Origin of the sequence: Breznakia sp. PFB1-19, from assembly GCF_029893935.1 — a bacterium.
Classification (GTDB): Bacteria; Bacillota_I; Bacilli_A; order Erysipelotrichales; family Erysipelotrichaceae; genus Breznakia; species Breznakia blatticola.
Window position 1 is genome coordinate 115,344 of the sequence record NZ_JARXXJ010000003.1, and the last position, 47,371, is coordinate 162,714.

The 47,371-nt window shown below is 34.7% G+C and carries 48 protein-coding genes and 2 other annotated features (1 of these 50 running past the window's edge); of the genes, 3 read left to right on the top strand and 45 right to left on the bottom strand.

The annotated features are described in order from the left end of the window. Window positions 1-701, bottom strand: partial view of a tRNA pseudouridine(55) synthase TruB gene (gene truB / locus M2098_RS02815; RefSeq protein ID WP_280681422.1) — the 5' portion only. 130 nt of this gene lie to the left of the window's left edge; 701 of the gene's 831 nt are visible here — the first part of the coding sequence; the start codon lies at window positions 699-701; its stop codon lies beyond the left edge, outside the window. A gap of 120 nt (window positions 702-821) precedes the next feature. Between truB and M2098_RS02820 the strand changes: the two genes are divergently transcribed. Both M2098_RS02820 and M2098_RS02825 read left to right on the top strand, forming a co-directional pair. Further along, the gene (locus M2098_RS02820) at window positions 822-1,574 is read left to right on the top strand and encodes an ATP-binding protein (RefSeq protein WP_280681420.1); all 753 of its coding nucleotides are present in this window, start codon (window positions 822-824) and stop codon (window positions 1,572-1,574) included. A 7-nt stretch (window positions 1,575-1,581) separates the two neighbouring features. Further along, window positions 1,582-2,061: a GNAT family N-acetyltransferase gene (locus tag M2098_RS02825; protein WP_280712688.1), complete on the top strand. Its 480-nt coding sequence runs from the start codon at window positions 1,582-1,584 to the stop codon at window positions 2,059-2,061. A gap of 45 nt (window positions 2,062-2,106) precedes the next feature. Here M2098_RS02825 and M2098_RS02830 read toward each other — a convergent pair whose 3' ends face one another. The 44 genes from M2098_RS02830 to M2098_RS03045 all read right to left on the bottom strand — a co-directional run bounded on the left by M2098_RS02830 (window position 2,107) and on the right by M2098_RS03045 (window position 46,390). Then, a complete protein-coding gene (locus M2098_RS02830; protein ID WP_280681416.1) occupies window positions 2,107-3,024 on the bottom strand; it encodes a transketolase C-terminal domain-containing protein in 918 nt (305 codons plus the stop codon). Further along, window positions 3,024-3,836, bottom strand: a complete 813-nt coding sequence (locus M2098_RS02835) for a transketolase (RefSeq protein WP_280681414.1) — start codon at window positions 3,834-3,836, stop codon at window positions 3,024-3,026. Before M2098_RS02835 ends, M2098_RS02830 begins: the two co-directional genes overlap by 1 nt. 162 nt (window positions 3,837-3,998) lie before the next feature. Then, window positions 3,999-5,597: an FGGY-family carbohydrate kinase gene (locus M2098_RS02840; RefSeq protein WP_280681412.1), complete on the bottom strand. Its 1,599-nt coding sequence runs from the start codon at window positions 5,595-5,597 to the stop codon at window positions 3,999-4,001. Window positions 5,598-5,627: 30 nt separating this feature from the next. Further along, on the bottom strand, window positions 5,628-6,626 hold the full coding sequence (locus M2098_RS02845; RefSeq protein WP_280681410.1) for an aldose epimerase family protein: 999 nt from the start codon (window positions 6,624-6,626) through the stop codon (window positions 5,628-5,630). A 2-nt stretch (window positions 6,627-6,628) separates the two neighbouring features. Beyond that, window positions 6,629-7,330: an L-ribulose-5-phosphate 4-epimerase gene (locus M2098_RS02850; RefSeq protein ID WP_280681408.1), complete on the bottom strand. Its 702-nt coding sequence runs from the start codon at window positions 7,328-7,330 to the stop codon at window positions 6,629-6,631. An 8-nt stretch (window positions 7,331-7,338) separates the two neighbouring features. Continuing rightward, the gene (gene araA / locus M2098_RS02855) at window positions 7,339-8,820 is read right to left on the bottom strand and encodes an L-arabinose isomerase (RefSeq protein ID WP_280681406.1); all 1,482 of its coding nucleotides are present in this window, start codon (window positions 8,818-8,820) and stop codon (window positions 7,339-7,341) included. Continuing rightward, window positions 8,813-9,904, bottom strand: coding sequence for a GntR family transcriptional regulator (locus tag M2098_RS02860; protein ID WP_280681405.1), 1,092 nt, complete (start codon window positions 9,902-9,904; stop codon window positions 8,813-8,815). Before M2098_RS02860 ends, araA begins: the two co-directional genes overlap by 8 nt. A 408-nt stretch (window positions 9,905-10,312) precedes the next feature. Continuing rightward, window positions 10,313-12,052 (bottom strand): aspartate--tRNA ligase, encoded by a 1,740-nt coding sequence (gene aspS / locus M2098_RS02865; protein ID WP_280681403.1) that lies wholly within the window; start codon window positions 12,050-12,052, stop codon window positions 10,313-10,315. Window positions 12,053-12,060: 8 nt separating this feature from the next. Further along, window positions 12,061-13,395, bottom strand: coding sequence for a histidine--tRNA ligase (gene hisS, locus M2098_RS02870; protein ID WP_280681401.1), 1,335 nt, complete (start codon window positions 13,393-13,395; stop codon window positions 12,061-12,063). 1 nt (window position 13,396) lies between these two features. Continuing rightward, window positions 13,397-13,720, bottom strand: a complete 324-nt coding sequence (locus tag M2098_RS02875; protein ID WP_280681399.1) for a TfoX/Sxy family protein — start codon at window positions 13,718-13,720, stop codon at window positions 13,397-13,399. A 72-nt stretch (window positions 13,721-13,792) separates the two neighbouring features. Continuing rightward, window positions 13,793-13,983 (bottom strand) — a binding site (T-box leader). Between the two features lie 97 nt (window positions 13,984-14,080). After that, window positions 14,081-14,290, bottom strand: coding sequence for a hypothetical protein (locus M2098_RS02880; RefSeq protein WP_280681397.1), 210 nt, complete (start codon window positions 14,288-14,290; stop codon window positions 14,081-14,083). Window positions 14,291-14,345: 55 nt separating this feature from the next. Then, window positions 14,346-15,038 carry a hemolysin III family protein gene (locus M2098_RS02885; protein WP_280686098.1) on the bottom strand — a complete coding sequence of 231 codons (693 nt, stop codon included), beginning with the start codon at window positions 15,036-15,038 and terminating at the stop codon, window positions 14,346-14,348. Further along, a complete protein-coding gene (locus M2098_RS02890) occupies window positions 15,039-15,635 on the bottom strand; it encodes a TetR/AcrR family transcriptional regulator (RefSeq protein ID WP_280681393.1) in 597 nt (198 codons plus the stop codon). It abuts the gene before it with no gap. A 105-nt stretch (window positions 15,636-15,740) separates the two neighbouring features. Further along, the gene (locus tag M2098_RS02895; RefSeq protein ID WP_280681391.1) at window positions 15,741-17,951 is read right to left on the bottom strand and encodes a bifunctional (p)ppGpp synthetase/guanosine-3',5'-bis(diphosphate) 3'-pyrophosphohydrolase; all 2,211 of its coding nucleotides are present in this window, start codon (window positions 17,949-17,951) and stop codon (window positions 15,741-15,743) included. 59 nt (window positions 17,952-18,010) lie between these two features. Then, window positions 18,011-18,526, bottom strand: coding sequence for an adenine phosphoribosyltransferase (locus M2098_RS02900; protein ID WP_134168097.1), 516 nt, complete (start codon window positions 18,524-18,526; stop codon window positions 18,011-18,013). A 16-nt stretch (window positions 18,527-18,542) separates the two neighbouring features. After that, window positions 18,543-20,135, bottom strand: a complete 1,593-nt coding sequence (locus tag M2098_RS02905; protein WP_280681387.1) for a DHH family phosphoesterase — start codon at window positions 20,133-20,135, stop codon at window positions 18,543-18,545. A gap of 119 nt (window positions 20,136-20,254) precedes the next feature. Beyond that, the gene (gene secF / locus M2098_RS02910) at window positions 20,255-22,546 is read right to left on the bottom strand and encodes a protein translocase subunit SecF (RefSeq protein WP_280681385.1); all 2,292 of its coding nucleotides are present in this window, start codon (window positions 22,544-22,546) and stop codon (window positions 20,255-20,257) included. Beyond that, complete coding sequence (locus M2098_RS02915) at window positions 22,539-22,835, bottom strand: post-transcriptional regulator (protein ID WP_280681383.1); 297 nt, start codon at window positions 22,833-22,835, stop codon at window positions 22,539-22,541. The genes secF and M2098_RS02915 overlap by 8 nt, the downstream gene beginning before the upstream one ends. A 63-nt stretch (window positions 22,836-22,898) precedes the next feature. Beyond that, window positions 22,899-24,764: an NAD(+) synthase gene (gene nadE / locus M2098_RS02920; RefSeq protein WP_280681381.1), complete on the bottom strand. Its 1,866-nt coding sequence runs from the start codon at window positions 24,762-24,764 to the stop codon at window positions 22,899-22,901. 31 nt (window positions 24,765-24,795) lie between these two features. Further along, on the bottom strand, window positions 24,796-26,094 hold the full coding sequence (locus tag M2098_RS02925) for a thymidine phosphorylase (protein WP_280681379.1): 1,299 nt from the start codon (window positions 26,092-26,094) through the stop codon (window positions 24,796-24,798). Window positions 26,095-26,101: 7 nt separating this feature from the next. After that, the gene (locus tag M2098_RS02930; RefSeq protein ID WP_134168084.1) at window positions 26,102-26,572 is read right to left on the bottom strand and encodes a dihydrofolate reductase; all 471 of its coding nucleotides are present in this window, start codon (window positions 26,570-26,572) and stop codon (window positions 26,102-26,104) included. Further along, window positions 26,572-27,459, bottom strand: a complete 888-nt coding sequence (gene thyA, locus M2098_RS02935) for a thymidylate synthase (protein WP_280681377.1) — start codon at window positions 27,457-27,459, stop codon at window positions 26,572-26,574. Before thyA ends, M2098_RS02930 begins: the two co-directional genes overlap by 1 nt. A 3-nt stretch (window positions 27,460-27,462) precedes the next feature. Beyond that, a complete protein-coding gene (locus M2098_RS02940; protein ID WP_280681375.1) occupies window positions 27,463-28,158 on the bottom strand; it encodes a pseudouridine synthase in 696 nt (231 codons plus the stop codon). Continuing rightward, window positions 28,158-29,804, bottom strand: a complete 1,647-nt coding sequence (locus tag M2098_RS02945; protein WP_280681373.1) for a polysaccharide biosynthesis C-terminal domain-containing protein — start codon at window positions 29,802-29,804, stop codon at window positions 28,158-28,160. The genes M2098_RS02940 and M2098_RS02945 overlap by 1 nt, the downstream gene beginning before the upstream one ends. Next, a complete protein-coding gene (locus M2098_RS02950) occupies window positions 29,794-30,330 on the bottom strand; it encodes a hypothetical protein (RefSeq protein ID WP_280681371.1) in 537 nt (178 codons plus the stop codon). The genes M2098_RS02945 and M2098_RS02950 overlap by 11 nt, the downstream gene beginning before the upstream one ends. Before the next feature lie 114 nt (window positions 30,331-30,444). Further along, window positions 30,445-31,671, bottom strand: coding sequence for a tyrosine--tRNA ligase (gene tyrS, locus M2098_RS02955; RefSeq protein ID WP_280681370.1), 1,227 nt, complete (start codon window positions 31,669-31,671; stop codon window positions 30,445-30,447). 33 nt (window positions 31,672-31,704) lie between these two features. Continuing rightward, window positions 31,705-31,885, bottom strand: a binding site (T-box leader). After that, complete coding sequence (locus M2098_RS02960) at window positions 31,882-32,877, bottom strand: LacI family DNA-binding transcriptional regulator (RefSeq protein WP_134168072.1); 996 nt, start codon at window positions 32,875-32,877, stop codon at window positions 31,882-31,884. It overlaps the preceding feature by 4 nt. A 19-nt stretch (window positions 32,878-32,896) precedes the next feature. Beyond that, window positions 32,897-33,385, bottom strand: a complete 489-nt coding sequence (locus M2098_RS02965) for a hypothetical protein (RefSeq protein ID WP_280681368.1) — start codon at window positions 33,383-33,385, stop codon at window positions 32,897-32,899. Beyond that, window positions 33,375-33,764, bottom strand: coding sequence for a hypothetical protein (locus M2098_RS02970; protein ID WP_134168068.1), 390 nt, complete (start codon window positions 33,762-33,764; stop codon window positions 33,375-33,377). The genes M2098_RS02965 and M2098_RS02970 overlap by 11 nt, the downstream gene beginning before the upstream one ends. A 46-nt stretch (window positions 33,765-33,810) precedes the next feature. Beyond that, window positions 33,811-35,118 (bottom strand): UDP-N-acetylmuramate--L-alanine ligase, encoded by a 1,308-nt coding sequence (gene murC / locus M2098_RS02975; protein ID WP_280681365.1) that lies wholly within the window; start codon window positions 35,116-35,118, stop codon window positions 33,811-33,813. Window positions 35,119-35,133: 15 nt separating this feature from the next. Continuing rightward, on the bottom strand, window positions 35,134-35,835 hold the full coding sequence (locus M2098_RS02980) for a hypothetical protein (protein WP_134168064.1): 702 nt from the start codon (window positions 35,833-35,835) through the stop codon (window positions 35,134-35,136). A 10-nt stretch (window positions 35,836-35,845) separates the two neighbouring features. After that, complete coding sequence (ytpR, locus tag M2098_RS02985; protein WP_280681362.1) at window positions 35,846-36,436, bottom strand: YtpR family tRNA-binding protein; 591 nt, start codon at window positions 36,434-36,436, stop codon at window positions 35,846-35,848. Further along, on the bottom strand, window positions 36,433-36,768 hold the full coding sequence (locus M2098_RS02990) for a thioredoxin family protein (protein ID WP_348521545.1): 336 nt from the start codon (window positions 36,766-36,768) through the stop codon (window positions 36,433-36,435). The genes ytpR and M2098_RS02990 overlap by 4 nt, the downstream gene beginning before the upstream one ends. 1 nt (window position 36,769) lies before the next feature. After that, window positions 36,770-37,402: a tRNA (guanosine(46)-N7)-methyltransferase TrmB gene (gene trmB, locus M2098_RS02995; RefSeq protein ID WP_280681360.1), complete on the bottom strand. Its 633-nt coding sequence runs from the start codon at window positions 37,400-37,402 to the stop codon at window positions 36,770-36,772. Next, window positions 37,389-38,786, bottom strand: a complete 1,398-nt coding sequence (gene pepV, locus M2098_RS03000) for a dipeptidase PepV (RefSeq protein ID WP_280681358.1) — start codon at window positions 38,784-38,786, stop codon at window positions 37,389-37,391. Before pepV ends, trmB begins: the two co-directional genes overlap by 14 nt. 160 nt (window positions 38,787-38,946) lie before the next feature. Continuing rightward, window positions 38,947-40,179: a peptidoglycan bridge formation glycyltransferase FemA/FemB family protein gene (locus M2098_RS03005; RefSeq protein WP_280681356.1), complete on the bottom strand. Its 1,233-nt coding sequence runs from the start codon at window positions 40,177-40,179 to the stop codon at window positions 38,947-38,949. Window positions 40,180-40,296: 117 nt separating this feature from the next. Further along, entirely contained in the window at window positions 40,297-40,488 is a 192-nt protein-coding gene (locus tag M2098_RS03010; protein WP_280681354.1) for a hypothetical protein, read from the bottom strand. Between the two features lie 3 nt (window positions 40,489-40,491). Further along, a complete protein-coding gene (gene pnp / locus M2098_RS03015; RefSeq protein WP_280681352.1) occupies window positions 40,492-42,678 on the bottom strand; it encodes a polyribonucleotide nucleotidyltransferase in 2,187 nt (728 codons plus the stop codon). A 197-nt stretch (window positions 42,679-42,875) separates the two neighbouring features. Then, window positions 42,876-43,364, bottom strand: coding sequence for a GNAT family N-acetyltransferase (locus tag M2098_RS03020; protein WP_280681351.1), 489 nt, complete (start codon window positions 43,362-43,364; stop codon window positions 42,876-42,878). A gap of 12 nt (window positions 43,365-43,376) precedes the next feature. Next, window positions 43,377-43,805 carry a hypothetical protein gene (locus tag M2098_RS03025; RefSeq protein WP_280681350.1) on the bottom strand — a complete coding sequence of 143 codons (429 nt, stop codon included), beginning with the start codon at window positions 43,803-43,805 and terminating at the stop codon, window positions 43,377-43,379. An 11-nt stretch (window positions 43,806-43,816) separates the two neighbouring features. Then, window positions 43,817-44,257 carry a GNAT family N-acetyltransferase gene (locus M2098_RS03030; protein ID WP_280681349.1) on the bottom strand — a complete coding sequence of 147 codons (441 nt, stop codon included), beginning with the start codon at window positions 44,255-44,257 and terminating at the stop codon, window positions 43,817-43,819. A 30-nt stretch (window positions 44,258-44,287) separates the two neighbouring features. Further along, on the bottom strand, window positions 44,288-44,908 hold the full coding sequence (locus M2098_RS03035; protein WP_280681348.1) for a CatB-related O-acetyltransferase: 621 nt from the start codon (window positions 44,906-44,908) through the stop codon (window positions 44,288-44,290). A 91-nt stretch (window positions 44,909-44,999) separates the two neighbouring features. Next, entirely contained in the window at window positions 45,000-45,266 is a 267-nt protein-coding gene (gene rpsO / locus M2098_RS03040) for a 30S ribosomal protein S15 (protein ID WP_134168043.1), read from the bottom strand. Between the two features lie 92 nt (window positions 45,267-45,358). Beyond that, window positions 45,359-46,390: a trypsin-like peptidase domain-containing protein gene (locus M2098_RS03045; protein ID WP_280681345.1), complete on the bottom strand. Its 1,032-nt coding sequence runs from the start codon at window positions 46,388-46,390 to the stop codon at window positions 45,359-45,361. A gap of 270 nt (window positions 46,391-46,660) precedes the next feature. On the opposite strand from M2098_RS03045, the gene M2098_RS03050 reads away from it, so the two are divergent. Continuing rightward, window positions 46,661-47,080: a YjdF family protein gene (locus M2098_RS03050; protein WP_280681343.1), complete on the top strand. Its 420-nt coding sequence runs from the start codon at window positions 46,661-46,663 to the stop codon at window positions 47,078-47,080. The last annotated feature ends 291 nt before the right edge of the window (window positions 47,081-47,371 follow it).

A 47,371-nucleotide genomic window follows, 5' to 3' on the forward strand; every position in this document is an offset into this window, starting at 1 on the left:
ATTTCCTCAATTGGTTTATACTCCACCATCTGTAAATGATTGAGCAATTCTTTAATTGGATATAATTTCATGGATTCAAGATCCAAGTTATCTAAACTTGTTGCTTGATTTATATCAAAGCGACCCACTTTTGTGCGTACAAGTGAAGACATACAACCTAAGTTATTACTCGCTGCTGCAATATCTACACATAGTGAGCGTACATAGGTTCCACTACCACAGTGCACACGAAACTTCATTGCAGATGCATCTAAACATTCAATTTCGTATATATCCACTTGGCGTGTTGGTATTTCTACAGGCTCGTTTGCTCTAGCGTATTCATAGAGTTTCTTTCCATTCACTTTTATACTAGAAACCAATGGTGGAGTTTGTGTGATGGTTCCTTGAAACTTTTGTAAAAGTGAAGGAAAATCTTCAATTGGTGTAATGGTTTTTTCTTCTAACACTTCACCCCAAACATCATCACTTAATGTCTTTTTTCCTAAAGCAAGAGTTGCAATATACTCTTTATCTGTATCTTCTAAAAATGGTAAGATTTTTGTTGCCTTACCCACCAACAATAAAAGAACACCAGTTGCATTAGGATCTAAAGTTCCCGTGTGTCCGATTTTCTTTGTCTTTAATTTTCTTCTTGCGATATTTACAACATCATGACTTGTCATGTCTGTTGGTTTGTTTATTACGAGTATTCCGTCCATAAGCCATCCTTTTTTCCTTTCATATTATACCATACTCGCTACAACAAATATGTATAATAAACTGTCGAAATTGGTGATTATTACAATTTGTAAATTCCGGTATTCTAAAGAAGTGGAATTATGTATAATAGATGCATGAAGAAAATACTAAAACAATTACGCAAAGCAGATGAAGACTTTCATTTAATCGAATCGGATGATTTAATTATTGTTGGTGTTAGTGGGGGTAAAGACAGTATGTTATTGTTATATGCTTTATCACTATATCAAAAGTTTGAACATAAGAAATTTCGTTTACTTGCAGTTCATCTAAAAATGAATTTTCCTGATATGGATAGTACACCAATCAAAGACTATTGTAAGAAGTTAGGTGTAGAGTACTATGAAGAAGACACCTATATGAACGAGATTCTGACATATCATCAACGCAAAGATGGTTCTTATGATTGCAGTTTATGTTCTACTTTAAAGCGTGGAGCAATCGTCAACATAGCAAAAGAAAGGCAAGCAACAAAAATATGCTTTGCCCACCATGCAGATGATGCAATTGAGACATTTTTCTTAAATGCAATCTATGGTGGACGTTTAGAAACCTTCCAACCGGATATTTATTATGAAGATAAAGAGATTCATTTTATTCGACCGCTTATTTATACTTACGAAAAAGATATCAAGCAGGCAGTTAAAAAATACGATCTTCCAATCGTAGAAAGCACGTGTCCAAATGATGGAGTAAGTAAACGTGAAGATATGAAACAACTCGTTCAAAGTATCTATAAAATCTATCCACAAGCAGATAAAAATTTGCTGAATATGTTGAGTAATGAAAACATCCATTTATGGAAAAAAGTTACTAGCAAATCAGAAAGATAACATTATTATGAATATACGTTATGCAACTTTAGATGATGCACAAACAATCGCATCAATTGAAGCTTCTTGTTTCCCAAAATCAGAGGCAGCAAATTTACACGCAATTATGATGCGTCTTACTACTTATGAACACGGTTGTTTTGTTTTGGAAGTAAACAATCAAATTGTAAGTTTTATTAGTGGAATGTATACAAATACACCATTCATTTGTGATTCTATGTATGATTCTAGCGATATGTATCAAGCAGATGGTATATATTTAGCGATTTTTTCTGTTAGTACACATCCTAATTATCAAGGAAAACACTATGCATCAACTCTTATGAATCATGTTATTGCTACTTGTAAAAATCAAAATTGTGAAGGTATAATTCTTACATGCAAAAAACAATTACTATCCTTCTATGAGCAATTTGGCTTTAACAATAAAGGAATTTCTTCTTCCACACATGGTGATGCTGTATGGTATGATATGATATGCATCTAGACTTCTAAAAAAGGACTTGGCAATTTGTGCTAAGTCCTTTACTTATTATAGATATGTATTTACTTTGTTTGCGATAGCTTGACTATCAAGTCCGTATTTCTTTAATAGATCTGCAGGTTTTCCTGATTCTCCAAATGTGTCATTAACTCCCATACGAACAACTGGACATAGGTTGTGTTCAGCTAATGCTTCTACAACTGCTCCTCCAAGTCCGCCAATGATACTGTGCTCTTCAATTGTCACAATTACATCATGTGTTTTTGCTAGATCAATCAATAAGTCTGTATCAATTGGTTTGATGGTTGGCATATTGACGATTGTCGGGTTTCCTTCATATAAGTCTTTTGCCGATAATGCTTCTCGCACCATCATTCCTGTAGTTACAATGGCAACTTTTTCTCCTTTGTTGAGGATGACTCCTTTTCCAAGTTCAAATGTATAGTCTTCATTGTTCACTCTTTCGACTCCAGAACGTCCAAGTCTTACATAACATGGTCCATCTATATCATATACTGCATTGATAATTGCTGCAGTTTCAATATCATCACATGGTTGGAATACTTTCATATTTGGAATTGCACGCATAAGTGCTAAATCTTCAACACTTTGGTGACTTGCTCCATCTTCTCCAACGGTTAATCCTGCATGTGTTGCACATACTTTTACATTTAGGTTTGGATAACAGATAGAGTTACGAATTTGTTCGAATGCTCTTCCTGCTGCAAACATTGCAAAACTAGATGCGTATACAACTTTATTACTTGCTGCAAGTCCTGCTGCTACACTCATCATATTTCCTTCAGCAATCCCCATGTTGAAGTGATGGTCAGCTCTTGCATTTTTTGCATCAATTGTTTTTGTACTTTTCGTTAAGTCTGCATCTAGTACGATAACGTTATCTTTCTCAACGATTAACTTCGCTAAGGTTTTTCCGTATGCTTCTCTTGTTGCTACTTTCGCCATTACTTACTACCTCCACGTAAACATTCCATTGCTGCTTCGTATTGCTCCTTATTTGGTGCAACACCATGCCATCCATAGTCACCTTCCATGAAACTTACACATTTCCCTTTTGTGGTTTTGGCTAGAATCATGGTTGGTTTTCCTTTGCAATTTCTTGCTTCATCAAACCCACGACGAATGTCATCAAAATCATGTCCGTCAATGTGTACAACATTCCATCCGAATGCCGCAAATTTTTCATCAATTGGTGTTGGATTCATAACATCTGTAATGTTTCCATCGATTTGTAGTCCATTAAAATCTACAACTGCACATAGATTATCAAGTTTATAGTGTGCTGCTGCCATAGCTGCTTCCCATACTTGACCTTCTTCACATTCACCATCTCCAAGCATTGCATATACTCGATTTGGTGAGTTATCCACTTTATTTGCAATTGCCATTCCTACTGCACATGAGACCCCTTGTCCCAATGATCCAGTAGACATATCTACACCTTCTACATAATTCATGTTTGGGTGTCCTTGTAGTTTTGAATCTACTTGTCTGAATGTTGGAATTAAATCCGTAGAGATAATACCTTTCTCCATTAAAATTCCATATAACAATGGTGAAGCATGTCCTTTACTTAAGACAAAACGATCACGATTGTTTGATGAAGCATTATCCGTGTTGATATTCATTTCATCGAAATACAAGTAAGTAATGATGTCTGCACCACTTAATGAACCACCTGGGTGTCCTGATTGTGCTGCATAGACCATGTCAATGATGTTCTTACGAACGTTTGTTGCGTGTTCTTTTAAGTTCATACGTACCTAATAAAAGGGAAAAGTATTTCTCCCTTCGTTTTCCTTTCTGCATTATTGTACCATTTTTTATAGTGCTTGAACATTGGCAATACGGTACATTTTTTGTCCAATATTTTGTCACAGAGTATACCTATGTATATTTCTATCACAAAAATTGTATACTTATTGACTAATTAATTCAGAAGCAAGCTTTACAACTGGTAATGCTTCGACATATTTTTCCATAAATGCATCAAATCCAATAGCTTCATCTTCATGCGGTGAAATGATTTCTTGTTTTGCATTTTTAAAGACATCTTCTTTCAAGTAAGAAGCTAACGTTTTTGTATTTTCTTTAGTATACTTTGCAAGTAATGCAATTCCCCATGCACCACCTTCACCAGCAGTTTCCATAAGTGCAACTGGAGTACGTAAAGCTGCCGCTAAAATACGTTGTCCAACTTCTTCCGTTTTGAAAAATCCTCCATGTCCATAAATACAATCTAAAGATACTTTCTCTTCCTTTAATAAAATATCCATACCAAGTTTTAATACACCAAAAGAAGCATATAGTTGTGTTCGCATAAAGTTAGCAAGCGTAAATGATGAATTTGGTGTACGAACAAATAATGGACGTCCATGATCAATCTCAGTAATATGCTCACCTGACAAGTAGTTGTAGTTTAATAATCCACCACAATCAACATCTCCTTCAAGTGCTTTCTTAAATAATGTTGTAAATAGCTCATGCTTTGAAATCGCGGTACCAAAAGTATCTAATAACTGCTCAAATAGTTGCATCCAAGCATTTAAGTCTGACGTACAGTTATTAACATGTACCATAGCAACAAGTTCACCACTTGGCGTTGTAACAATATCAACTGCATCATAAACCTTTGATAATTCATGTTCCAAAACAACCATGGCAAAAGTTGAAGTACCTGCTGAAATATTCCCAGTTTTTACTTCTACAGCATTGGTTGCTACCATACCCGTTCCTGCATCACCTTCAGGTGGACAGAAAATACTACCAGTTTTTAGTTCACCACTTGGATCAAGTAATAAAGCTCCAGATGTACTTAGCGTTCCTGCTTGCTCACCTGCAAGCAAAACAGAAGGTAAGATATCACGTAAGTTCCATGAATATCCATCTGCTTTTGCTAGTAAATCAAATGTATCAATCATTTGTTGATTGTAATCTTTTGTTTCTAAGTCAATTGGAAACATTCCGCTAGCTTCACCTACACCCATCACTTTTTGATTTGTTAACTTGTAGTGAACATATCCAGCAAGTGTACTTAAAAAGTGAATATCATGAACATGTTCTTCTTTTGCTAGCATTGCTTGATATAAATGGGCAATTGACCAACGTTGCGGTATTTTATAGTTAAATAACTCTGTTAACTTCTTACTTGCTTCTTGCGTCATTGTATTTTGCCATGTACGAAATGGAACTAATAGTTTATCTTGCTTATCAAAAACCATGTATCCATGCATCATTGCACTTATACCTATTTGTCCTATCTTCACTAACTTTACATCGTAAGCTTTTTCTACATCTTCTTTTAATGCTCGATAACTTGCTTGAATTCCATTCCATACATCTTCTTCACTATATGTAAAAATTTCATTTTCAAATCGTGATTGCCATTCATGATTTCCACTTGCAATCACTGTTGTATCACTTGCAATAAGAACTGCTTTAATGCGAGTAGACCCTAATTCAATTCCTAAAGATGTACTTCCTGCAAGGATTTCTTGTTTTACTTGTTCTTTATTCATGCTTTACTCCTTTATTCATGCTTTACTCCTTTATTCAAAGGTAAATGTTGTAGTTGAAGTAAATACTTCATTTGCTTTTAACACTGACTTTGGTTCATTTTCGATATTGATATTATCAGGCATAAACGATGTTTCAATACATAGTGCACAGTGTCCTGTATATAAAGCACCATCTTTACCAATAAGCGCATCTTCATAAGCAGGTACATACATGTGATATCCACTTAAGTCCGTTTCTACACATAGTTTATGTTTTGTAGTTGGATCATAAACTGTGACTTTTCTTTCTACATTATCCGCAAAATCAAAGTAGTGATCATATCCATTACAAAATTGGATTTGTGGATCATCTGCATCAATGTCTTTTCCAATCGCTTTTCCTTCTAAGAAATCAAATGGTGTACCTTTGATGTCAACTAATTTTCCAGTTACCAGACGATCTGCATCCCCAGGTGCATACAATGGTGCCGTTGAACTCATGATTTGATCAACAATTTCACCATTGCCTTGCCCTTGTAAAGCAAAGTATGTATGGTTTGTAAAGTTTACAATTGTATCTACATCACTTTGTGCTTTATATGTAACAACAAGTGTATTTTCTTTTAATTGAAAAGATACATTGAAATCCAAATTCCCTGGATACCCTTCTTCACCATCTTTGCTTGTGTAATGTAAGGTAAGTATGTCTTCATCAATTTGTGCATCAAAATAGCGCATATGAAATCCTGTAGGACCACCATGTAATGCGTTGGGTCCATTGTTCGTTGCTAATTGATAATCTATATTGTTGAGTGTGAATTTCCCATTACGAATACGGTTAGCAAAGCGTCCAATCGTTGCTCCAAAGTATGTATCATCATTTGGATAATCATTTACTGTTGGTTGTCCCAAAACTACATCCATACCATCTTCATTGTAGATAATATGGGTAATCGTTGCCCCTAAATTGATAATTTTAACACTTAGATCTTTGGAAGTCAGTGTATACTGTTCCAATTGATCATTTATTTTTTTTACAGTTATTGCCATACCTACTTCCCCTGTCCATAATACGCATTTGGACCATGTTTTCTTTTGAAATGCTTGTCCAATAATTCTTGTTGCATCACATCTGCTTTTCCTTGATGTAATTGCAATGTTGTAAATGCCATCGCTGCACATTCTTCCATAACAACTGCATTATGGACAGCATCAAAAGCATCGTTTCCCCAGGCAAATGGACCATGCGAATGAACAAGAACAGCTGGAACATCTACAGGATTTAGTTTCTTATCTGCAAATGTCTCGATAATCACGTTCCCTGTTTCAAGTTCATAGTTACCATGAATTTCATCATTCGTCATTTTCCTTGTGCATGGAATTTCACCATAAAAGTAATCGGCTTGTGTGGTTCCAAAAGCAGGAATTCCATATCCAGCTTGTGCAAATGAAGTTGCCCAGCGTGAGTGTGTATGTACAACACCATGCACTTGTGGCCATGCTTTATAAAAAGCTAGATGAGTCATTAAGTCGCTAGAAGGTTTCAAAGAACCTTCTACGACATTTCCTTCCATATCGACAACAACGATATCTTCTACTTTCATGTTGTCATATTCAACCCCACTTGGCTTAATAGCTACAACTTGATGTTCACGATCAATCTCAGAAACATTTCCCCATGTGAAAGTTATTAATCCATGTTTAGGTAAGAGTAGATTTGCATCTAATACTCTTTGTTTTAACTCCTCATACATATACGCACCTATTTTAACTTCCAAATAAGATCGTTGTATTGTAGTTCTCTTCTAAATGATGGTAAATCTAAGTCTTTACCAATGTGGATAAATTCAATATCCATGATTTCTGCAAAGTCTCGCATTTCTTCTGCAGTTAAATCATAGCTAATAGTACAGTGGTGTGCTCCACCAGCATAAATCCATGCTTCTGTACTTGATTCTAAATCAGGCAATGGCTTCCATAAAACACCAGCTACTGGTAACTTTGGCATTTCGTGTTCTTGTTTTTGACACACTACATCATGACAAATCATACGGAAACGATCTCCCATATCTACAAGCGTCACAAGAATTGCTGGTCCTGCTTTTGCTTTAAAAGTTAAGCGCGCAGGTGCTTCACGATCTCCAATTCCTAAATTATGTACTTCAATATTTGGTGTAGACTGTGCTAATGTTGGACATACTTCTAACATATGTGCTCCCATATTCATTCCATTTTCTGGATCAAAGTTATATGTGTAGTCTTCCATAAATCCAGTTCCACCATTTTTATCAACCGTCATCGCTTTCATGATTCGTGTCATTGCCGCGGTTTTCCAGTCACCTTCACCAGCAAAACCATATCCTTTACGTTCTAAATCTTGTGCAGCTAATCCTGGTAATTGTTTTAATTCTTGTAAGTCCTGGAAGTTTGTATGGAAAGCATTATAGTCTCCAAATTCTTTCATTGCTTTTTCGATTACAACTTCTTCTTTTGCTTGATAACGTACAGCATCTAATTGATCAGTTGCCATATGGTAATGTACTTCATATTCATTCATTTGTGCATCGACTTCTGCATCACTAACTTCATTTACCATGCGTATAATATCACCAACTCCATAGTGGTCCACTGTCCAACCAAGTTTAATTGCAGCTTCTACTTTGTCTCCATCTGTAACTGCGACATCACGCATGTTATCTGAAATACGCATAACCCGAGTTTTATTCGATTCTGCCGCACCAATTGCTGCACGCATCCAAGAACCCATACGCTTTCTTTGGTTTTCATCTTCCCAATGTCCGCTAATTACTTTTTGATTCATACGCATACGCGCAATGATGTATCCATGTTCACGATCTCCATGTGCTGCTTGGTTTAAGTTCATAAAGTCCATATCAATTTCGTTCCATGGAATATCGCGATTAAATTGTGTATTCACATGTAACAATGGTTTATTTAACACCTTAAAACCTGGAATCCACATCTTGCTTGGACTAAATGTGTGCATCCACGTTATTACACCTGCACAGTTTTCATCATTGTTTGCAGCTACAATCGTATCTTTAATTTCTTTTGCATTTCGTACGACTGGTTTCCAAACAATCGTTCCAATAACATTTGGATCTTTATTCCACCCATCAACCATAATTTTTGTGTGTTCATCTACTTGTTTTAATGTTTCTTCACCATATAAATCTTGAGATCCCACCACGAACCAAAAATTGTACTTTTTCAAACTATTCATCATAACCTCCTCCATTTTGTTGAATGTTTTTTACACTATTTCCTTCAACCAGTTTTGGTTGAAAGTCCACCGACTTGTTATATGTCGGTTTTTGAATCATTTCTAACATTGTTTTTGCAGCTGTACTACCAAGTTTTTGCAATGGATGTGCAACTGATGTAATTTCCACATCACTTTTTCCAATAAAGTCTGTGTGGTCAACAGACACAATGGATATCTGTTCAGGCACCTTAATATCATGCGCTTCCAAAAACTCAAGCAATTGATATGCAAGTGCATCGTTGTAGCAAAGAATTGCAGTATAATCCTTTAACTTATCCAGTAACATTTCATTCATAAAGCCTTTTTCAAAATCATCTGTACTGTACCAAAAAATATTTTCATCACTAATTTGTTGGCCATGTACCTTACTTGCATCATTAGCTCCTGAATATCGCAAATGTCCTTGGATATCATCATATTTAAAGAAAGAAAAGATCTTCCTATGTCCTCTTTCATACACATATTCATAAATCATTTGTCCTGTTTTACGATCATCTAATGCAACATGAACCGCTGGTAACACTTGATAACTTGCATTAATGAATAAGAGTGGATATCCTTGATCCATCAAACTTTGATACAAATCCATATTTGGATTTGGCAAGGCACTTCGTGTTGGCTCGATAATAAAACCATCAACATTTGACTGAATCATAAGTTCCAATGCCCGTCTTTCATCACTCACGCGATTATGTGTAAAACCAAGTTGCATCACATACTCATGATCTGCAAGCACCTCTTCAATTCCACCTAAGATCCTAGGAAAAATATAATCCGTATTATAGGTTGTAATTACTCCTACAACTTTACTTTCCTTATCACTTCTCTTACTTTTTTTAACATATGTTCCTGAACCTTGTGTTGATTCCAATAAACCCTCATTAATCAATAATGAGATTGCTTGTCTAATTGTTTGTCTTGAATATCCAAACTGTTTGGATAGGCTTGCTTCTGTTTGAATTTTATCTCCATGATGAAGTGCACCCGTATCAATTTGGTCCTTGATCCAATTTGCAACTACCATGTACTTTGCTTTTGTCATAATACCCTCTTTTCATGCATACCTTAACAAAATAAAAATTGACTTTCAATCGAAAATCCACAATTTGTACGTACAAATAAAAAGTCCGTAAAATATTCATATGAAATCGTAAAATAGCAAAGATTTATACCAATTTGTATGTAACAAATTTCTCTGTATAAACAAAAAAAGCACAAGCGTGCTTTTTGTTTATATTATTGTCTAGGAGGAGATCTTTCCCTGTTTTAGCAGGTGGGTTTTCTGTGCACCACACTAGGATTCCTAAGCAATGCAAAGGCGTTCAACACAGTGATACAACTTCTAAAATCCCTTATCTCAAAGTGTCGGAAAATATGTAGCTCCTAGACATGTATATTATATCAGTTTGTTTAATAAAGTGCAGTCTTGACAACCAAGTTATTTATGCTTTTACTCTTTTTCGCTGTAAACAACTTGTAAATGCAGTTCTTCGAGTTGTTTATCATCAACTTTACCTGGTGCACCTGTCATTGGACAACGTGCAGCAGCATTTTTAGGGAATGCAATAACATCACGAATTGAGTCTGATTTACTTAAAATCATCGCAACACGATCAAGTCCATATGCAAATCCACCATGTGGTGGTGTACCATATTTAAATGCATCCACAAAGAAACCAAAACGTTCTTGGATTTCTTCATCAGAGAAACCTAAAATCTTAAACATTTTCTTTTGGACTTCATTATCGTAAATACGAAGCGATCCTCCACCGATTTCATATCCATTTAATACCATATCGTATGCAGCTGCATGAACTTTCTCAGGAGCTGTATCTAAGTATTTTAAATCTTCATCTTTTGGACGTGTAAATGGGTGGTGTTTTGCATAATAACGACCATCTTCTTTGTCGTATTCCACAAGTGGGAAATCTGTTACCCATAAGAATGAGAAATCATCTTTACTTGTAAGTTGTAGTACATCAGCAAAGTGTAAACGCAATGCGCCAAGTACTTCACATGTTGTTTGCCATGTATCACTACTAATAAGTACTAAATCATTGTTTTGTAGGTTTAGTACAGTAATCAGTTCAGCAATTTCAGTATCACTGAAGAATTTCACAACTCCACCTTGTAGTGCATCATCTACAAATTTTAAGGAAACAAGTCCCCCTGCTCCATATTTTTTTGCAAGATCTGTTAACTTATCAATTTCTTTTCTAGATAGGCTTGCTTGTTCTGGCACAACAATGGCTTTAATGCTTTCTACGCCTTTGAATACTTTAAATTCTGAATGTTCAAAGACTCCTTTGATATCTTTTAATTCAATACCAAAGCGATTGTCTGGTTTATCTGAACCATAACGATTCATTGCTTCTTCATATGGTAAACGCAAAAATGGAACTTTTAAATCATAGTCTAAAGTTTCTTTCATAACCTTTACCATCATGTTTTCTAACATGGTTTGAATTTCCACTTCTGACATAAATGACATTTCAATATCCACTTGTGTAAAGTCAGGTTGACGGTCTGCACGTAAATCTTCATCTCTAAAACAACGTGCAACTTGGTAGTATTTTTCAAACCCTGAAATCATCAACAATTGTTTAAATAATTGTGGAGACTGCGGAAGTGCGTAGAATTCACCTTCATGAATACGACTAGGCACTAAGTAGTCACGTGCACCTTCAGGTGTTGATTTTGTTAGGATTGGTGTTTCAATTTCAAGAAACTCTTGATCATCTAAAAAATTACGCATCGTTTTCGTGATTTTATGACGTAACATCATTTTATTTTGCATTACAGGACGACGTAAATCTAAGTAACGATATACAAGACGTGTATCTTCTAATGCATCTGTTTCATCTGCAATAATTAGTGGTGTAGTTTCTGCTGTATTTACAATTTCAACCGCTTTTACTTTGATTTCGATATCACCTGTTGCTAGTTTTGGGTTTTTATCTTTACGTTCAGCAACAACTCCATCTACTTTTAAGATGTATTCATTACGTACATTTGTAATATGTTTAGCAAGTTGTTCATCAAAGACTAACTGTGTAATTCCATAACGGTCTCGTAAGTCAATAAATACAAGGGCTCCAAAATTACGACGTTTACTTACCCAACCAATTAAGGTTACTTCTTCATTTACATTGCGTAAACGCAATTCTTCATTGTTATGTGTTCGCTTCATACTTTCTCCTACTCATGATGACTGTGGCATTCACAGTTTCCATCCTCACAGTGACATTCGTGTTCATCTTCACTTTGAAATAATTCATCCATCAAATCAACCACTTGATTTACAGGTACAGTAAAGTTTTCTTGGCTCTCAATTACCTTCACAGTCACATTTCCTTCAATTAAATCTTTTTCACCGACAATTACAGCTACTTTAGCATTTTTACGCTCTACGCTCTTAAATTGTGCCTTAAATGAACGATCTAAATAATCTCTTTCACTTGTGTATCCTGCAGCTCGTAATTCTGTAACTAGTTGTAATGCAGTAAACGATGTATTTGGACTTAAGCTTAATACATACGCATCTAGTGTTTTTTCTTCACCAAGTTCTACACCTTCACCTTCTAAGGCAATTAATAGACGTTCCATACCCATAGCAAATCCAATCCCTGATAGTTCTGGACCACCAAAGTATTCGACAAGACCATCATAGCGTCCGCCACCAAAAACAGTAGATTGACTACCCATCTCTTTATTTGTTGATACAACTTCAAATACCGTATCTGTATAGTAATCTAGTCCACGTACCAAACGATCTTCGATTTCGTATGGAATTCCAAGTCCATCAAGTCCTTCGCAAACTGCTTCAAAGTACGCTTTACTTTCTTCAGTTAAGTAATCTTCAATTCTTGGAGCTGTTTTCATTGATTCACGTTTTGCATCAATTTTACAATCCAATAAACGTAGTGGGTTTTGTTCTAAACGACGTTTACAATCCGCACACATGTTATCGATATCTTTTTCAAAGTGTTCTTTCAATGCTTTACGATACGCTTCACGACTTTCATTGTCACCAAGTGTATTCACTAATACTTTTAATTCGCTCATTCCTAATGCAGAAACAATAGAATATCCTAAAGCTATTGTTTCAACATCAAGGTATGGATTTTTCGCACCAATAACTTCAACACCGAATTGGTGAAAGATTCTTTGTCTTCCCTTTTGTGGACGTTCATAACGGAACATTGGTCCTACATAATATAATTTCTTTGGTAAATCACCTTCACCAAACATCTTGTGTTGTACAAAGCTACGTACAACACTTGCAGTCATTTCTGGACGTAACGTCAAAGAGTCTTTTCCATTTATGGAAAATGTGTACATTTCTTTATTTACGACATCACTACTATCATTTTCACGTTTGAAAACTGCAGTGTCTTCAAACATTGGTGTACGAATTTCTTCATAATCATAAAGCATGCAAAATTGACGAATCACATCTTCAATTGCGTGCCATTTCTTAACATCTTTAGGAAGGATATCACTAGTCCCTCTTGGGTTTTGAAATTGCTTCATCTTATTCTCCTTTTTTCTTTCTTTTCTTTGGTACTGGAGTTACTTCTTCCAGTATTTCAATTACCGCTTCAACAAGTTTGCGATTTTCTATATCCAATACATAATGTTCTTTAGCAGATGGATATGGAAGACCACAACTAGCATCTTTCATGAGTTCTTCTAATTGCGGATGTTTTTTTACAAACACGGTATTATCACAAACGAGTAATACGGGTTTATCATTTGCATATACCATGTATTCACCAAACATCTTACGATGTCGTGTTTCATATGAACTGTGAAGTTGATCCATCACAAATTCTATATAGTCTACTGTTGTTGCCATCTACTCACTTCCTTTCATTATGTTAGTAATTACAACATTTATGTATATATCTAAAAGAAAAACGTCCTTACTTCTAAGGACGTTTATACGCGGTACCACCTTAGTTCATGTATACATACATGCACTCAAGACCTGTAACGTTGGCTAACGGCTAGGATTAACTAGCATCTCCAAAGCGTCCTTTATGTAGCTTATCAGAAACTTTCACCAACCGTTTCCTCTCTATAGACTACTTACATAAAGCTCTTTTTCTTCGATATATGTGAATATATTACCACGCTTAGTGAAAAAAAACAATGAAATGCTCACATTACATAATCGAAGTTTAAACAAATCAAATTCGTTCCCACTTTGTATGCTTTACTTCTCAATTTTCTTAAACTCAACCGTTTTATTCTTTAGTGATATTTTATTGACCTCATAACCATAATTACAACATTCCTTTTTGTAGGTTAGAAATGAATGATCAATTGGAACTCCAGTTATAGAAAGTATATCTTCATAAGATAGAACCAAACATTTCTCTTCACTAGTGCTTACATATTTCCATAACACATCGTATTTACTCATCGTCTATCTCCTTTACTGTTACTTTAGCAAATTGACATGCAATCGCATAATGTAATTACATTACATATAGTACAATTGCAAGAAAATGAAAGAAACTACCTACTAGAATAAATAAATGGAAAATCGAATGTGAATATTTCATCTTCTTTCCTAGAGCATAGAAAATAACACCAATCGAGTATGCAATACCACCAATTAACATATATAGTAATCCAGTAAAACCCACTCCAGTAAGTACTGCATCTTTAGCAAGCAAAACACTCCATCCCATTGCTAGATAGATAATTACTTCTAATATTTGAAACTTTTTAAACTTTGAAGCTGTTAATATCATACCAGCAATTGCCACTAGCCAAATTGCAATACAAAGTGTCCATCCAAGTTGATTATCATATTCACGAATGGTGCATAAAGCTATGGGTGTATACGTTCCTGCAACGAGTAAATAAATTGCACAGTGATCTAAGATACGAAATACTTTCTTAGCTTTTAAGCGTGGACTCAAACCATGATACACACTACTTGTTGTATAAAGCAAAATCATAGTTGCCCCAAAAATTGCACCACTAACAACACCATATCCATTTTGGTGTCTTGCAGCTATCACCACACATAGTACTGTTGCAACTATTCCTAATACACCACCAACGATATGACTAACCATATTGAATACTTCTTCACCTTTTGTATATGGTGGAATTGTTATTGCATCTAGTTTACTTTGTTTTCTCATCATTGCTTGCTCCATTTATCTCACCATCTCTTTCACAATTGCATCAACTGGATACTTTTCATCACAAATTAACTTTTGCATCATCAATCCATTTACACTACCTACAAGAATATACACAAATGCATCGACATCATGATTTGGTAAACGATCTTTTAGGATAGTAGCAAGTTGATGATGCCATTGATTATAAATACTTTGAAAACGCTTTGCGAGCTCTTCATCGCCAACAATTGCTTGACTGAGTAAATGAACGTGTAATTTCGCTCTTTGATTTGCATGCAACACTTTATTCATAATCGTTGAAAGTATTGTTTCTACAGAATCACTATCTTTTACATTTTCAAAAATACCATCAGTAATTCCCTTTAAATTGAAATCAGCAATATCTAATATAATGTCATTTTTAGCTGAATAGTAATAATATAGCGTTCCTTTTGAAATGCCAGCAGTTTTCGCGATATCTTTTAAACTTGTTTCCTTGATTCCCTGTTTCATCATCAAATCAGTTGCAACACGTAAAATATGTGTTCGCATATCAACAAGAACTTTTTCTTCTTCATTTTTTGTTTCTAACACTTCAACTTCATGTTTCTTTTTTTCTTTTTTACTCATAGCTACTCCTATACCAGTCGGCCGGACGACCGATAAGATAGTATTATAATACCACTTCATTAGTTTTCCGTCAACGACAACTAATAAAGTGGTTATTTTTTCAAACTATAGAATTACACGTTCGACTGAGTTTACACTTGTTACTTTCTTTAAGTTCGTCATTAAATTTTGTAATTGATCAAGATTTTGTACAAGAACAGTTAATTTTGTTGTTGCGTGAATTCCATCTTCATTTACTTTACTATCCACATGTTGCATTCCTACTTTGCTTTGACTTGATACCGTTACAATATCACTTAATAAGAAATTGCGATCTGTAGAATGAATGACAAGATGTACTGGATAGTTTTTTACAGTACGATTATCTTCCCATTCCACATCTATTAGACGTTCCTTTAAATCTTGTACATTTGGACAATCCTTACGGTGAACTTTAACCCCTTGCCCTTTGGTAATATATCCAACAATATCATCACCAGGTACTGGTGAACAACATGGTGCCAAACTAATAACAATACTGTCAATGCCTGGAACATGAACTCCATACTTACTTGAACTTTGTTCTTTAAGTTCCTTTTTCGTTGGTGCATGTGTTTTGAACTCGATATCTTTACTTCCCGTTTCACCAGCTCCAGCTTTTTGGTGTGTCAATTTTTCAATCGCATTTTGTAATGGCAATGCCTTAACAAATATTGCATAATACAAATCCGTTAATGTATGCATTTTAAATTGACCAGCTAGATTTTCAAGATGACGATTCACCATATAGTCTTTAGTTTCATAACCACGTTTACGTAATTCATCCTCTAGCATTTTCTTTCCTTTTTCTGCACCTTCTTCTTTTTCTTCTTGTTTGATGCGTTGGAAATAGGAACGAATTTTGTTTTTTGCATGATTTGATTTTACAATTTTTAACCAATCTTCACTTGGCTTTGAATTCTTGTTTGTTTTGATGTTAACAACATCACCCGTTTTTAGTTGTGTATTTAAAGGAACCAATACACCATTAACTGTTGCCCCAATGGTTTGGTGACCAACTTCTGTATGGATACGGTATGCAAAATCTAGTGGTGTTGATCCACTTGGTAGTGCAATAACTTTCCCTTTTGGACTCATCACATATACATTTGCTTCAAAGATATCTTTAGAAATCAAATTCATAAATGATTTTGCATCTTCATTTACATCTTCACTCATCAATTGGAAATCTTTGAAGAAGTGTAATTGTTCTTCTATTTCTTTTTGTTGTTGGTTTGGTACATAGTTTGAGTTTTCTTTATAACGCCAGTGCGCAGCAACCCCACGTTCCGCAATGTCATCCATCATTTCTGTACGGATTTGCACTTCAAAAATATTCCCCTCAATTCCAACAATTGTCGTATGCAAACTTTGATACATGTTCATCTTTGGCATAGCGATATAATCTTTAAATCGACCAGGAATTGGTGTATATTTCGCATGGATATATCCAAGTATCTCATAACAACCGACTTCCGTGTTTGTTACGATACGAATGGCAAGTAAATCTAAAATTTCTTCAAAACGCTTATTTTTGTTTACCATCTTTTTGTAGATACTGTATAGGTGTTTACTACGACCAAACATACGGAATGGTAAATTACGTTCTTCAAGAATACTTGAAAACTCACGAATCATCTCTTGGACTTGTTCATCACGTTCACTTTTTCTATTTTCTACTAATTTTGCAATTTCGTAATATTTTTCAGGATTTAGGTAATGGAAAGATAAATCTTCCAATTCATTTTTAATTTCGCTAATCCCTAAACGGTGTGCAATTGGAGCATAGACATCTAAGGTCTCTTGTGCAATTTTCTTTTGTTTTTCTGGCTTCATGAATTGCAGTGTACGCATATTATGCAAACGGTCTGCGAGTTTAATTAAAATGACGCGAACATCATTTGCCATCGCAATAAAAATCTTACGGTGATTACTTGCTAAATACTCTTCTTCATCACTGAATTTTAAGGAACCAATTTTCGTAACTGCTTCGACAAGTATATACACTTCTTGACCAAATCGTTCAATGAATTCTTCTTTAGTGACCCCACAATCTTCAATTACATCATGAAGTAGTCCTGCTGCAATCGTACTAGGTCCAGTACGCAAGTCAGCTAGTATTTTTGCCACATGTAAAACGTGCACTACATATGGTGCACCACTTTTTCTTTTTTGTGGCCGGTGTTTTTCTTCGGCGAATTCATAAGCATCTTGAATAAGTTTTAGGTTTTCTTCCTTTTTAATATAGGCCTTTACCTCATCCATGACCTCTTCAAACGTGATCAACTTGTCTTCCATAAAACTCCTCTTTATTACACAAATTATAACATCCTTATGAAAAAAGTGCATTCGCACTTTTAGTCATATTGAATAATTGATTTAATCTTGTAACCTTTTAATAAGTCACGACCTTTTAACTCCATAAGTTCATTGAAGAATTCACATCCTACAACTTCCCCACCAAGACGTTCTACTAAATCAATTGTTGCTTTTACAGTTCCACCTGTTGCAAGTAAATCATCAATGATTAATACTTTTTGTCCAGGCTTAATTGCATCCGCATGAATATGTAATTCATTTGAACCATATTCTAAGTCATAAGCAATTGATTCTGTCTTTCTTGGTAGTTTTCCAGGCTTGCGAATTGGCACAAATCCAATACCTAATGCATAGGCAACTGGACAACCAAAAATGAATCCTCTAGATTCAGGTCCAACAATCACTTCTGCACCTACTTCAAGAGCAAATGCAATTAATGCATCACACGCTTCACGGAATGCTTTTCCATCTTGCATAAGCGGTGTAATGTCTCTAAATAATACCCCATCTACTGGGAAGTTTTCTATTTCAGCTATATATTTTTTTAAGTCCATTTTCATACCTCATTTGTTATAATAACACAGATTCTACAATCATGGTTATTGTTTTTTTATTACGGAACGTATTTATTGAAACATCGCCAATAAGAGTCAACTTTTTATGCTCATAACTTGCTAATTCATGGCCATGATTAAAGTATAAAAAGTCCATATTTGATGTTTGTATTTTCAAGTGTTTTCCATAGCTTAATGTACTCATTTGAAATTCATCAATTGTACATGCAAACTTTGGTTTTGCAAAGTCAATTCCAAAAGGACCCAGTGAATCAAGTCTTTCGATATGTGCAATCGTAAGGTCTTCATTTTGCAAAGGAATATACACTACAACATCTTCCACACTTTCTTCTTTAGCAACTTTTTGCAAGTGTTGATAAATTGTATCAATATCTTTTTCATAAAAAGAAATACCAGCTGCTTGTTTATGTCCACCATATGCAAGCAAGATATCATCCATATCTTTAAACACATGTCGTAAATCTAAACCGACAGAACGAATACTTCCTTTTAAGACTCCATCCTTATTGGAAAGAACCATGGCACTTTTTCCATAGGTTTGTGTAAGCTTCATCGCAACAATACCATTAAGACCTTCATGAAAATCTTTTGAGTATGCAACCATAAAATCATCTTCAGCATTTACTTTTTGTAGTGCCATCGCTTCATTTTCAACACTGATTTCTTTACGTAAGCTATTAATTGATTTGATTTGTTTTGCACTTTGTTCAATCTGCACAATATTTTGTAATAATAAGTAGCGAACAATTGTATTTACATTTGCTTTATCTGCTAATCGACCAATCGCATTTAACTTTGGTGCAATTTGAAATCCGATTTTTGTTGTTGTCCATGCGCTTTTATCATCTGCAAGTAGTTGAATATTCGCAAACCAGTTTTGGTTAAGAAATGATAAACCTTCCTTAATAATGATTCGATTGGCATCAAGTACACCAACCATATCTGCAACTGTGGCAATTGCTGCTAGTGCTGTATGATAATCGTGTCGTCCAATAAGTGCACGACTAATCATGAAAGCCACACCTGCGCCACATAAATGATGAAATTCTTCTTGCATGATTTGCGGATGTAAAAAGTAATCACAGATCAGTTCATCTTGTTCATAGCTGTGATGGTCTGTTAAGATAATTGTTAACCCTTGTTGTTTTGCATACGCAAGTGCTTCAAAAGCTTTCACCCCATTATCCACTGTAATCAATATTTTATATCCTTTTTCAATTGCCATCTCAACGGTTTTCTTGTTTAACCCATATCCTTCAGTGAAACGATTTGGAATATAGTATCCACAAGTAATTCCAAAGATTTGTAGTGCATCATACAAGATGGTTGTTGAACAAATCCCATCTGCATCATAATCTCCACAAATAAGAACTTTTTCACCATTTGTTTTTGCTTGATGTAATCGTTCTACAATAGGTTTCGCATCTGTATATGATAAGTCTTCTGTTGTTTTCGTATCATATAAAATTTGCTCAATTTGAGCTTTCTTAAGTTGATTATAACTAAACACTTTTGCCACGAGTGGATCTACTTGATACTGATGGACAATGCTTGCTATATCATCTGCTTTATATTCTTCATATATCATGCAAGTATTGTATCACAGTTTACTAGTAAGCAATATAAAATCACCCATAAAAGCACGAATATCATAAAAGAAAAAAGATTTCTCCATGTATACCATACACAGAGAAATCTATATGTTATTTAATCGTTAACCCCAGGAATAATATGTTCTTGTGGTCCTTTTAATTTCTTTTGTTTTTTCTTTGGTTTGTTTTTAACTTTAAATTTTAAACGTAATACATACCAAAGTTGTGGTGCGATAAATAATGATGATACACAACCACCAATTAATCCTACAAGAAGTGCTACATTAAATTGGAAGATGTTACGGCTACCAAAAATAAGCAGTGCAATAACTGGTAAAATCGTAGTTGATGCAGTTACAACGGAACGTCCAAATGTTTCACGTAAAGATACGTTTACAATATCTCGTAGTTGTTCTTGCGATGGTTGTTTACGCGCAAATCCTTTCAAGTTTTCACGCATTCTATCAAAGATTACAATCGAGTCATTAATACTATACCCAATGATTGTTAACAATACGGCAATAACATCTGTTGTAACTTCCATACGTGTTATGGCAAATACTGCAAGTATAACAAACACATCATGAATCAAGGCAACAATTCCACTAACTGCAAAATCCCATTTGAATCGGATACTTACATAAATTAGAATTGCAAGCCAAGATAGTAATGACATAATAATCGCATTTTTAACTAATTCACGACCAACAATTGGAGATACTGTAGAATCTGAAACTTCAATTTCTTTATATGTATCTGTCATGTAATCAGAAATTTGTTCGCGTTGCTCTTCTGTAATCGCTTTTTTAATCGATACAGATGCAATTTCATTGTTTTCTCCTGATAGTGTAATATCACTAGGTTCAACACCAAGTTTTTCGAATTCTTTTTGTAAGGTGTCAGCTTTTAAACCACCTTTGCTTTCTAAAGTGATTTTCGTACCACTTGAGAAATCAATACCAAAGTTAAAGACACCATCACCCTTCATTCCATTGAATCCCATAGATCCAATTCCTAACACCATTACAGCTGCTGAAATTGCAATAAAGTATTTTGCTTTACCAACAAAATCAAAGTTTTTCCATGGTGAGTGATCTTCGTATGCTTCACCTCTTTGTACATTTGGAATGTAATCTTCTTTGATTCCAAACCAAGATTTTTTGTTATCAAGGTATCCACTTTTTACAACTTGTCCAAGTAAGAAACGTACCAATGTTACGTTAAATACAACTGCTAGAATTGTTGAGATAAGTAACATTGTCGCAAATCCTTTAACACTTCCTGTTCCGAAAATATAAAGAATTAATGCAGCAATCATAGTTGTAATTTGTGAATCAAGAATTGTTGATAGTGAGTTATGACTACCTTCTTTAAAGGCATTTTTTACACTTCGTCCAGCGTATAAACTATCTTTAACTCTTTCAAATGTAATAACACTGCTATCAACAGCCATACCTACACCAAGAACTAAGGCAGCAATACCACTAAGAGTAAATACTCCACCTAATAATGTATATAAAGCTAATGTTGATACTAAGTAAATCGCTACAGAAAGCGCAGAAATAAATCCACAGAAACGGTATAGTGCAATTAATAAAACCGCGATAGCAGCAATACCAATTCCACCTGCTAATATTGTTGATTCAAATGAACCTTCTCCTAAGTTAGGACTTACTACATTCGAGTAAATTTCTTTCATTTGGAAATTTAAAGATCCTGAGTTTAATAAATCAACAAGTTCTTGTGCTTCTTCTTCAGTAAAGTTACCAGAAATCATTACCGTTTCTGAATTTAAACCTTCACTTACAGTCGCTGCAGAAATGTATGCAGGACCTTCTTCTGTTGCTACTTTTGTTGCTTCTTCAGCATAACGTTGACCTTCTTGGTAATCCAACCAAGTAACCATCAATTTATCTGATGTTTGTGAAAGTGCAGAAGTCACTTCATAAAATTTAGCTGTATCTGCAATTTTTAAGTTAACAATTGGTTTTCCTTCATTAAAAGCTAATGATGCACCACCATCTTTTAAAACCGTTGCATCCATTAATAAGTAGTCAGATGTATCTCTAAATGAAAGTACTGCACTACTAGAAATTACATTACGTGCTTGTTCATTATCTTGTACACCTGCTAATTGTACACGAATACGATCCCCTTCAACTGTGATATCTGGTTCACTTACTCCAAGTACATTTACACGTTTTGATACAGAGCTTGCTACTGCTGCCATATCCACTTTTTTTGTTTCTGAACCTTCTAGTGGTGATACTTCATATAAAATTTCAAATCCACCTTTTAAGTCTAATCCTAGGTTCATGTTGTCTATTGCTGGTTTTGCGCTTACACCCACAATTCCAATAATCGCTATTACCGATACCAGAAAGACAACGAGTCTTTTTTTATTCATCCAAATCTCCTCTCATAACCCCTTCGATTTTATCAAGTCCCATGCTTGATCCTTTTTCAATTGCACAATACGACAAGTATGCGACCACAGTTGATGCCTGTAATGACATAATATCATTTACTGCATCATGGACATGTCGAATGGTCTTATTCTTCCAAACAAATTCTTTCATCGTTTTCACGACTTGCTGATACGTTATATTTTTGATTTGTTCACGTTTCAACTGACTTGTTTTAAGCGTTAGTGCCAAACGGACATCCTTGTCATTGACAATATTGTCCTTATTCAATTCCCTCACTCCTTAAATACCATGTTTTATTATATTATAAAACCGTGCAAATGCAAAAGAAAATCAACGCAAGAGTATCTTTTCTTTCAATTCTTGATAGCGTTTACTTTGAATCACACCGAGTTGTGCTTCTCGATAGTCATTTCCAAAGGCTCCACGACTCAAACTGACAATCGGTGGCATTTGGATCCGTTTGAAGACAGAATTCGCGATTTGCTTTAAAAACCACTCCAAATCTTCAATAAATGCTTTTCCATCATCTAAATGATAGTATCGTATCCACTTACCAATTTCTTCATCATAAATACTGCCATCAAGATAGTTTTCTAAATAGGCTTCCACATTCATCGTTGGATAATCAAAGAAACGATGAATCAATTCATCATGATAATACCATTTCATTGGATCGATTTGTGCATCTTTCAATTCTGCACTAGGAGGCATTTTCCAATCCAACATTCCATCCTTAATTTCAGGAATGAGAGTTTTTGAAATTACTTCCTTTCCAAAGTATGCATTGATTTGTTTAGCAAGTTCAAATACTTCTACTTTCGTTAAATCTCCAATTGGTGAAATAGCACCAATACTATCACCATAGAGTGTGCAGTATCCAACTGCTATTTCCACCTTGTTGGCATTATTTACAATTACTCCGCCTTCAAGTGCTGCAAATGTACTTAACATATGTCCACGAACTCTAGCTTGAATATTTTCTACAACGAGTGATGGATATGGTTTTTCATAGCCATACATCTGTGCTGTTTGTTCAGTAGCCCCAACAACTTCTTCAATGGAACCATTTCGTAATTCAATACCTAATGTATCAGCAACTTGTTTTGCATTGTTTTTTGTAAGATCGCTATTGTATTTTGTGGCTAAGTTATAACCAACCACACGGTTTGCTCCTAATGCTTTTACAAGTAAACCTGCATTGATACAACTATCAATGCCTCCACTTAAACCAATAATCCACTTTGGTTGAAATGGAAACATTTGCTTATCAAATTCATATAAAGCAACTGTAAGTGCTTCAAGTATTTTATTTTCACAGAACGAATCTAAACGAATGCTATGGAAATCATAAACTGCATATTCTTCTTTGAATCCATCATTACATGCGAAGATTGGTTTTCCTCTTGTATCAAATACAGTAGAATCTCCATCAAATACAATTACATTTTTACCATTGTTTTGCATACCAACTGCATTTACATAAATAACCATTGGCATTTTATCACCAAGCTCACTTGCATGTTTCAGCAGTTGTTTATTTCGTGAAATTTCTTTATTGCGTGTATATGGACTCGCTGATACATTCACAATAAAATCAACATCTTGATTCGCAAGTATCTTCGTAGGATCGACACTGTAATCATATGACCAAATATCTTCACAAACTTCAAGTCCAATTCGATAGGTTTTATCTTTTGTTGTAAATAGGAATGGTGAGATGAGTGCATCCATTTTCTTATAGAGATAATTACTTACCTCCATTCCGCTTAAATAGAAGCGTGAATCATCAAAGATTCGATAATCTGGATTTAAATGCTTGATGTGCATTCCATCCATGATTCCGTTTTCTTTTTTTACCCAACGTTGATTATGCGCAAAGAATGCACAATTACAATGCAAGATTCGTCCATCACGACCTTTTTCTATCCCTTCTAGAGCTCCATGATACAGGTTTCCATAGATAATACCAATCGTATCACTTAAGGCAAGGATTCGCTCATTAAAGCTATGTACGTACGCACAAAATGCCTCATCTAATAACTTATCTTGCAATAGATATCCAGAAATACACATTTCTGGAAATACGATGATATCGACTCCATCATCTTTGGCTTGAGCGATACAATGTTCCATGGATTGGAAGTTTTGTTCACACTTACCTGCTACCACATTCATTTGGGCTAAAGCGATTTTCATCTTTTGCCACTCCCTTCTTTATTCATAAATCTTATAATACTGTGTAAATTAGTGGTTCTACTTCCACTGGTTCTTTTGAAATTGTGAAACAATCTTTTGCTTGTTTTACAAATGATTCATCAAATACTTCATTGTAGTACAGTTTACATAAAGCTTCACCAGCTTCAATTGCATCACCGTGTTTCTTATACACTTCAATACCGACACTGTGATCAATTGCATCTTCAATACGCATACGCCCTGCACCTAAAGCACATCCTAGCAAACCAATTCCTTCAACATGGATTTTTGAAATATATCCACTTGTATCTGCAAGTACTTCGATTGTTTTATCACTAATTGTAAGTTTTGATGGATCATCAACTACACTTGTATCTCCGTGTTGACTTGCGACCATTTCTTTAAATTTAGCAAGTGCTGAACCATCATTTAACGTTTTTACTACCATGTCGTGTGCTGCTTTTTCATCTGTACAAATTCCTGATGATTGCAACAATGTAACAGCAGAGTGTACACAAAGTTCATAGAAATCATTATGTACTTTACCTTGCAATGTTTCGATTGCTTCAAGTACTTCTAATGAGTTACCAACCATGCTTCCTAAGACATCATTCATACTTGTGATTTCTGCATTCACAACTTTTCCTGCATCTTTACCAATTTGAATCATACGTTTAGCAAGTTCTGTAGCACTTTCAACATCTTTCATAAATGCCCCATCACCACACTTCACATCAAGTAAAATCACATCGCTTCCTGCAGCTAGTTTTTTAGACATAATACTTGATGCAATTAATGGAATACTACTTACAGTACCTGTAACATCACGTAATGCATACATTTTTTTATCTGCATACACCATATCGTTGCTTTGTCCGATAATGGCACATCCAATTTCACTTACTTGTTTCTTGAAGTCTTCTTCAGAGATGGCTACTTGAAAGCCTGGAATTGATTCTAGTTTATCTAGTGTTCCTCCAGTAAAAGAAAGACCACGTCCACTCATTTTGGCAACTTTTAAACCACATACTGCAAGTACTGGCGCAAGTACAAGACTTGTCTTATCACCAACACCCCCTGTGCTGTGTTTATCAACAAAGATACCCTCTAAATCACTAAAGTTATATACCTTACCTGTTGCAATCATATCTTTGGTTAAATCGGATAATTCACGATTGCTCATTCCACGTAAATAAATCGCCATTAATAATGCACTGGCTTGATATTCTGCGATTTCTTCTTTTGCATAACTCTCTACAAAGTATGCAATTTCTTGTGAACTTAATTCGTGTCCATCACGTTTTTTTTCAATTATTTCAACAATGTTCATTTCCTTCTCACTTTTTACGATAGTGTATTAACGTAAATCCTTCCTTTTTTTCTTTTGTTACTACGATAAAATCATTTGGATCAAAAGCTGGGAAAAATGTATCTCCTTCATAGTGTTCATCTACTAAAGAAATCCACATTTCATCTACATAGGGTAACGCTTCTGTATAAATTTGGGCACCACCAGCTACATATATGACATCTTCATTATTTTTAAATGTCTCTAATAGCGCTTTTAAATCATGTGTTATCGTCACAGCTTCATGATCGTATGTATACTCTGTATTTCTTGTTACGACATAAGTGTGACGTCTTGGTAATGGCTTTTTCATACTATCAAAAGTCGTACGTCCCATTACAATATTGTGATCTAATGTAATGCTACGAAAGACTTTTAAATCCTCTGGTAAATTCCAAGGCATCCATCCATCTTTACCTATAACTCGATTATCACCCATTGCAACTACTAGTGAAACCATTAGACACTCACCTTTCCGACAAGTTTTCCATAGCTTTCATAGTTTTCGATTTTAATATCATCAATTGTAAAATCAAAGATATTTTTCACTTCTGGATTTAAAGACAATTTGCATTTTGGTAATGGAACACGTGTAAGTTGTTCATTTACCACATCAAAATGATCTTTATAAATATGTGCATCTCCAATTGTGTGTACAAATTCTTTTGCTTCATATCCACAAACTTGTGCAAGCATTGCAGTCATTAGTGCATAACTAGCAATGTTGAATGGTACACCTAAGAATACATCTGCACTACGTTGATATAACTGACAAGATAAATACTTTTTGTCTGCACTCACATAGAATTGTAAGAACGCATGACATGGTGGAAGTGCCATTTTATCGATTTTTGCAGGGTTCCAAGCACATACGATATGACGACGTGAGAATGGGTTATTAATTAACCCATCAACAAGTTCCTGGATTTGATCAACACCTTCTCCGTTAAAGTCACGCCACTGTGCACCATAAACTGGTCCAAGTGCCCCATGCACTTTCACAAATTCGCTATCTGCATCATGATTTTTAATCAACTCAACAAACTCTTCTAATGTTTCCCCATGATATTCATCACTTTTCTTGAAGTTTTCATATGGCCACTCATTCCAAATTCGAACGTTACGATCCACTAAATACTTAATGTTTGTATCGCCTTTTAAAAACCAAAGTAATTCTTCAGCAATTGGGCGTAAAAACATCTTTTTTGTTGTCATTAATGGAAATCCATCACGTAGATCATAACGTGTCTGATATCCAAATACACTACGTGTTCCAGTTCCTGTACGATCATCACGGTCTTCACCATTTGATAGGATGTACTTACATAAATCTAAATATTGTTGCATCTTTTACCCTCCTAAAATTTCTACTTCCTCTTTTGTTAATGCACGATATTCTCCTTCATCTAAATTTTCATCTAAATAAAGATCACCAATACGAATGCGTTTCAATCCTAGCACTTCATTATGTACTGCATGCATCATTCGTTTTACTTGATGGTATTTCCCTTCATCAATCACCATTGCATATTGCGTGTCTGCAATTTGCTTTATTTTTATCGCTTTACTTATTTCATCATCAATACATACACCATCATACAATTGTTGAATATCCGCTTCTTGTAGTGGATGTTCCAAATCCATCACGTATTCTTTTTCTACATGACGTTTTGGTGATGTTACTGCATGATTGAATTTCCCATCATTTGTTAGTATCAACAATCCCTTTGTGTCGACATCTAAACGACCAACACATTGTAAATCAAAGGCATAGGGTTCAAAAACTAGATGCAAAACACTTGGATCTAGTTCATCTTTATTACTTGAAACATAGCCATCAGGTTTATTCATCATAATGTAGTAGAATTCTTGATAGTCTAAGATAAAGCCATCATAAATGACTTCATCTTTTGTTTCATCGATTTTATAATCATCATTTCGTACAACTTCACCATTTACAGTAACTGCACCACTGCGTATGATTTTTTTTACTTCGCGACGCGTTCCATATTTTAAATGCGCCAAATATTTATCTAATCGAATCATCATTTACCTCTTCTGAACTTGTTTTTAATTCCATCTAAATCAAAGTGGAAAATACTTTGTGGAATATTACAATACAAAGTAATTGCAGCATATACACCTACAGTAAGAATTCCCATAAATCCAAGTAATAGAAGAGATACAACCCGATTTCCACTGTAGTTTAATAATCCGGTCCAATTAAATACCATAGAAACTAAAAACATTCCAACAAGCCCAGTTAATATAAAGATTAACTTTCTAAATGAGTATTTCCAGTTCACTTGACATTCTTTTTGGATAATATAGATATTCAATCCAGCAAAAATAATATATGCAAGTAAGCTAGATAGCACCATTCCTGGCACCCCAAACATCGAAATAAATAGACGGTTTGTTAAAAACTTTGTCACTCCAAAGACCATCGTAGTATATATAATTTGTTTACGTCTTCCTAGAGCAATAACTAAACTTGCAAAAATCGGACATATCGTTGCACTAATTCCTTCAATGGTAAACCATTGCAATGTATTGACATATAATTCACTGTACTCACCGCTTACTCCATATAGTGTGTATAAAATCGGTCTAGCAAATAATGCCAAGGCCACACAAATTGGTAAGCAAATATAAACAACTGACTCAACACATTCAACTACATATTTACTGACAACTTTAGGTTGATTGCGTTCACGTGCTTCTGTAATATATGGATAAATCGCTGAACTAAACCCTGGTGCTAATACCATTGGAATAGCAATTAACTTCATTGCTTTATAGAGTACTGCATCTTGATACATATCGATAATACTCGCATTAATTAAGGTCCCTGATTGTCTACCAAATGCTTCAAGTCCTGGTTTAAAATCAATGATATTTAAAAATTGATCGCAATACCCAAAAGCAGCATTAATTAAAAATGGAATTGCAAGAATAATCAATTCGCGAAAGATAATTTTCGCATCAACTGGTTCTTTCTCTTGTTGGTTAGCTAATTCTACAACTGGTTTAATAGTTTTGGAGTCGTTTCGTTTAATGTAAGCAATGGTCACAACACCCGAAACACTTGTCGCAATTACACCAAAATAGACCGCCCAGTAACGTCCAAAATCAAGTACATAAATAGCAATCCCACTAACGATAAGCAAAAATAAAATTCGTACGATTTGCTCGACGATTTGCGAAGCTGAATACACATGAATTTCTTTTAGTCCTTGATAAAATCCACGTACACTACTAAGTATGGGAATAATAAACACTGCTAGTGATAAAATCACAAGTGAATTTCGATACAATGGAACAAGTGCTGGCTTTGAAGCCATTTGTGAAGCAAGTGGACCTGATGCTACTAGTAGAAATAACATACAGATAAAACCAAAAGCAGTCATTGTATAAAATGACACTTTTCGTACAAGTAATGTTGTCTTGTAGTCATCTCGCGCCATATAACGGGATACAAGCGTCGCAATCGCAAATGGCAGACCTGCTTGCGCAATAGTTAATACATACGAGTATACCCCATATGCTCCCCCATAAACTGCTTTATATTCAGCGGACTTTAAAATCGCATCAAATGGTATCGTATAAAATATACTTAAAAACTTCGCAATAAATAAACCCGCAGATGATACTAATCCTCCAACGAGTAATGACTTTTTATTATTCTTCATGCTTTACCTCTTTTACATACACAACTTCACCGTTAATGATGGACGTGGAAAAGAACACTCGTACATTGCTTTGGTTTTCTTCCATATAAGAAACCATCACATAAATATCAAATGTGTTTGTTTCACTTTCCCCATTCACAGCTAAACCTTTTGGATATCCACGACTCGCATCCACCTGGTTTGGAATTAATCCATATGTTTCTTCTTCAAAAATACCGATCGAAGGTTCCATTTTAGATTCTGAAGTACGTTCAGGATCAAGTGCCATCATTTGTACTTGATTCATCAACACCTTAGGTTCATCAATAATCACTGTATACGATACAGCATCACCTTCTAATTCATGAATTTCAAAAGTGAAATTAAAGGGTATATCATAACTATCCGAACCGTTTTGTGCATTGGCAACGATTCGTTCTTTAAATACATTATAAATTTGCATTGCTTGTGAACTCGCTTCATCACTAGTTTTACAACTAACAAGGAGTACGGCTGCAATCAAGCATAAGAGTGTTTTTTTTCGCATAATTACCTCTAGATGATTATACCATAATTGGACTTAGAATAAAGTGAATTTGGTATTGTCTTTGTTCACGAAAACTTCAGAAAAGAAAAGACGTACATCGCTGTACGCCATTTGTTAGATAAGCTCTAATACGTAGTAATTACGTTTTCCTTTTTTCACAATTGTGTAGTTATTAATAATACATTGTTCTTTATTTACATTGTATTCCACATCTGTCACTTTAATTCCGTTAATCGCAATTGAATTTCCACTAACAAATTCACGTGCTTCACGTTTACTAGATGCAATATTGCTTTCTACTAAACAATTAATAATATCCATTCCTTCTTTAACTTGAATTGTATCAAATCCACGAATTGCATCAGCAAGTTCATTTTTATCAAGATCTTGAATATTCCCTTTAAATAGTGCATTCGTAATACGCAATGCCTTATCGTATTCATCTTCTCCATGTAAGTATGTAACTACTTCTTTAGCAAGTACTTTTTGTGCTTCACGTTTGAATGGTTCTGTTTTTACTTTTTCTTCTAATGCTTCAATGGTTGGACGATCTAAGAACGTTAATTTCTTTAAGTAGTCAATTACTTTTTCATCTTCAGCATTAACTAAGAATTGGTAAAGTTCATATGAAGATGTTTGGTTTTTATCTAACCAAATTGCTTTTCCTTCACTTTTTCCAAATTTTGTACCATCTGCTTTCGTAATTAGCGGCATAGTAAATCCAAATGCTTCTTTACCTGTCTTTTTACGGATCAATTCAATTCCTGCAGTAATGTTTCCCCATTGGTCTTGTCCACCAACTTGCAATACTGTATTCTTGTTATCAAATAAGTGTAAGAAATCTAACGCTTGTAAAATCATGTACGAAAATTCTGTATATGTAATACCAATATCCATTCTTGATTTTACAGTTTCTTTAGCTAGCATATAGTTCAAGTTAAAGTATTTACCATAATCACGAAGATAATCAATGAAGTTTAAATCTTTCATCCAGTCATAGTTATTCACAACTTCAAAACCAAAGATATCTTCTACTTGTTTGCGTAGTTTACGGTAGTTATGATCCAATTGTTCTTTGGTAATCATTGGACGTTCGGTATTAGGTTTTGGATCTCCAATAAGTCCGGTTCCTCCACCAACTAATAAAATTGGGTGATGTCCTGCATCTTTCAAACGTTTTGCGATTAGAAAACTAGAGTAGTGTCCAATATGTAAGGAATCTCCTGTTGGATCTGTCCCAATGTAAAATGTAATACTCTTGTTGTTTAACATGTCTTCAATTTCTGGAGAACTTATATCATTGATAAGTCCACGCCATTGTAATTCTTCAAATAATTTCATCTCATATCTCCTCAAAATAAAAAAACGCCCTCATCTAAGGACGTTATAAACGCGGTACCACCTTAGTTCATAAGTAAACTTATGCACTTAACCCCTTAACGCTGAGTTGCGTAAACGCTCATAGGTGTATTTCCTAACTCTTTTGCATGGCTTTCACCAACCGCCATTTCTCTAGTGCTTAATCATTAGGTTCTTGTCTAATCTACACGTTTATTTTGTTGTTTGTCTTGGAGTAAACACATAGCTTAACTCCGTTTCTCTATTATAACTGTCATGTTCATCATCTTGCAACATTTTTGTCATAATTCGCATTGACACTGCACCTAAATCATAGTCAGGAATTTTAAATCCTGAAATTTGTGGACGTGCCATTACGTTATATTTACTATCTAATACACAAACAAGTTGCATATCATTTGGAATATCAATTCCTACTTCTTTGGCAACATTTAATACAGCCATCGCTTGTGAATCACGGTATGTGAACACAAACTCATGTGTATTGTTGTTGAAGTATTCTTTTAAGTACTCATATGATGAGCGGTATTCTTTTGGAATCGTAATATAGTTTTCAAACACTTCACCGTGTTCTTCATATACACGTTTTAATCCTTTGTATAATTCTTCGATCATCGCAGGATTTTTACGGTCTTCAACTAAAGCCATATTGCGAATTCCTGATTCATATAACTGTGAAGCATAATCATAAATAAGTGCTTCATAATCAACATACACCGAACAAATATTGTTGTTGGAAATACGGTTTCCAATAACAACAATTGGAACATCATAGTTTGTTAGTGTCGCAATATCGTCATTATTTAACTTGTCATTAAAAATCACCACTCCATCAACTCGTGATTTAATAATGGTTTCAATGATATCACTTGTTGCTGAAATTCCTTCAGTTGTCGTATGTAATACCATGTTGTAGTTATATAATTTTGCAACATCAATTAACCCATTGATAATTTGTCCAGTATAGAAGAAACTTGCTTCTGGAATCACAAAGGCAATCGTTGTTGTCTTTTGTAAAGCAAGACCTTGCGCAATCGCATTTGGCTTGTATCCTAGTTTCTCAATTGCTTCTTGAACTTTTAGACGTGTGTCTTCACGTACCACTTCTGAGCCGTTAATAACACGAGACACCGTAGCTAAGGATACGTCTGCTTCTTTTGCAACATCGTAAATTGTAATTCTTTTCATGTATCGTTACTACCTTTCATTACCCTTTCTTCTTTAATAGATTTTTCACTCCATCAGCAACTTTTTGGGTAAAATCAATTGTTGCATCTTTTGCAGTTTCAATCTTTTCTTGAACATCGTCACGTGCCATAAAATCATTCACGCTTTGTCCGACTTTTTGTACAGTCTCATTTTTCGAAATCGACTCTACAACGTCATCAAATGTATTATTTAATTTCTTTAGAACATCTTGAACTCGATCGTCTTCTTTGAAGTCTTCAAGCGCTTTTTTAGTAGCTTCAACCATCTTTTCAACTTGTTCTTTTGCTTTTTCAAAAAATTCTTGTGTTTGTTCAGAATCTTTAACATCTTTTACTTTTTCTTTTGTTTTATTAAATACTTTTTCTAATTCTTGTGAAAGATTATCAATAATTTCCTTCTTTTTTGAGTCATCTTTATGCTCATCTTCTAAACGAATAATGTCATATTTTGTTTGACTTTCAAACTCGTTAAATTCCTCATTCTTCATTGATAATGACCTCCTCTACTTCAACTGTAGTTTGATCTGAAGTTGATTTTGCGTGTCTAGGTTTTACCTTCACGCCTTTCGCTTTTTCCTTAACAGCGCTGAAACCTTCTTTCGCCGCATCAAGACCGGCATCAATCGTATCGCGTGTTTTGATATGGAAACGGTCGACGGTGTCCGAGATATCGCCAACCGTTTGTAAGGGTCGATCGAGTTTCTTCACCTGCGCTTCCGTTGTTGTTAATGTTTTGTTTAGTGTTTTTAAAGACTCGATTACATTCTTAACACATACGATTAAGAAAATAATCAATATCAATACTGCCACAGGAATCAATTTGCTTGAAACTTGGCTTAGCATTTCGATAAATTGGTCACTTCCCATATTACATTCCTCCTATAAGGTATTCTATATCATTTTGAAAGCATTTTCAAACGTTTTGAAAACTTTTCAAACGGTCTTTAAACTTGTAAATATCTTTGCTACTCATAAATACATAAACAGCTAGTTTATGTGCATCAAGTTCACGTATTGCATCCTCTGACATATCACATGCTTTTGCTTGTTTTACATGTGCTAAAAATGATTCATTTGTAACTGTAATTCCTTCTTCTCTTTTTGCATTATCTGGAAAAGGACATAAATATATGGCATCCGCTTTATTGAATGCATCAGAAAAATCATCTAAGAAGTATTCAATTCGTGAATATCGATCCGGTTGAAAAATCGCAACGATCTTCTTATCTGGATATTTTTGTTTTGCTGCATCAATTGTCATCTTAATTGCTGTAGGATGATGTGCATAATCGTCAATATAGACATTATCATTTACTTCTTCAACGATAAAGCGGCGATCCACTCCTGCAAAACTTTGCAATCCTTTCTCAAGTGTATCCCCATCAAGTCCATTCATCACTCCAATACTAATCACACCAAGCGCATTATAAAGCAAGTGTACACCATAGAATGGTAGTTTGAAATCATGGAAATATTCACCATTTACCATACAATTAAAGGAAACACCATCTGCATCTTCCACTACATCTTTTGCATATACATCATTATCTTCATGTAGTCCATAATACATGTGATTAACATCCACTTCTAAATTTCGTGAACTTGCTTCATCACCAAAGATGGCAAGTCCTTTTTTTACATTTTGACTGAATTGTTCAAATGCTAAAACATAGTCATCCATATCTTTATAATAATCGACATGATCAAGTTCAACATTCAAAATAATTGCATAATCTGGATGGTAATTTAAGAAATTACGCATATACTCGCAAGATTCCAAAATAAATGTCTTAGCATCTTTTGGCATATATCCTGTTCCATCACCGATCAAGTATCCAGTTGGTTGTACTTGTTCGAACACATGGGCAAGCATACCAGTTGTTGTTGTTTTCCCATGCGTACCAGCAACACAAATCGAATGATATTCATCAACTAGTTTTCCTAAATACTCGACATATCGATAGGTTGTAACTGTTGGATTTGCTTTTGCAGCTTGCACTTCTTCATGAGAGTCATCAAAAGAATTTCCAATGATAACTGTCATGTTATCTTTAATATTTTCTTTCGAAAACGCGAAAAAAGGAATCTGATGTTCCTTTAGTTTTGTTTCCGTAAAGATAAATTTTTCAATATCAGAGCCAGTAACTTCTTCACCCATGTCTTTTAAAATACAAGCTAAAGAAGCCATACCAGACCCTTTAATACCGATAAAATGAATCATAAAGTTTCCTTCTTTCTAAAATGGAAGATCCTCATTATCTTCTGTATCTTCTTGTGTTTGTTCTTGCTCTTCTTCTTGTAAGTCACGAATTGGTGCATCATCACCAAAAAGTGAGAACTGAACCATTTCCTCTTCTTGTTCATATGGTGAAGCAACAATTTGATCAAGCGAAATATTTTCGATTTCTTCTTCTTCAACATCATCGCTTTGCATTTGATTCACAGCAAGTTCTACTTGCGCTTGTTGATGGAATTCTTCTAATTCCACTTCTCCATAAAATGGCGAAATCACAGTACCTAAAGAATCTTTCGTACGACGTGGTTTCGACGCAACAAATTCAGCTTCTTCATCAATTTTCTCTGTAGTAACACCTGTAATTGGTGAAATCACTTGAGGAATTTCGAAATCCTTTGCAATTTTTGGTTGCAAACGTTTCGTAATTGATGGTTCTTCTTTTTTTACCTCATCTGCTTTAATATCAAAAATGTTTTCCAACTTACTTTCTGGTTCACGAATTCGTTCAATGTCCTCAGTAATTGCCTCAACATCTTCATAACGTGGTTTTGGTTTTGGTAATGGTTTCGGTTTTGGTTTTTGTACCTTTACCTCTTTTTCTTCTTCGATGAATTCCCCTTCATCTTCATCACGAATTAAAGTTTCCTCTACATCCGTTTCTTCTGTGAAAAGTACATCTTTAATTTTATCAAAAATTGACATATGCTAGCTCCTACTTGAAGAAAGGTTCGCCGACCTTAGCTTCATCTTCTAGTATTAATATACCCTTTTTCTTCTCTTCTATCAATCCTAACTCATAGGCACTTGCTAACATTCCATCACTTTTTATACCACGAAGTTTACCTTTTGTGATGAATTTGCCATCTGGTAGGACAGCATTTGGTAGACATGCAACAACATTTATATTTGCTTTTACATTGGCAGCACCGCATACGATTTGAACAACTTCTTTACCTACATCGACTTGACATACATGTAAATGATCACTGTCTGGGTGATCTTCACATGCAAGTACGCGTCCAACCACAATGTATGGATTAAAATCATGAATGATTTCTTCATCAAAAGCATCATGTAAGTTGGTATTTACAAAACGTAGTAAATCGTATGTCATCTTTTGATATCCATCTTGATCGGATTCAAAGTGATCAACTTCAATATTGTAACCAAGCAGCTTTTCATCTTTACCTAAAAGTTTTGTGACGTTCTTGCTTTTAACTGTAGAAATTACTTCTTCATCATGTAAGATAACAAGCACAACTCCTGGAAATGCTTTTGCATTATAGAATACTCTTGCGATCATCTTAGCGCTCCTAAGAAATCATCAATTTCTTTTTCACTTTTGCGTAGTTTAGAAACAAAACGCGCTTCTTCTTTTCCGTTCTTAATCGCCACAAATGATGGGATTCCCATAATTTGTAAACCGATTGCCAAATCAATAAATTTGTCACGATCTATATAAACGAAATCATAGTCACTATATTTCTCTACCAACTTTGGCATAAATGGTTCAATAAAGCGACAGTCTGGACACCAGTCAGCACTGAACGTAAAAACTACGACACCTTCTTTTTTATATAATTCTTCAAACTGTTCTACAGATTCAAGAATTTGCATTCCTTCTTTTAAAGCCATCTTACTTTCCTCCTTTTACCCATACGGCACGATAAATCGGACCTTTTTCCATAAACTTTCTTTCATATTCACTGATGATATCTTCATCATGTTGCTCACTACGAAAATCCAAATAAATTTCCTCAAGCTTGAAGCCAAAGTTTTGAAATTCAATAATCGAATATTCAAACAAACTACGATTATCTGTTTTCATAATAATTTGACCATCATCACTTAAGATTTGATTATATTTATCAAGAAAGCGTTCATTGCTTAAACGACGTTTCTTATTACGATTCTTTGGCCATGGATCTGAGAAATTCAAATGAATGACATCAATTTCTTTTTTGGCAAACCACTGATCAATATTTGCAGCATCACCATGAATAAATCGAGTTTGTTGTTCCAGTGTATCTTTTTTACGCAATGCTAAAGCAGCTACACTCTCTTGCTTTTCGATTCCAATCCAACCAAGTTCTGGATATAAATTTGCCATACCAATCCAGTAGTCACCTTTTCCTGTTCCAATTTCTACATGGATACAATCACGGTTTAACAACTCTCGCCACTTTCCTTGGTATGCTTCAGGATTATGGACATTGACTTCACTATTTGCAATAAAGTCAGCTGCCCATTTCAATTTACGCATCCGCATGCGAGTCTTCCTTTGCTAGATCTTGTAAGGCTTGTGCATAAATCGCACCTGCTTTTAATAAATCATTTACTTTGATTCCCTCATCTTTTTCGTGTGGTCCACCAACAAAGAAATTTGGTGTTTCACGATCTGGGAATTCTGGACCAAATGCCACAAAGTTTTCAAACTTACGTGCATAAGTTCCTCCACCAATCGTTTTTGCTGGTGAGAACATATCTTTTGTATATGCTTGATATGCATGCATTAATGTTTTTACAATTGTACTGTTTGGATCCACAAATAAAGGTTTGCTATCTTCTACAGGTTTACATGTAATACTTGCTGGTAAGCTATCAATAATACGTTTTTCTAATTCCTTCCCTGTTGTATCATTTGGATAACGAATATCCAATGTGATTTCACTATGGTTATTTTCAATTGAAACAATTCCAACATTCATAGTTAAAAAGCCCATATATGCACCTTCCATTGCAATACCTAAACCAGTACCTTTCCAGTCCATCAATATATTGGCAAAACTAGCAGCCAAATCATCATGAAAACTTGCACCTACATAATTTAAGATATGTACTGCAGCATTCACTCCATTATATGCCATTGCTGCATGGAAGTATTTTCCTTCAACTTCAATAATGTCATCTTCACCAGCATCAATAATTTGACCAGTTAATTTTTCAACTTGTAAATAGTAGTAAAATTCATCTTTTTGTTTATCTGTTAATTTCGGCAATGTTGCTTGTGCTTTACCAATAACGATGTTTGGACGTTCTCCAGCAACCAGTTTCTTAATCACTGTTGTTTTGTCGCTTACCAATACTGGATTGATGTGTCCTTTTTCTCCATATATAACCGGGAAGTCCGCATCTGGTGTAAATCCACATGTTGGAATTTCACCATGCTTTGCATAGTAATCCATACACTTCATTCCAGTTTCCTCATTTGTCCCTAAAATTAAAATGATTTTCTTATCCAATTTAATATTATGATCTTTTAATGCTTTTAGTGCATAAAAGGCAGCCATTGTAGGTCCTTTGTCATCAAGTACGCCACGACCAAGAATATACCCATCTTTTTCTACCATATCGGTTGGTGCATTTGTCCAACCTTCACCAAAAGGAACGATATCTAAATGACCAAGTACCCCGATACTTTCTTTACCTTCTCCATATTCAATCGTACCAGCATATCCGTCTAAATCTTTTACGACAAATCCTTCTTTGCGACCTAAATCAAGCATATAATCCAATGCGTTTCTAACTTCTGTACCAAAAGGTGCATGTTCTTTTGCAGTACTAAAATCCTCCAATGATGGAATTGCAATTAGTCCTTTTAAATCACTAAGAAATGCCTCTTTATATTCATTCATTATTGTGTAAAAATCCATAGTGTTCACCTCGTCTAATAGTTTAACACATATAAACAATTTATGGTACATGATGCACCTATCTAATTTGAATAATTTTCATATTTTATCCATGTTTACCATAAAAAAACATCATCGATGCACATAGACAAAGATGATGTTTGATGTAACTTATAGATACTTACTTTTTAATTTTTTGAATCAGTTTATTCACTGTGTGATAATACGATATCGGAAGAACAAAATCTCCAAGATATTCTAAGACATATCCTTGGAATCCTTTCTTGAATTCATACACTCCATAATCCGGGTCACTTTTATCAAAGTTACCAGAGATTCCATAAAAATTGTAACGTTTGAATCCACCAGCAATACCATGTTTGATCACATACCATTGGATGGCATATTGTGCATAAAAATTCATATATTTTTCATAACTTCCACTAAACATGTAGGTTATTTCATCTTCAAACAAAACAAACATTGCAGCTGATAATGGAATATAATGTCCATCTTTACACAACTCTTGCGCTTCATTCAAACGCTTTTCTAAACTACTAACCGTAATTCCCAACTCTTTTGTTTTTCCCGAATCCGGATTCTTCGCTTTTGAGTTCTCATATTTTTGCGATTCACGAGCAAGTGAAGTTTGTAGACTTTCCATATACTTATCAACATTTAAATATGCAATTAAGAATTTTACTTCTCCGTTGTCATGAAATTGACGATACATTTCTTGGTAGTAAGCAAGTGGTTTATCTTCAAATCCACGACGATCACTTGTTTCTTCAGTGATTCGTTTGTATTCAGCTAAATCGTCATATCCAACTTCTTTAATTTCAATAAAGAACTTTTCTGTTTTCTTGATGATATTTCGATGGTTTTGTTTCATCGCTTTGAATACTTCGGTTTCACTTTTACCTTCTAAATCAAGTACAAACATCCAACGTACTTGTCGTGAATAATCGTATTCCGTAATAAATCCTTCATGTTGATAACCTAAACTTTCAAGTAGTGGTACTACCTTTGAATTATCAATTCCACCTTCCACAACATCTCCATTAATATCACGTTCTTTATGAATAATTCCTGGATTAATATCCAATTCATAACCCTTTTTTAATTTTAGAAATTTCTTCACTTCAGTTGTAAAAAATGAAAGAACTTCCTTATTGTTGTAATCGAGTAGCGGTCCACGAAACGCACTAAAAAAATACTGACCAAAACGATTTTTTATTCCAGCCAATCGACAAGCACCAATGAGTTCACCATGTTCGCGGATTCCAACATAGTAAGAGACTTGCCCACTTACTTTCCCAACTTCACCCATTTGTGAAGTTTGCATAAAATTATGTAACGGATGTTTTCTAGCAAATGCATCAAATTCCGTAGTTGTTATTTCTTCAAAAATCATAGTTCACCTTTATCTTATATGTTCCCATGTAATTATACACGTTGTCTACACGCTTCTCAAGTTAATCACAGTTTAACCGCTCATAAAAAGAACATCCGGTTATGGACGTTCCTTTACTTATTTCTTATCCGTTTTATTTGTCTCTTTCGCCTTTTTTGCATTTACTTGATAGATAGTTCCCATCGAAAGTGAAATCACAAAGTAGCAAATGGCTTGTACCATGCTATCTGACAACAACATCAAGACGGAACAAATCAAGAAACAAATACTAGAAATCAAAAATAGAATATTAAACTTTTGATTTTTCATCGCTTATTTTGCTTCCGTTGATTCTGTGCTTTCTTCTGTTTTAACTTCTTTCACTTCTTTTTTTGCTTCTTCACGTTTTGGACGTTCGATAAGTGCTTTTGCTGAAACATTAATACGACCACGGTCGTCAATTTCTGTAACTTTAACCTTGATTGTATCACCAAGTTTAAGTACCTTATTTATATCCTCAACACGCTCGTGTTTAATTTTTGATACGTGAAGCAATCCATCAACTTTACCAAATAGGTTCACAAATGCACCAAATTTTTCAATACGAACAACTTTAGCATCATAGATATCGCCAACTTTTGCTTCTTTTGTGATATCCATAATCATTTGTGCTGCTTTATTAATTGCATTTTGATCTGAGTGATAAATAATTACACGACCATCATCTTCAATGTCAATTTTTACATTGTCACATGCTTCGATGATTTCATTAATCATTTTTCCACCAGGTCCGATAACATCTTTGATTTTATCTACGTTGATGTACATGATGTGTGTTTTTGGAGCATACTTAGAAACTTCTGGACGAACTTCAGAAATTGTTGCCATCATATTTTCTAAGATTTGTGCTCTTGCTACACCAGCTTGTGCAAGTGCTTCTTTAAAGATTTCTCTTGTAATACCAGTAACTTTGATATCCATTTGAAGAGCTGTAATTCCTTTAGGTGTTCCAGCAACTTTAAAGTCCATATCTCCAAAGTGGTCTTCCATACCTTGAATATCAGTTAATACTGTATATTTTTCGTTGTCTTCATCCATGATTAGACCCATTGCGATACCAGCAACTGGTGCTTTAATTGGTACCCCTGCAGCCATCAATGACATTGTACCCGCACAAATTGATGCTTGTGATGATGACCCATTTGATTCTAATACTTCAGCAACTACACGAATTGCATATGGGAATTCATCAACACTTGGTAATACTTGAAGTAAGGCACGTTCACCTAGTGCACCGTGACCAATTTCACGACGTCCAGGTGCACCCATTCTTCCTGTTTCCCCTACTGAGTATGGAGGGAAGTTGTAGTGGTGCATGAAACGTTTACGATCTACTTCACTTAAGTCATCGATAATTTGTTCATCATTAAGTGCTCCTAAAGTCGTAACACTTAATACTTGTGTTTCTCCACGTGTGAAGACTGCACTTCCGTGAACTCTAGGTAGTAAATCAACTTGTGAGTTCAATTGACGTAGTTCTGTAATTTGACGACCATCTGGACGTACTTTGTCTTCAATAATTAAACGACGTACTTCATCTGCTTCAATACTGTGGCAAATTTGTTTTGCTTGTTTTGCAGCTTTTGCTTTTTCACTATCGTTTTCGAATTCTTGTGCTTCAATCATTGCTACTGCTTCAGCAGTAATTTCATCGATTTTTCCATAACGTTCAAGTTTCTTTTCAATCGATACAGCAGCACGTAATTCTGCTTCATATTTTTCACGAACTAATGCATTGACTGCTTCATCAACTACATATAATTCAATTTCGCGTTTTTCTTTTCCAACTTTCGCAATAATTTCTTCTTGGAATGCAACTAGTTCTTTAATTGCTTCATGTCCAAACATAATCGCTTCTAACATTTCTTCTTCAGTTACTTCTTTTGCACCTGCTTCAACCATGTTAACTGCATATTTTGTCCCTGCAACAGCAAGGTCAATTAATGAAACTTCTTGTTGTTCCGGTGTTGGGTTAATGATGTATTCTCCATCGATATAACCAACGTTAACTCCAGCAATTGGACCATTGAATGGAATATCACTTACACATAATGATAAAGATGCTCCTAACATTGCAGTCATATCTGCACATGCTTCTTGGTCAACGGAAAGTACGGTATTTACTACTTGTACTTCATTACGGAAACCATCCGCAAATAATGGACGGATTGGTCTGTCAATCATACGCGCAGTTAATGTCGCTTTTTCAGATGGACGTCCTTCACGTCTTAAGAATCCACCAGGGATTTTCCCTACTGAATACAACTTTTCTTCATACGTTACCGTAAGTGGGAAAAAGTCTAAATCCATTTTTGCTTGTGAACTTGCAGTAGCTGCTGATAATACAACTGTATCACCATATCTAACTAAGACAGATCCACCAGCTTGTTTGGCTAACTCACCAGTTTCTACCACGATCCCCCGACCGCGGAAATCTAAACGAAATACTTCTTTCGCCATGTCTATTACCTCTTCTTTCAATATGAACTAATAATATCATAAATTCATAGCAAACAAAACAAAAATGGAAGGTATTAGCCACGGAATGCAAATAAACAGCACTTTCTATTTCTTTATCATCATAATGCAAGTAGAAAAGGCATATCTTAAAAAAACTTTCTCAAGAAGGATTCCTGAGAAAGCATTTATATTACCATTTACTTTTGTTTAACGTAGCGACTACCACCATCATCAAGTAAGTCAAAGCCACATGCCATAAGCACATGCATGGAAGCTGTATTATTTGTATCAATATCAGCAGTTATCACTTCTGCATTTGTATGCGTGAATATGTACTTGTTAAGCACTTGGATCATTTGCTTTCCAAACCCTTTACCAAGAAAATCTTCTTCACCTATAAAGTAGTCAATTCCATAAGCATGATTTGTATCTAGAGATCCAAAATCTTCATCTTTACTATCAATGCATGCATAGTATTGGCAAAATCCAATGGGTTTGTTTTGATAGCTCAAAATAAAGTAAGTAATCCAGTTATATGTAGTAACTCTTTCATGGATTTCATGCATCCAGTCATCAATACTTACTCCTAAGTGTGGAATATCATACCACTTTTTTACATGCTCATTTTGCAACCACTTTTCAACTAAAGCTACATCATTATCTGTGAGTTGTCGTAGTTCTAACATATCATTTGTCTCCTAAATTCCCTTTAATATTGTATCAATGTCTTTTTGAATCAACGGTCGAAGCGTATCTTTATATTTTGATAGATCCATTTGTTTTAATTTACATTCGACTTCTTCATGTAGTTCATCTTTATAAAGCAAGATTTGATTTATATGTGCAAGACATTGACGTACAGCGGTTCCTTTTCCATCATCTAATGCACTTAAAATCTTAGCAATATTTCTATTGATTTTATCTTCTTTATCCCATGCAGCTAGATGACACAATAAACGAAAACCACGAATACGAATATAGGTATTCGAATCATCTAACATTTCCAAAAACGTATCAAAATATGGATACAACGCATCCGATTTCGCACATTCCAATTCTAACTCTAATAACGTTGCATAAGCTACCTTTGTATCTTTACTGTAGAGTTTTTCAATTTGTTGTTGCATATATGGCTCTCCTAATCAACTGTAAAACTTGTCCACTGTACTTGACTAAATTCCATCACATCTTCAGATTTCTTCATTCCAAATTTTTCATAGAATGGTATTGCATCTTGATTTGCCACTAGATAGATAGAAATATCATCTTTTGAACCAGCAAGTTCATGTGCTTGTTGCATCAATCGTTTTCCAATTCCTTGTTTTTCATACCTGCGATCTACCCCTAAATCCGTGATAAATAGCCAATATGCATAGTCTGTTAATCCAAACAGAACGCCTACAACTAGTTGTTTCTCATTTCTAGCAACTAGGCTTATATCTGCTTGATTTACAAGTGTTTCAATTCTCTTTTCAAAACGTTCTTTTGGATACTGTGAACCTAAGTTTGTTCGTTTAAGAAAATCAATGTATTCTATAGCCGTTATTCGTTCTTCTTTAATTTGTATGTTTGATTTCATAATCTTTCCCTTTTTTTCAGTTATCTATATTTATAACTTTGTAATATCTCCGCTTTGGATGGCTGCAATCGAACGTTGTATTTTATTAGCAGGCCAATCCCACCATTGAATATCTAATAATTTAGCAATCGTTTTTTCATCAAACCGTTTTTTAATTACCTTTGCTGGGATTCCCCCAACTATCGTATATGGTTCCACATCTTTTGTGACAACTGCACAGGTTCCAATAATTGCACCATCTCCTATATGCACTCCAGGCATAATGATTGCCTCATAACCAATCCACACATCATTACCAATAACAATGTCACCTTTATGGTCCCAGGCATTTGTTATATCCTTAACATCTAAATCCCATTCTTCAAAGAAGATTGGAAATGTATAGGTCGATAATGAATTGAGACTATGATTGGCACTATTGAATATAAATTTGGCTCCACACGCGATGGAACAAAACTTCCCTATTTTAAGTTGATCATGATTGATTGGGTATTGGTACAATACATTGCGATTTTCAAAATCTTTTGGATCATTAACAAAATCATTGTAAATTGTAAAGTCACCAATTTCTATGTTTGGTTTTGTAATGACGCGATTTAAGTATACTGTTTGTTTATCATTTGAACGTGGATATATTTTTTTCTGATTCATATAGCTATCCTCACACTTTCTTTTATCATATCACAGTACCAATTTTTCAAATAAAAACAAAAAAACTGGAACGAATTCCAGTTTAAATGAATTATTTACGTAATCCTAAACGTCCAATCAATGTAGTGTAACGTTGTAAGTCTTTGTTTTTTAAGTATTTAAGTAAATTACGACGTCTACCAACTTTTTGCATAAGTCCACGTTGTGAGTGAAAGTCATGTTTGTGTTCTTTCATGTGAACTGTTAAACGGTTGATTTCTTCAGTTAATACTGCAATTTGAACTTCTGGAGAACCTGTATCTCCTTCTTTCGTTGCATATTCTTTCATGATTGCTTGTTTTTCTGCTTTTAATAACATTTTATTACCTCCTATTTTCTTGTGGTCGTTCAGTTCCAAGTAAGTGGTTGGAGTATCCAAAAACCTAGAATTAAACCTTGTTTATAATATCATTAGAACTGACTAGAGTCAACTACTTTATCGATAGTTTCAACAACTTTATTTACAGGGATTGCAAACCCAAGTCCTTCGATTTCATCCCCAGCTTTTTTAAGCGTTACAATTCCAATCAATTCACCTTTCGCATTGAATAACCCACCACCAGAGTTTCCTGGGTTAATCGCAGCACTTGTTTGTAGTAATTCCATTTCTACACCATCAACATTCATCGTACGTGAAGTAGAACTTAAAATCCCTTCAGTCACTGTTCCACCAAGTTCACCTAATGGATTTCCTATTGCTAGAACATCTTCTCCAGTAACCAGTTTATCACTGTCACCCAATACAACTGGATTTAAATCTTTTGCCTCGATTTTCACAACCGCGATATCATCTGTTTCTGAGCCACCGACATAGGTTGCATCATACTCTTTTCCATCACTAAGTCTTACTTTACATGAACTTGCTCCACTAATAACGTGATAGTTTGTCACAATATATCCATCTTCACTTAAGATTACTCCTGAACCAGCACCTTCAGTAACATAGTTACCATAGAATGGGTGTCTAGATACAACTTCAGTGGTAATTTCTACAACACTACTACTTGCTTTCTCAATCACCTTCGTTCGATCGGTTTCATTTTTCGATGTATTTTCTGCTTTTACAAGTGTGATTCCCGAGTCTTTACTTTCATCAAAGTGATTTGCAATATTGACTCCAGCAAAAGCACCACCTGTTGCTAATACAAAAATAGCTAAACCAATTACAACATAACGTAAAATAGAACGTTTTGGTTTTTGTGGCGGAACTTGGCTTTCTGTATATTGCGTGTGATTTGCATTACCATTTCCACTTTCTGCATTCCATGTATATCGATTAAACTGATCATCTTGATGTGGTTGATATGAAAATCCACTCACATTGTGTTCATTATTTGCATTACGATTTACTTCGTTATTTGTGTTTTCTGTATGAGACATTTCATTATTTCCTTCTACATTTGAATTGTCTTTATTGAATTCATCATTATTAAAATTTTCCATCATCGACCTCCATAGTTACTATCCCAAATCATTGTGAAATGTAAATGAATAAAAGGGAAATGTTTATAAAAAATTATAAGAATAATTCTAAAATTTGTCTACTTATATGACATACGGTACATTGATTTTACTGTATACATACGATACAATTTATGTAGCAACAAAGATAGAAACACGACCCGGCTGGTAGTCCGGGTGCAACCTAATTTGTCAGTAACCTGCCTCCTTGGCTGTCCATTCTTTGTGTTGAAAAAACAAGGAGGTTTTTATATGCAAAAAACACAAAGTACTTTTACAGTAGTATTTGATGCTCCCTATTGGGTTGGAATTTATGAACGTGTTATTGATGGTGACTTAGAAGTGTGCAAAATAACATTTGGAAAGGAACCAAAGGATTATGAAGTATATGCCTATCTATTTGAACACTGGTATACTTTATCTTTTAGTCCGCAAGTACAAGCAACTAATCATACATCAAGAAAAGTAAATCCAAAACGAATGCAACGTTTAGTCAAAAAACAAATGCAAGAAAAAGGAATTACAACAAAAGCACAACAAGCACTAAAGGCACAACAAGAAGCGCAAATACAAGAAAAAAAGCACACAAAGAAAGTGCAAAAGCAAGAGCGGAAACAACAACAGTTTAAACTTCGCCAACAAAAGAAAAAAGCAAAACACCGTGGTCACTAACAGAATGCAAGAAAATTCTAAATTAGCATTTCTAGATGATTTTCTAGTATAAACGAACGCCACTCACAGTGATTGATAAGTGGCGTTCGTTTCATTATTAGATTTTTTGAGCCTGTAAATAATTTTGTGTAAAGTTTGATATCCCATGGTAGAACCATGAAGTAACTACATTGAGTAAAGTGTAGTTACTTTTTTTATTATGTTATCATAGTCGATTATGTTGTCAAAGAGCTTTTATATTCGTCCCTCGAAAATAATTTGTAGACTTGAGAAGATTACTCCCCAGTTACC

Excerpts from the sequence above, each read along its gene's own strand:
- M2098_RS02820 (WP_280681420.1), top strand. The coding sequence starts at position 822 with ATGTATAATAGATGCATGAAGAAAATACTAAAACAATTACGCAAAGCA.
- M2098_RS02825 (WP_280712688.1), top strand. The coding sequence starts at position 1,582 with ATGAATATACGTTATGCAACTTTAGATGATGCACAAACAATCGCATCA.
- M2098_RS02830 (WP_280681416.1), bottom strand. The coding sequence starts at position 3,024 with ATGGCGAAAGTAGCAACAAGAGAAGCATACGGAAAAACCTTAGCGAAG.
- M2098_RS02835 (WP_280681414.1), bottom strand. The coding sequence starts at position 3,836 with ATGAACTTAAAAGAACACGCAACAAACGTTCGTAAGAACATCATTGAC.
- M2098_RS02840 (WP_280681412.1), bottom strand. The coding sequence starts at position 5,597 with ATGAATAAAGAACAAGTAAAACAAGAAATCCTTGCAGGAAGTACATCT.
- M2098_RS02845 (WP_280681410.1), bottom strand. The coding sequence starts at position 6,626 with ATGGCAATAACTGTAAAAAAAATAAATGATCAATTGGAACAGTATACA.
- M2098_RS02850 (WP_280681408.1), bottom strand. The coding sequence starts at position 7,330 with ATGTATGAGGAGTTAAAACAAAGAGTATTAGATGCAAATCTACTCTTA.
- araA (WP_280681406.1), bottom strand. The coding sequence starts at position 8,820 with ATGAATAGTTTGAAAAAGTACAATTTTTGGTTCGTGGTGGGATCTCAA.
- M2098_RS02860 (WP_280681405.1), bottom strand. The coding sequence starts at position 9,904 with ATGACAAAAGCAAAGTACATGGTAGTTGCAAATTGGATCAAGGACCAA.
- aspS (WP_280681403.1), bottom strand. The coding sequence starts at position 12,052 with ATGAAGCGAACACATAACAATGAAGAATTGCGTTTACGCAATGTAAAT.
- hisS (WP_280681401.1), bottom strand. The coding sequence starts at position 13,395 with ATGAAGCAATTTCAAAACCCAAGAGGGACTAGTGATATCCTTCCTAAA.
- M2098_RS02875 (WP_280681399.1), bottom strand. The coding sequence starts at position 13,720 with ATGGCAACAACAGTAGACTATATAGAATTTGTGATGGATCAACTTCAC.
- M2098_RS02880 (WP_280681397.1), bottom strand. The coding sequence starts at position 14,290 with ATGAGTAAATACGATGTGTTATGGAAATATGTAAGCACTAGTGAAGAG.
- M2098_RS02885 (WP_280686098.1), bottom strand. The coding sequence starts at position 15,038 with ATGGAGCAAGCAATGATGAGAAAACAAAGTAAACTAGATGCAATAACA.
- M2098_RS02890 (WP_280681393.1), bottom strand. The coding sequence starts at position 15,635 with ATGAGTAAAAAAGAAAAAAAGAAACATGAAGTTGAAGTGTTAGAAACA.
- M2098_RS02895 (WP_280681391.1), bottom strand. The coding sequence starts at position 17,951 with ATGGAAGACAAGTTGATCACGTTTGAAGAGGTCATGGATGAGGTAAAG.
- M2098_RS02900 (WP_134168097.1), bottom strand. The coding sequence starts at position 18,526 with ATGGACTTAAAAAAATATATAGCTGAAATAGAAAACTTCCCAGTAGAT.
- M2098_RS02905 (WP_280681387.1), bottom strand. The coding sequence starts at position 20,135 with ATGATATATGAAGAATATAAAGCAGATGATATAGCAAGCATTGTCCAT.
- secF (WP_280681385.1), bottom strand. The coding sequence starts at position 22,546 with ATGAATAAAAAAAGACTCGTTGTCTTTCTGGTATCGGTAATAGCGATT.
- nadE (WP_280681381.1), bottom strand. The coding sequence starts at position 24,764 with ATGAAAATCGCTTTAGCCCAAATGAATGTGGTAGCAGGTAAGTGTGAA.
- M2098_RS02925 (WP_280681379.1), bottom strand. The coding sequence starts at position 26,094 with ATGAACATTGTTGAAATAATTGAAAAAAAACGTGATGGACACGAATTA.
- M2098_RS02930 (WP_134168084.1), bottom strand. The coding sequence starts at position 26,572 with ATGGTTTCACTAGTAGTTGCAATGGGTGATAATCGAGTTATAGGTAAA.
- thyA (WP_280681377.1), bottom strand. The coding sequence starts at position 27,459 with ATGCAACAATATTTAGATTTATGTAAGTACATCCTATCAAATGGTGAA.
- M2098_RS02940 (WP_280681375.1), bottom strand. The coding sequence starts at position 28,158 with ATGATTCGATTAGATAAATATTTGGCGCATTTAAAATATGGAACGCGT.
- M2098_RS02945 (WP_280681373.1), bottom strand. The coding sequence starts at position 29,804 with ATGAAGAATAATAAAAAGTCATTACTCGTTGGAGGATTAGTATCATCT.
- M2098_RS02950 (WP_280681371.1), bottom strand. The coding sequence starts at position 30,330 with ATGCGAAAAAAAACACTCTTATGCTTGATTGCAGCCGTACTCCTTGTT.
- tyrS (WP_280681370.1), bottom strand. The coding sequence starts at position 31,671 with ATGAAATTATTTGAAGAATTACAATGGCGTGGACTTATCAATGATATA.
- M2098_RS02960 (WP_134168072.1), bottom strand. The coding sequence starts at position 32,877 with ATGAAAAGAATTACAATTTACGATGTTGCAAAAGAAGCAGACGTATCC.
- M2098_RS02965 (WP_280681368.1), bottom strand. The coding sequence starts at position 33,385 with ATGAAGAATGAGGAATTTAACGAGTTTGAAAGTCAAACAAAATATGAC.
- M2098_RS02970 (WP_134168068.1), bottom strand. The coding sequence starts at position 33,764 with ATGGGAAGTGACCAATTTATCGAAATGCTAAGCCAAGTTTCAAGCAAA.
- murC (WP_280681365.1), bottom strand. The coding sequence starts at position 35,118 with ATGATTCATTTTATCGGTATTAAAGGGTCTGGTATGGCTTCTTTAGCT.
- M2098_RS02980 (WP_134168064.1), bottom strand. The coding sequence starts at position 35,835 with ATGTCAATTTTTGATAAAATTAAAGATGTACTTTTCACAGAAGAAACG.
- ytpR (WP_280681362.1), bottom strand. The coding sequence starts at position 36,436 with ATGATCGCAAGAGTATTCTATAATGCAAAAGCATTTCCAGGAGTTGTG.
- M2098_RS02990 (WP_348521545.1), bottom strand. The coding sequence starts at position 36,768 with ATGGCTTTAAAAGAAGGAATGCAAATTCTTGAATCTGTAGAACAGTTT.
- trmB (WP_280681360.1), bottom strand. The coding sequence starts at position 37,402 with ATGCGGATGCGTAAATTGAAATGGGCAGCTGACTTTATTGCAAATAGT.
- pepV (WP_280681358.1), bottom strand. The coding sequence starts at position 38,786 with ATGGATTTTTACACAATAATGAATGAATATAAAGAGGCATTTCTTAGT.
- M2098_RS03005 (WP_280681356.1), bottom strand. The coding sequence starts at position 40,179 with ATGATTTTTGAAGAAATAACAACTACGGAATTTGATGCATTTGCTAGA.
- M2098_RS03010 (WP_280681354.1), bottom strand. The coding sequence starts at position 40,488 with ATGAAAAATCAAAAGTTTAATATTCTATTTTTGATTTCTAGTATTTGT.
- pnp (WP_280681352.1), bottom strand. The coding sequence starts at position 42,678 with ATGGCGAAAGAAGTATTTCGTTTAGATTTCCGCGGTCGGGGGATCGTG.
- M2098_RS03020 (WP_280681351.1), bottom strand. The coding sequence starts at position 43,364 with ATGTTAGAACTACGACAACTCACAGATAATGATGTAGCTTTAGTTGAA.
- M2098_RS03025 (WP_280681350.1), bottom strand. The coding sequence starts at position 43,805 with ATGCAACAACAAATTGAAAAACTCTACAGTAAAGATACAAAGGTAGCT.
- M2098_RS03030 (WP_280681349.1), bottom strand. The coding sequence starts at position 44,257 with ATGAAATCAAACATACAAATTAAAGAAGAACGAATAACGGCTATAGAA.
- M2098_RS03035 (WP_280681348.1), bottom strand. The coding sequence starts at position 44,908 with ATGAATCAGAAAAAAATATATCCACGTTCAAATGATAAACAAACAGTA.
- rpsO (WP_134168043.1), bottom strand. The coding sequence starts at position 45,266 with ATGTTATTAAAAGCAGAAAAACAAGCAATCATGAAAGAATATGCAACG.
- M2098_RS03045 (WP_280681345.1), bottom strand. The coding sequence starts at position 46,390 with ATGGAAAATTTTAATAATGATGAATTCAATAAAGACAATTCAAATGTA.
- M2098_RS03050 (WP_280681343.1), top strand. The coding sequence starts at position 46,661 with ATGCAAAAAACACAAAGTACTTTTACAGTAGTATTTGATGCTCCCTAT.